Annotated in this window: 61 protein-coding genes (1 of these 61 cut by a window edge); 29 read left to right on the top strand and 32 right to left on the bottom strand. The window is 64.2% G+C overall.

Annotated elements, in window-relative coordinates:
• Together AC50X9_RS10095 and AC50X9_RS10090 are read left to right on the top strand one after the other, a co-directional pair.
• On the top strand, nt 1–102 hold the end of the coding sequence (locus AC50X9_RS10095; protein ID WP_494893056.1) for a formate--tetrahydrofolate ligase. 1,659 nt of this gene lie to the left of the window's left edge; only the last 102 of its 1,761 coding nucleotides appear in the window; the start codon falls outside the window, past its left edge; its stop codon occupies nt 100–102.
• 224 nt (nt 103–326) lie between these two features.
• On the top strand, nt 327–1,286 hold the full coding sequence (locus AC50X9_RS10090) for an endonuclease domain-containing protein (protein WP_494893054.1): 960 nt from the start codon (nt 327–329) through the stop codon (nt 1,284–1,286).
• A gap of 237 nt (nt 1,287–1,523) precedes the next feature.
• Here AC50X9_RS10090 and AC50X9_RS10085 read toward each other — a convergent pair whose 3' ends face one another.
• From AC50X9_RS10085 to glmS, 8 genes are all read right to left on the bottom strand, one after another.
• A complete protein-coding gene (locus AC50X9_RS10085; RefSeq protein ID WP_494893052.1) occupies nt 1,524–2,609 on the bottom strand; it encodes an inositol-3-phosphate synthase in 1,086 nt (361 codons plus the stop codon).
• A 206-nt stretch (nt 2,610–2,815) separates the two neighbouring features.
• On the bottom strand, nt 2,816–3,853 hold the full coding sequence (mgrA, locus tag AC50X9_RS10080; protein ID WP_494893050.1) for an L-glyceraldehyde 3-phosphate reductase: 1,038 nt from the start codon (nt 3,851–3,853) through the stop codon (nt 2,816–2,818).
• A 14-nt stretch (nt 3,854–3,867) separates the two neighbouring features.
• Nucleotides 3,868–5,637, bottom strand: coding sequence for a malto-oligosyltrehalose trehalohydrolase (gene treZ, locus AC50X9_RS10075; protein WP_494893048.1), 1,770 nt, complete (start codon nt 5,635–5,637; stop codon nt 3,868–3,870).
• Nucleotides 5,638–5,728: 91 nt separating this feature from the next.
• Nucleotides 5,729–8,056, bottom strand: a complete 2,328-nt coding sequence (gene treY / locus AC50X9_RS10070) for a malto-oligosyltrehalose synthase (protein WP_494893046.1) — start codon at nt 8,054–8,056, stop codon at nt 5,729–5,731.
• Complete coding sequence (gene glgX / locus AC50X9_RS10065) at nt 8,053–10,290, bottom strand: glycogen debranching protein GlgX (RefSeq protein WP_494893044.1); 2,238 nt, start codon at nt 10,288–10,290, stop codon at nt 8,053–8,055. The genes treY and glgX overlap by 4 nt, the downstream gene beginning before the upstream one ends.
• Nucleotides 10,291–10,348: 58 nt before the next feature.
• Complete coding sequence (locus tag AC50X9_RS10060; protein WP_494893042.1) at nt 10,349–11,896, bottom strand: NAD(P)H-hydrate epimerase; 1,548 nt, start codon at nt 11,894–11,896, stop codon at nt 10,349–10,351.
• Between the two features lie 64 nt (nt 11,897–11,960).
• Nucleotides 11,961–12,308, bottom strand: coding sequence for a holo-ACP synthase (locus tag AC50X9_RS10055; protein ID WP_494893040.1), 348 nt, complete (start codon nt 12,306–12,308; stop codon nt 11,961–11,963).
• Nucleotides 12,309–12,312: 4 nt separating this feature from the next.
• On the bottom strand, nt 12,313–14,205 hold the full coding sequence (gene glmS / locus AC50X9_RS10050; protein WP_494893038.1) for a glutamine--fructose-6-phosphate transaminase (isomerizing): 1,893 nt from the start codon (nt 14,203–14,205) through the stop codon (nt 12,313–12,315).
• 39 nt (nt 14,206–14,244) lie between these two features.
• On the opposite strand from glmS, the gene coaA reads away from it, so the two are divergent.
• From coaA to AC50X9_RS10030, 4 genes are all read left to right on the top strand, one after another.
• Complete coding sequence (coaA, locus tag AC50X9_RS10045) at nt 14,245–15,303, top strand: type I pantothenate kinase (protein ID WP_494893036.1); 1,059 nt, start codon at nt 14,245–14,247, stop codon at nt 15,301–15,303.
• Between the two features lie 5 nt (nt 15,304–15,308).
• A complete protein-coding gene (locus tag AC50X9_RS10040; protein ID WP_494893034.1) occupies nt 15,309–16,238 on the top strand; it encodes a M15 family metallopeptidase in 930 nt (309 codons plus the stop codon).
• 97 nt (nt 16,239–16,335) lie between these two features.
• Entirely contained in the window at nt 16,336–16,740 is a 405-nt protein-coding gene (gene mscL / locus AC50X9_RS10035; protein WP_494893032.1) for a large conductance mechanosensitive channel protein MscL, read from the top strand.
• 311 nt (nt 16,741–17,051) lie between these two features.
• Complete coding sequence (locus AC50X9_RS10030) at nt 17,052–17,714, top strand: methyltransferase family protein (protein ID WP_494893030.1); 663 nt, start codon at nt 17,052–17,054, stop codon at nt 17,712–17,714.
• A 178-nt stretch (nt 17,715–17,892) separates the two neighbouring features.
• Here AC50X9_RS10030 and glmM read toward each other — a convergent pair whose 3' ends face one another.
• The 3 genes from glmM to rplM all read right to left on the bottom strand — a co-directional run bounded on the left by glmM (nt 17,893) and on the right by rplM (nt 20,433).
• The gene (gene glmM / locus AC50X9_RS10025; RefSeq protein ID WP_494893028.1) at nt 17,893–19,254 is read right to left on the bottom strand and encodes a phosphoglucosamine mutase; all 1,362 of its coding nucleotides are present in this window, start codon (nt 19,252–19,254) and stop codon (nt 17,893–17,895) included.
• 192 nt (nt 19,255–19,446) lie between these two features.
• Complete coding sequence (gene rpsI, locus AC50X9_RS10020) at nt 19,447–19,953, bottom strand: 30S ribosomal protein S9 (RefSeq protein ID WP_226760362.1); 507 nt, start codon at nt 19,951–19,953, stop codon at nt 19,447–19,449.
• 36 nt (nt 19,954–19,989) lie between these two features.
• On the bottom strand, nt 19,990–20,433 hold the full coding sequence (gene rplM, locus AC50X9_RS10015) for a 50S ribosomal protein L13 (RefSeq protein WP_024367145.1): 444 nt from the start codon (nt 20,431–20,433) through the stop codon (nt 19,990–19,992).
• Between the two features lie 293 nt (nt 20,434–20,726).
• Here rplM and AC50X9_RS10010 point away from each other — a divergent pair, with 293 nt between their 5' ends.
• From AC50X9_RS10010 to AC50X9_RS09920, 19 genes are all read left to right on the top strand, one after another.
• Complete coding sequence (locus AC50X9_RS10010) at nt 20,727–21,392, top strand: prepilin peptidase (RefSeq protein ID WP_494893025.1); 666 nt, start codon at nt 20,727–20,729, stop codon at nt 21,390–21,392.
• Between the two features lie 268 nt (nt 21,393–21,660).
• Nucleotides 21,661–21,870, top strand: a complete 210-nt coding sequence (locus tag AC50X9_RS10005) for a Flp family type IVb pilin (RefSeq protein ID WP_494893023.1) — start codon at nt 21,661–21,663, stop codon at nt 21,868–21,870.
• A gap of 136 nt (nt 21,871–22,006) precedes the next feature.
• Nucleotides 22,007–22,210, top strand: coding sequence for a Flp family type IVb pilin (locus AC50X9_RS10000; RefSeq protein WP_494893021.1), 204 nt, complete (start codon nt 22,007–22,009; stop codon nt 22,208–22,210).
• Nucleotides 22,210–22,632, top strand: a complete 423-nt coding sequence (locus AC50X9_RS09995; protein ID WP_494893172.1) for a TadE/TadG family type IV pilus assembly protein — start codon at nt 22,210–22,212, stop codon at nt 22,630–22,632. Before AC50X9_RS10000 ends, AC50X9_RS09995 begins: the two co-directional genes overlap by 1 nt.
• Nucleotides 22,629–23,639, top strand: coding sequence for a pilus assembly protein TadG-related protein (locus AC50X9_RS09990; protein WP_494893019.1), 1,011 nt, complete (start codon nt 22,629–22,631; stop codon nt 23,637–23,639). The genes AC50X9_RS09995 and AC50X9_RS09990 overlap by 4 nt, the downstream gene beginning before the upstream one ends.
• 46 nt (nt 23,640–23,685) lie before the next feature.
• Nucleotides 23,686–24,447: a Flp pilus assembly protein CpaB gene (gene cpaB, locus AC50X9_RS09985; protein ID WP_494893017.1), complete on the top strand. Its 762-nt coding sequence runs from the start codon at nt 23,686–23,688 to the stop codon at nt 24,445–24,447.
• Nucleotides 24,444–25,640 (top strand): CpaE/TadZ family protein, encoded by a 1,197-nt coding sequence (locus AC50X9_RS09980; RefSeq protein ID WP_494893015.1) that lies wholly within the window; start codon nt 24,444–24,446, stop codon nt 25,638–25,640. The genes cpaB (AC50X9_RS09985) and AC50X9_RS09980 overlap by 4 nt, the downstream gene beginning before the upstream one ends.
• Nucleotides 25,637–27,073: a TadA family conjugal transfer-associated ATPase gene (locus tag AC50X9_RS09975; RefSeq protein WP_494893013.1), complete on the top strand. Its 1,437-nt coding sequence runs from the start codon at nt 25,637–25,639 to the stop codon at nt 27,071–27,073. The genes AC50X9_RS09980 and AC50X9_RS09975 overlap by 4 nt, the downstream gene beginning before the upstream one ends.
• Entirely contained in the window at nt 27,070–28,017 is a 948-nt protein-coding gene (locus AC50X9_RS09970; protein WP_494893011.1) for a type II secretion system F family protein, read from the top strand. The genes AC50X9_RS09975 and AC50X9_RS09970 overlap by 4 nt, the downstream gene beginning before the upstream one ends.
• An 11-nt stretch (nt 28,018–28,028) precedes the next feature.
• Nucleotides 28,029–28,916: a type II secretion system F family protein gene (locus AC50X9_RS09965; protein WP_494893009.1), complete on the top strand. Its 888-nt coding sequence runs from the start codon at nt 28,029–28,031 to the stop codon at nt 28,914–28,916.
• A 295-nt stretch (nt 28,917–29,211) separates the two neighbouring features.
• Nucleotides 29,212–29,424, top strand: coding sequence for a Flp family type IVb pilin (locus AC50X9_RS09960; RefSeq protein ID WP_494893007.1), 213 nt, complete (start codon nt 29,212–29,214; stop codon nt 29,422–29,424).
• 135 nt (nt 29,425–29,559) lie between these two features.
• Nucleotides 29,560–29,934 (top strand): TadE family protein, encoded by a 375-nt coding sequence (locus tag AC50X9_RS09955; RefSeq protein ID WP_494893003.1) that lies wholly within the window; start codon nt 29,560–29,562, stop codon nt 29,932–29,934.
• Nucleotides 29,922–30,950: a pilus assembly protein TadG-related protein gene (locus AC50X9_RS09950; RefSeq protein WP_494893000.1), complete on the top strand. Its 1,029-nt coding sequence runs from the start codon at nt 29,922–29,924 to the stop codon at nt 30,948–30,950. Before AC50X9_RS09955 ends, AC50X9_RS09950 begins: the two co-directional genes overlap by 13 nt.
• Before the next feature lie 46 nt (nt 30,951–30,996).
• A complete protein-coding gene (cpaB, locus tag AC50X9_RS09945) occupies nt 30,997–31,764 on the top strand; it encodes a Flp pilus assembly protein CpaB (protein WP_494892998.1) in 768 nt (255 codons plus the stop codon).
• Nucleotides 31,761–32,954 (top strand): CpaE/TadZ family protein, encoded by a 1,194-nt coding sequence (locus tag AC50X9_RS09940; protein WP_494892996.1) that lies wholly within the window; start codon nt 31,761–31,763, stop codon nt 32,952–32,954. The genes cpaB (AC50X9_RS09945) and AC50X9_RS09940 overlap by 4 nt, the downstream gene beginning before the upstream one ends.
• Nucleotides 32,951–34,444, top strand: coding sequence for a TadA family conjugal transfer-associated ATPase (locus AC50X9_RS09935; RefSeq protein ID WP_494892994.1), 1,494 nt, complete (start codon nt 32,951–32,953; stop codon nt 34,442–34,444). Before AC50X9_RS09940 ends, AC50X9_RS09935 begins: the two co-directional genes overlap by 4 nt.
• A gap of 7 nt (nt 34,445–34,451) precedes the next feature.
• Entirely contained in the window at nt 34,452–35,387 is a 936-nt protein-coding gene (locus AC50X9_RS09930) for a type II secretion system F family protein (RefSeq protein WP_494892992.1), read from the top strand.
• Nucleotides 35,388–35,394: 7 nt separating this feature from the next.
• A complete protein-coding gene (locus AC50X9_RS09925; protein ID WP_494893170.1) occupies nt 35,395–36,279 on the top strand; it encodes a type II secretion system F family protein in 885 nt (294 codons plus the stop codon).
• 83 nt (nt 36,280–36,362) lie between these two features.
• On the top strand, nt 36,363–36,818 hold the full coding sequence (locus AC50X9_RS09920) for an Hpt domain-containing protein (protein ID WP_494892987.1): 456 nt from the start codon (nt 36,363–36,365) through the stop codon (nt 36,816–36,818).
• Here the strand turns inward: AC50X9_RS09920 and AC50X9_RS09915 are convergent.
• The gene (locus tag AC50X9_RS09915) at nt 36,815–37,585 is read right to left on the bottom strand and encodes a response regulator transcription factor (RefSeq protein WP_494892981.1); all 771 of its coding nucleotides are present in this window, start codon (nt 37,583–37,585) and stop codon (nt 36,815–36,817) included. The genes AC50X9_RS09920 and AC50X9_RS09915 overlap by 4 nt on opposite strands.
• A gap of 218 nt (nt 37,586–37,803) precedes the next feature.
• On the opposite strand from AC50X9_RS09915, the gene AC50X9_RS09910 reads away from it, so the two are divergent.
• Nucleotides 37,804–38,673 (top strand): sensor histidine kinase, encoded by an 870-nt coding sequence (locus AC50X9_RS09910; RefSeq protein WP_494892979.1) that lies wholly within the window; start codon nt 37,804–37,806, stop codon nt 38,671–38,673.
• 21 nt (nt 38,674–38,694) lie between these two features.
• On the opposite strand, the gene AC50X9_RS09905 is transcribed toward AC50X9_RS09910, so the two are convergent.
• The 8 genes from AC50X9_RS09905 to AC50X9_RS09870 all read right to left on the bottom strand — a co-directional run bounded on the left by AC50X9_RS09905 (nt 38,695) and on the right by AC50X9_RS09870 (nt 44,116).
• The gene (locus AC50X9_RS09905; RefSeq protein WP_494892977.1) at nt 38,695–39,585 is read right to left on the bottom strand and encodes a tRNA pseudouridine synthase A; all 891 of its coding nucleotides are present in this window, start codon (nt 39,583–39,585) and stop codon (nt 38,695–38,697) included.
• 31 nt (nt 39,586–39,616) lie between these two features.
• Complete coding sequence (gene rplQ, locus AC50X9_RS09900) at nt 39,617–40,321, bottom strand: 50S ribosomal protein L17, sunset domain variant (protein ID WP_494892975.1); 705 nt, start codon at nt 40,319–40,321, stop codon at nt 39,617–39,619.
• A 76-nt stretch (nt 40,322–40,397) separates the two neighbouring features.
• Nucleotides 40,398–41,408: a DNA-directed RNA polymerase subunit alpha gene (locus tag AC50X9_RS09895; RefSeq protein WP_018773683.1), complete on the bottom strand. Its 1,011-nt coding sequence runs from the start codon at nt 41,406–41,408 to the stop codon at nt 40,398–40,400.
• 132 nt (nt 41,409–41,540) lie between these two features.
• Nucleotides 41,541–41,942, bottom strand: a complete 402-nt coding sequence (gene rpsK, locus AC50X9_RS09890; protein ID WP_018773682.1) for a 30S ribosomal protein S11 — start codon at nt 41,940–41,942, stop codon at nt 41,541–41,543.
• A 99-nt stretch (nt 41,943–42,041) separates the two neighbouring features.
• Entirely contained in the window at nt 42,042–42,416 is a 375-nt protein-coding gene (gene rpsM, locus AC50X9_RS09885; protein ID WP_024366110.1) for a 30S ribosomal protein S13, read from the bottom strand.
• A 173-nt stretch (nt 42,417–42,589) separates the two neighbouring features.
• Nucleotides 42,590–42,703: a 50S ribosomal protein L36 gene (gene rpmJ / locus AC50X9_RS09880; protein WP_009358722.1), complete on the bottom strand. Its 114-nt coding sequence runs from the start codon at nt 42,701–42,703 to the stop codon at nt 42,590–42,592.
• 69 nt (nt 42,704–42,772) lie between these two features.
• Entirely contained in the window at nt 42,773–42,994 is a 222-nt protein-coding gene (gene infA / locus AC50X9_RS09875; RefSeq protein WP_011775571.1) for a translation initiation factor IF-1, read from the bottom strand.
• Nucleotides 42,995–43,171: 177 nt separating this feature from the next.
• Nucleotides 43,172–44,116 carry a P1 family peptidase gene (locus AC50X9_RS09870; protein ID WP_494892971.1) on the bottom strand — a complete coding sequence of 315 codons (945 nt, stop codon included), beginning with the start codon at nt 44,114–44,116 and terminating at the stop codon, nt 43,172–43,174.
• Between the two features lie 257 nt (nt 44,117–44,373).
• Here AC50X9_RS09870 and AC50X9_RS09865 point away from each other — a divergent pair, with 257 nt between their 5' ends.
• The 3 genes from AC50X9_RS09865 (at nt 44,374) to AC50X9_RS09855 (ending at nt 47,683) form a co-directional block, all read left to right on the top strand.
• A complete protein-coding gene (locus AC50X9_RS09865) occupies nt 44,374–45,327 on the top strand; it encodes a carbohydrate ABC transporter permease (RefSeq protein WP_494892969.1) in 954 nt (317 codons plus the stop codon).
• 80 nt (nt 45,328–45,407) lie between these two features.
• Nucleotides 45,408–46,262, top strand: coding sequence for a carbohydrate ABC transporter permease (locus AC50X9_RS09860; protein ID WP_494893168.1), 855 nt, complete (start codon nt 45,408–45,410; stop codon nt 46,260–46,262).
• A gap of 74 nt (nt 46,263–46,336) precedes the next feature.
• Nucleotides 46,337–47,683, top strand: a complete 1,347-nt coding sequence (locus AC50X9_RS09855; RefSeq protein ID WP_494892967.1) for an ABC transporter substrate-binding protein — start codon at nt 46,337–46,339, stop codon at nt 47,681–47,683.
• A 500-nt stretch (nt 47,684–48,183) separates the two neighbouring features.
• Here AC50X9_RS09855 and map read toward each other — a convergent pair whose 3' ends face one another.
• The 12 genes from map to rplN all read right to left on the bottom strand — a co-directional run bounded on the left by map (nt 48,184) and on the right by rplN (nt 55,349).
• Nucleotides 48,184–49,011: a type I methionyl aminopeptidase gene (gene map / locus AC50X9_RS09850; RefSeq protein ID WP_494892965.1), complete on the bottom strand. Its 828-nt coding sequence runs from the start codon at nt 49,009–49,011 to the stop codon at nt 48,184–48,186.
• A 101-nt stretch (nt 49,012–49,112) separates the two neighbouring features.
• Nucleotides 49,113–49,682 carry an adenylate kinase gene (locus AC50X9_RS09845; RefSeq protein ID WP_494892963.1) on the bottom strand — a complete coding sequence of 190 codons (570 nt, stop codon included), beginning with the start codon at nt 49,680–49,682 and terminating at the stop codon, nt 49,113–49,115.
• Between the two features lie 5 nt (nt 49,683–49,687).
• Nucleotides 49,688–50,998: a preprotein translocase subunit SecY gene (secY, locus tag AC50X9_RS09840; RefSeq protein ID WP_494892961.1), complete on the bottom strand. Its 1,311-nt coding sequence runs from the start codon at nt 50,996–50,998 to the stop codon at nt 49,688–49,690.
• A 185-nt stretch (nt 50,999–51,183) separates the two neighbouring features.
• Nucleotides 51,184–51,678: a 50S ribosomal protein L15 gene (gene rplO / locus AC50X9_RS09835; protein ID WP_494892959.1), complete on the bottom strand. Its 495-nt coding sequence runs from the start codon at nt 51,676–51,678 to the stop codon at nt 51,184–51,186.
• Nucleotides 51,678–51,884 carry a 50S ribosomal protein L30 gene (gene rpmD, locus AC50X9_RS09830; RefSeq protein WP_160664304.1) on the bottom strand — a complete coding sequence of 69 codons (207 nt, stop codon included), beginning with the start codon at nt 51,882–51,884 and terminating at the stop codon, nt 51,678–51,680. Before rpmD ends, rplO begins: the two co-directional genes overlap by 1 nt.
• 3 nt (nt 51,885–51,887) lie before the next feature.
• Nucleotides 51,888–52,577, bottom strand: a complete 690-nt coding sequence (gene rpsE / locus AC50X9_RS09825; RefSeq protein WP_282379797.1) for a 30S ribosomal protein S5 — start codon at nt 52,575–52,577, stop codon at nt 51,888–51,890.
• Nucleotides 52,578–52,603: 26 nt separating this feature from the next.
• Nucleotides 52,604–52,987 (bottom strand): 50S ribosomal protein L18, encoded by a 384-nt coding sequence (rplR, locus tag AC50X9_RS09820; RefSeq protein WP_069949291.1) that lies wholly within the window; start codon nt 52,985–52,987, stop codon nt 52,604–52,606.
• 2 nt (nt 52,988–52,989) lie between these two features.
• Entirely contained in the window at nt 52,990–53,526 is a 537-nt protein-coding gene (rplF, locus tag AC50X9_RS09815) for a 50S ribosomal protein L6 (protein WP_494892956.1), read from the bottom strand.
• Between the two features lie 18 nt (nt 53,527–53,544).
• Nucleotides 53,545–53,943, bottom strand: a complete 399-nt coding sequence (gene rpsH, locus AC50X9_RS09810) for a 30S ribosomal protein S8 (RefSeq protein ID WP_056425243.1) — start codon at nt 53,941–53,943, stop codon at nt 53,545–53,547.
• A 93-nt stretch (nt 53,944–54,036) separates the two neighbouring features.
• Nucleotides 54,037–54,618, bottom strand: a complete 582-nt coding sequence (rplE, locus tag AC50X9_RS09805) for a 50S ribosomal protein L5 (protein WP_056425240.1) — start codon at nt 54,616–54,618, stop codon at nt 54,037–54,039.
• Entirely contained in the window at nt 54,618–54,977 is a 360-nt protein-coding gene (gene rplX, locus AC50X9_RS09800) for a 50S ribosomal protein L24 (protein ID WP_494892954.1), read from the bottom strand. Before rplX ends, rplE begins: the two co-directional genes overlap by 1 nt.
• A 3-nt stretch (nt 54,978–54,980) precedes the next feature.
• Nucleotides 54,981–55,349 (bottom strand): 50S ribosomal protein L14, encoded by a 369-nt coding sequence (rplN, locus tag AC50X9_RS09795; RefSeq protein ID WP_003803789.1) that lies wholly within the window; start codon nt 55,347–55,349, stop codon nt 54,981–54,983.
• Nucleotides 55,350–55,422 lie beyond the last annotated feature (73 nt).

Below are 55,422 nucleotides of genomic sequence, written 5' to 3'. Positions count from 1 at the left end.
GCCCTCACCGGGGCGGTCATGACGATGCCGGGACTGCCCAGGGAGCCCGCGGCGATGCGCATGGACGTCGACGCCGAAGGCAACCCCGTCGGCCTCTTCTAAACCCTCCCTCAGATCCGGCGTCCCACCAGGCGACGCTCCCTCAGATCCGGCGGAAGGCCACCCGACGCTCCCTCAGATCCGGCGTCCCACCAGGCGACGCTCCCTCACGTCTGGCGGAGTGCCTGCGCGGCGGCGCCCGTACCGGACCTGCCGCTGCGGAGGCGCGCCCGGGTCAACTGTGGATAACTTCTGCGAGGTTCATCAAATGGGTTCACAATGCCAGCATGAGAACGCGAACGGAGCTTCCCGGTCAACTCGGCGCAGCACCATTCACCGTCGCCGCTGCCAAGTCGCTGGGAGTGCCGAGAGCCAGGCTCAGACGGCCCGATGTCAGTCATGTCAGCCGGGGTCTCTACCGGCCAGCGGAGTGGAGCTTCGAGTTGGAGGCTGCGGCGCGCGCTCTGTCCGCCGCTTCGCCCGGTGCCTGGATCTCGCACGTAACGGCCGCCAGGCTTCGATGTCAGCTCCTGCCTCCATGGCTCTCGGACTCGGAAGAGTTGCACCTGAGCAAGCCGCGAGCGCTGCCCGAGGTCCGGCGCAAGGGCATTACCGGCCACACCGTTCTGGCTTGGGATGACGAAGTCGAAACTGCGGATGGCATCCGGATCAGCACACGTCCGAGGACGTGGCTCGACCTCGCCCGACGGTTGAGCCTATCCGAACTGGTCTGCATGGGAGACGAGCTCATTCGGGTTCCCCGGTTGGGCTTAGAGGGACGGAGTGAGCCCTTCGCGACCATCGATGGGATGCGCTCGATGGTGAGCCGCCACCCGAATCTGCAGGGAATAGTCCGCGCCAGGGCGGCACTGGACCTGATACGCGTGGGATCCGACTCAGCCCCGGAGACGCTCCTGCGCCTGGCCATGTGCGAAGCCGGTCTCCCCGAGCCGGAGCTGCAGCTCCCGTTGCGCCCGGAAAGACCGGTTTCCCCGACGGCAGACCTTGGCTATCGCCGCCGTCGGCTGGCCATACAGTACGACGGCGGGCACCACCTTCTCCCCGAACAGATCTTCAGCGACCGCCGCCGCGACAAGGCCTTCGAAGCAGCGGGATGGACAGTGCTCGTCCTGACAAAAGATGACCTCGCAGACGGCTTTACGAGCGCCACCGCCAAGATCAAGCGAGTTCTCCGCGCCGCGTACCTCAGCTCGCCGGCCGCTGCTGGCTTTGTCGGTCCAGTCTGAGAGGGCAATTCACTGGTTCCCCTAATGTGCGGAAGGAGGCAATCGACCGTACGTGAGGGTTCGATTAGAGACTCACACCGAAAACCGAACGCTCCCGCACCAATGGGTGCGGGAGCGTCCGGTTGAAACGCGCCAAAGCTGCGGGAGCGTCCGGGTGGAACGCGCCAAAGCTGCGGGAGCGTCCGGGTGGAACGCGCCAAAGCTGCGGGAGCGTTGGAGGGGGTGGTGGGGGCGGGGTTAGCGCTCGAGGTCGCCGCGGATGAAGGCCTCGACCTTGTCGCGGGCGAGGTCGTCGTTGAACTGCTCCGGCGGGGACTTCATGAAGTAGCTCGACGCCGAGAGCAGCGGGCCGCCGATGCCGCGGTCCAAGCCGATCTTGGCGGCGCGGATGGCGTCGATGATCACGCCGGCGGAGTTGGGCGAGTCCCAGACCTCCAGCTTGTACTCGAGCGACACCGGGGCGTCGCCGAAGTTGCGGCCCTCGAGGCGGACGAAGGCCCATTTGCGGTCATCGAGCCACTGGACGTAGTCGGACGGGCCGATGTGCACGTCACGCGGCGCGATCTCGGCTTCGACGTTGGAGGTGACGGCCTGCGTCTTGGAGATCTTCTTGGACTCGAGGCGGTCGCGTTCCAGCATGTTCTTGAAGTCCATGTTGCCGCCGACGTTCAGCTGGTAGGTGCGGTCCAGTGTGACGCCGCGGTCCTCGAACAGCTTGGCCATGACGCGGTGCGTGATGGTCGCGCCGATCTGGCTCTTGATGTCATCGCCCACAATCGGGACACCGGCGGCGGTGAACTTGTCCGCCCAGGCCTTGGTCCCGGCGAGGAAGACCGGCAGGGCGTTGACGAAGCCAACTCCGGCGTCGATCGCGCACTGGGCGTAGAACTCCGCGGCTTCCTGCGACCCGACCGGCAGGTAGCAGACCATCACGTCGACCTTGGCGTCCTTGAGGGCCCGGACGACGTCGACCGGCTCTTCCGTGGACTGCTCGATGGTCTCGAGGTAGTACTTGCCGAGCCCGTCCAGGGTCGGGCCGCGCTGGACGGTGACGCCGGTCGGCGGGACATCGGCGATCTTGATGGTGTTGTTTTCGCTGGCCAGGATGGCGTCGGCGAGGTCCAGGCCCACCTTCTTGCCGTCGACGTCGAACGCGGCGACGAACTGGACGTCGTTGACGTGGTACTGGCCGAACTCCACATGCATCAGCCCCGGAATCGTGGCTTTGGGGTCGGCATCCCGGTAGTACTCGACGCCCTGGACCAGCGAAGTGGCACAGTTACCTACGCCGACGATTGCAACACGAATCGGATGTGAAGACACGGAGCTCCTTTAATACAAACTTCTGATGCCTGGCGCGGCTGCGCACTGCTGCGCGGCGGCGGCTGACGGGCATGGCGCCGTACGGCGCCCTTAGTATTCTAGTCAACCGCGCCGGCGGGCTGCTTGTTCCCGCCTGCCGGCGCCGTTTTTGTTACTCGCGGGCTGCGCTTACTCGCGGGCTGCGCTTACTTGCGAGGCCGTCCAGGTTACTTCTGGGCCCACAGGTTGATGCCAGATTCGACGGCGAACTCGTCAATCGCCGTCAGTTCGGCCGCGCTGAAGTCGAGGTTGTTGATCGCCGACAGGCTGTCCTCGAGCTGGCGGACGCTGGACGCGCCGACGAGGGCGGAGGTCACGGAAGAGCCCCGGCCCTGCTCCCGCAGGATCCAGGCGATGGCCATCTGCGCGAGGGTCTGGCCGCGGCCTTCGGCGATCCGGTGCAGGCCGCGCACCCGGTCCAGCTTGTCCTCGGTGATGCTGTTTTCGTCCAGCGACTTCTCCTGCGCCGCGCGGGACTCGGCCGGGATCCCGTCCAGGTAGCGGTCGGTCAGCATGCCCTGCGCCAGCGGCGAGAACGCGATCGAGCCCGCCCCGACCTGGTCCAGCACCTCATACAGGTTGGGGCTGCCGTTTTCGGTCCAGCGGTTCAGCATGGAGTAGCTCGGCTGGTGGATCAGCAGCGGGGTGCCGAGTTCCTTCAGGATCCGGGCCGCCTCAAGGGTCTGCTCCGGGGTGTAGGAGGAGATGCCCGCGTACAGGGCCTTCCCGGACCGGACGGCGGAGTCCAGCGCGCCCATGGTTTCCTCCATCGGCGTCCTCGGGTCCGGGCGGTGGCTGTAGAAGATGTCCACGTAATCCAGGCCCATCCGGTTCAGCGACTGGTCCAGGCTGGCGAGCAGGTATTTCCGCGAGCCCCAGTTGCCGAACGGGCCCGGCCACATGTCGTAGCCGGCCTTGGTGGAGATGATGAGCTCGTCCCGGTAGGGCGCGAAGTCGTCCTTGAGGTGGCGGCCGAAGTTGGTTTCCGCGGAACCGGCCAGCGGCCCGTAGTTGTTCGCCAGGTCGAAGTGGTTGACGCCGAGGTCGAAGGCCCGGCGCAGGATGGCCCGCTGGGTTTCGAACGGCTTGTCGTCGCCGAAGTTGTGCCACAGGCCAAGCGAAATGGCCGGGAGCCTCAGGCCGCTGCGGCCCACGCGGCGGTACGGCATAGTGTCGTACCGGGTCTCTGCTGGAACATAAGTCATGGGTACGGTCCTGTCTATTTCGTGATGATGGCGGCGCTGTGGCCGGGCAGGTCGATCTGGCCGGCGTGGAGGCTGACGCCGTCGTCGGTGGCCAGCGCGAGCGAGGCGCCGGAAACGGCGATCCGGCACGGTTCGGCGGAGAAGTTCATCGCCACCTCGACACTGCCGCGGCGCAGCCGGAGCCAGCGGTCGGTTTCGCTGAAGGCCACCGCGGTGTCCTCGAAGCCGAGGCCGGCGAGCTCCGGCGTCGAGCGGCGCAGCGCGATCAGCTTCCGGTACAGCTCCAGCAGGCGGGCGTGGTCACCCTCGGCGGCTTCAGCCCAGTTGAGCTTGGAGCGGGTGAAGGTCTCCGGGTCCTGCGGGTCGGGCACGACGGCGGGGTCCCAGCCCATCCGCTCGAACTCCCGGATCCGGCCCTCGGCGGTGGCCTTCCCGAGTTCCGGTTCCGGGTGCGAGGTGAAGAACTGCCACGGTGTGCTGGCCCCGTATTCCTCGCCCATAAAGAGCATCGGCGTGAACGGCGAGGTCAGGATCGCGACGGCGGCGAGCGCCAGCTGCCCGTAGCCCAGGGTCTGGGACAGCCGGTCGCCGGTGGCCCGGTTGCCGATCTGGTCGTGGTTCTGGCTGCAGACCACGAGGGCGGCCGGGTGGACAGCGGCCGTGTTGATGGGCCGGCCGTGGTGCCGGCCGCGGAAGCTGGAGTAGCTCCCGTCATGGAAGAACCCGTCAACCAGGACCTTCGCCAGCGCCCCGATGGAGCCGAAATCCTCGTAGTAGCCCGTTGTCTCGCCGCTGACGTTGACGTGGACGGCGTGGTGGAAGTCATCGCTCCACTGTCCGGCCAGGCCGTAGCCGTTGACCTCCCGCGGGTAGAGCAGCCGCGGGTCGTTAAGGTCCGATTCGGCGATCATCGTGGCGGGGCGTCCGGTTTCGGCGGAGACCTGGTCCGCGAGCACACCGAACTCCTCCAGCAGGTGGATGGCCCGCTCGTCCTTGAAGGCGTGCACGGCATCGAGACGCAGCCCGTCGACATGGTAGTCGCGCAGCCACATGGCGGCGTTCTCGAGGATGTAGCGGCGCACGACGTCGGAGCCGGAGCCGTCGAGGTTGACCGAGTCGCCCCAGGTGTTGCCCTCCCCCGACTTCAGGTACGGTCCGAAGCGTCCGAGGTAGTTTCCGCTGGGTCCGAGGTGGTTATAGACCACGTCCTGGATGACGCCGAGCCCGGCGGCGTGGGCGGCGTCGACGAAGCGCTGGTACGCCGCGGGTCCGCCGTAGCCTTCGTGTACGGCGTACCAGAGGACACCGTCGTAGCCCCAGTTGTGGGTGCCGTTGAAGCCGTTCACCGGCAGCAGCTCCACAAAGTCGACGCCGAGTTCCGCCAGGTAATCGAGCTTCCCGATCGCCGCATCCAGGGTGCCCTCGGGAGTGAAGGTGCCCAGGTGCAGCTCATAGATCACGGCGCCCTGCAACCCGCGGCCCTGCCACTGCCCGTCCGCCCACTCGTGGCTGCCGGCGTCGAAGGTCCGCGACAGGGCGTGGACGCCCTCGGGCTGCCGCCGCGACCGGGGGTCCGGCAGCGGCGTGGTGTCCCCGTCGAGCAGGTAGCCATAGTCCACGTCCCCGGAGGCCGGGGCGTCCGGCGCGGTCCACCAGCCACCGGAGCCGTCGCCGCCGGTGATCCGGTCCATCGGGTACTCCTGGCCGCCGGCGAGCAGCGTGATGGTCTGCGCGTCCGGCGCCCAGACGTTGAAGCGGTCGGTTCCGTGTGCAGGCAAAGTCATGGCGTGTTTCCGTTCCCCGGTTGTGCTTGTCAGTCGGGTTTCTCAGTCGGTGCGGTCAGTAGTCGCGGTAGATTGTGCAGGCATGCGGCGCTTAGGCGGTGGGCACCAGCAGGGCCACCGGGTAGCTGGCCAGGATCTCGGCCAGCGGCACGGAGCCGGCGCCGAAGGTCTTCCCGGTCAGCTCGTCCGCCATCTCCACCGCCAGGTCGACGGCGGTGTCCCGCCAGCCGCCCTGCCGTTCCAGCCCGCGGGGCAGCCGGGTGGCGAGCGTGAGCGCACCGGCGGCCGCGGCGCTGCCGCGGTCAAAGCCGACCAGGTGCCCGGCGGCCGGCCCGGTCGCTGCGACCGGGCGGTAGCCGGTGAACAGCTCCGGGCGGTCCCGGCGCAGGCGCAGCGCCCGCGAGGTGACCAGAAGTTTCGCGCTCTCTTCCGTGTACGACGCCGGGGGTTCCCCGGCGTCGAGCGCTGCCAGCGCCGCGCGGCGCGCCGCGTAGTCGACCGGCCGGCGGTTGTCCGGGTCCGTCAGCGACCGGTCCCAGAACTCGGTGCCCTGGTAGACGTCCGGGACCCCGGGCATGGTCAGCTGCACCAGCTTGGCCCCGAGTGAGTTGACCGCACCGTTGGGCGCCAGCAGCTCCACGAGGGATTCCAGTTCGGCCTGGACCGCCGGGTTGTCAAAGACCGCGTCGACGGCGGCGGTGAGCTGTTTCTCGAACGCCTCGTCCGGGTCCAGCCAGTCGGTCGAGTTCCCGGCCTCGCGGGCCGCCTTCATCGCGAAGTACTGCAGGCGTTCACGGTCCGCGGGCCAGGCACCGGCAACGGCCTGCCACAGCAGGCTCGCCAGCGGCCCGTCGGGCAGCGGCGCCAGGTCCTGCAGCCGGGCCAGGGTGGCCTGCCACTCGGCTGGCAGCTCCGCGAGGACGGAGATCCGGGCGCGGGTGTCTTCGCTGCGTTTGGTGTCGTGGGTGCTCAGCGTGGTCATGGACAACGGGAGTTCGGCCTGCCGGCGGATCATCCGGGCATGGAATTCCTCCGGTGCGACGGAGAATTCGGTGGGATCGGCCCCCACCTCCGTCAGCGTGCCCAGCCGGGTGTACCGGAAGAACGCGGTGTCCTCCACGCCCTTGGCCATGACCATGCCGGAGGTCTGCTGGAAGCGGCGCCCCAGTTCGGCACCGGCCGCCGGACCGGCGTCGAGCAGCAGCGGCAGCAGCAGCCCGACGGCGCCGGCCAGCTCGGGACGACGGCGGACGGCGAGTTCGCACGCCTCCCGCAGGACGTCCGCGCCCACCGGAAGGTAGCTGCGGTAGACCGGGAAGGCGGCGATGATTTCGGAGAGCGCGTCGGCAGCCGCTTCGACCGTGAGGCCGGCGCCGGGCGGCACCAGCCGCGCCAGCCGGAGCATCTCGGAGTGCAGGATGCCGTCGGTGATCCGGCGCTTGGTGCCCCGGATCATGTTCTCGTAGTCGGCGGGCTGGCCGCCGCGCAGTTCGGCGTCGAGCGCGTCGAGCGCGTCCTGCCCGGCGGGGTCGACGAACAGCCGGTCCACGTCCGCGAGGGCGTCGTAGCCGGTGGTTCCCTCGCAGTCGAAGCTGGCCGGGAGCACCTCCCCCGGCTCGAGGATCTTTTCGACCAGCAGGTAGCTGCCGCCGGTGACCTCGCGGAGCCGGCGCAGGTAGCCTTCCGGGTCGGCCAGGCCGTCCGGGTGGTCGATCCGGAGTCCGTCGACCAGGCCTTCGCGGAACCAGCGGACGATCTCGGCGTGGGCCTCGTCGAAGACCTCCGGCAGCTCGACCCGGATGCCGGCGAGGCTGTTGACCGCGAAGAACCTGCGGTAGTTCAGCTCGTTGTCGGCCCGGCGCCAGCCGATCAGCTCGTAGTGCTGCCGGTCGTGGACGGCCCGCGGGTCGTCCCCCTCGGTGTAGCTTCCCTCGGCGAGCGGGAAACGGTGGTCGTAGTACCGCAGCTCCCCGTCCTTGATTTCCAGCGCGTCGACGTCGGAGTCGGAGCCCAGCACGGGGATCCGGATCCGGCCGCCGCCGAAGTCCCAGTCGACGTCGAACGCCGCGGCATAGCGGGACAGCTGCCCTTCCTTGAGCAGCGACCACCACCACGGATTCTGGACCGGGGTGGCGACGCCGACATGGTTGGGCACGATGTCCACGAGCACACCCAGGCCGGCGTCCCGCGCCGCCTGCGACGCCGCGGCCAGGCCCTCGGCGCCGCCGCGGTCCGGGTCGATCAGGGAGGGGTCGGTGACGTCATAGCCGTGGTCCGAGCCCTTCTCCGCGGTCAGGATCGGCGAGAGGTAAATCCAGTCCACCCCAAGCGACTTCAGGTAGGGCACGGTCTCGGCAGCATCCTGGAGGGTGAAGCCGGGCCGGACCTGCAGCCGGTAGGTCGAGACGGGGGTCCTCATTTGGCGGCAGCCTTCGCCGCAGTCTCAGCGGCCTCGGCCTGTGATTCCGCCATCTCCCCGAGGGCGTCCTCGTGCTCGGCCATGGAGGCCAGCGACGCGGCCGCGGAGTAATCCACCTCAACCTCGGGGCCGGAGTGGGCGCGGAGCACCACCATGGATTTGGCGGCCAGTTTCAGCACCGACTGTGCCTTGAGCGGCTCGCCGGTGTTGGTCTGGTCCGAGGTGTCCACCAGGACGTCCCAGAACGGTGAGTACTCCTCCGCCGGCAGGGTAAAGTCCACGTCGTCGTCGTGGGCGTTGAACCCGAGCAGGAAGCTGTCGTCGGTGATCCGGCGGCCGCGGGAGTCCTGCTCCTGGATCCCGTGGCCGTTGTAGAACACGCCGATGGTGCGGCCGAAGCCGCTGCCCCAGTCCTCCGGGAGCATTTCGGTGCCCTCCGGTGTCAGCCAGACGATGTCGGGCAGCTTCTCGCCCTCGCCGCGGCGGACCGGGCGGCCGTCGAAGAAGCGGCTGCGCCGGAACGTCGGGTGGTCGTGGCGGATCTTGTTGACGACGGCGGTGAATTCCACCAGCGGCTGGTCCATGGCTTCCCAGTGGATCCAGCTCAGTTCGGAGTCCTGGCAGTAGGTGTTGTTGTTGCCCTGCTGGGTGCGGCCGAGTTCGTCACCGTGCAGCAGCATCGGGACGCCCTGCGAGAGCAGCAGGGTGGCGATGAAGTTGCGCTGCTGCCGGGCGCGGAGGGTCAGGACGCGTTCGTTGTCGGTGTCTCCTTCCTCGCCGCAGTTCCACGAGCGGTTGTGCGATTCGCCGTCGTTGTTGCCTTCGCCGTTGGCGTCGTTGTGCTTCTCGTTGTAGGAGACGAGGTCGCGCATGGTGAAGCCGTCGTGGGCGGTGACGAAGTTGATCGAGGCCACCGGGCGGCGCGCCGAGCTTTCGTACAGGTCCGCGGAGCCGGTCAGGCGGGAGGCGAATTCGCCCAGGGTGGACGGCTCGCCGCGCCAGAAGTCGCGGACCGTGTCGCGGTATTTGCCGTTCCATTCGGTCCACTGCGGCGGGAAGTTGCCCACCTGGTAGCCGCCCGGGCCGATGTCCCAGGGCTCGGCGATCAGCTTGACCTGGGAGACCACCGGATCCTGCTGGATGAGCTCGAAGAAAGTGGACAGCTTGTCGACGTCGTAGAACTCGCGGGCCAGGGTGGAGGCGAGGTCGAAGCGGAAGCCGTCGACGTGCATGTCCAGCACCCAGTAGCGCAGGGAGTCCATCAGCAGCTGGAGCGAGTGCGGGTGCCGGACGTTGAGCGAGTTGCCGGTGCCGGTGTAGTCCATGTAGTGCTTCAGGTCGTCGTCGACGAGGCGGTAGTAGGCCTGGTTGTCGATGCCCTTGAAGGACAGCGTGGGGCCGAGGTGGTTGCCTTCCGCGGTGTGGTTGTAGACCACGTCCAGGATCACCTCGATGCCTGCCTTGTGCAGGTCGCGGACCATGGCCTTGAACTCCTGGACCTGGTGTCCGACGTCGCCCGAGGAGCTGTAGGTGTTTTGCGGGGCGAAGAAGCCGATGGTGTTGTAGCCCCAGTAGTTGTTGAGGCCCTTCTCTTCGAGGGTGCCGTCGTTGACGAACTGGTGGACCGGCATGAGCTCGATCGCGGTCACGCCGAGCTTCTTCAGGTGGTCAATCACCGCCGGGTGTGACACGCCGGCGTAGGTGCCGCGCTGCTCTTCGGGGATCTCCGGGTGCAGCTCGGTCAGGCCCTTGACGTGGGCCTCGTAGATGACCGATTCGTGGTACGGGATGCGCAGCAGGCGGTCGCCGTCCCAGTCGAAGAACGGGTTGATCACGACACCGTGCATGGTGTGCGGGGCCGAGTCTGCGTCGTTGCGGGAGTCGGGGTCGCCGAACTCGTAGGTGAAAAGCGCCGGATCCCAGTCGATCTGGCCCTGGACGGCCTTGACGTACGGGTCAAGGAGCAGCTTGTTCGGGTTGAAGCGGTCTCCGTGCTCGGGCGCGTACGGGCCGTGGACCCGGTAGCCGTACTTCTGCCCCGGCTGGATGTGCGGCAGGTAGCAGTGCCACACGTAGCCGTCCACCTCGGTCAGCTCAATCCGTGTCTCGCTCAGGTCATCGGCAAGGATGCAGAGCTCCACCCGCTCGGCACGTTCGCTGAACAGGGCAAAGTTCGTGCCAGTGCCGTCAAAGGTTGCTCCCAGCGGGTACGCCGTTCCGGGCCAGACTTCCATGTGTTCTCCTCGTGCATAAGCGGACAATCTCTAGACAGACTACTTGTAAGTAGGGTGATCATCCCGATCGGGGCGGTTCGTGGGCTCTGCGGTACACCCTCCGCAGCACCTCCGGGACGGCCTCGGCGATGCCGCCCGCGGTCACCGGCGCACCGCCGGAGGCGAGGCTCCCGGCCCGGCCGTGGACGCTGGCGGCCAGCGCCGCGATGGCGGCCCATCTTGCGTCGGGATCGATGCCACGTTCACCGAAGCGGCCGACGTCGGCACCCAGTTGGGCAAGCAGTGCGCCGATAATTCCTGCCAGCACGTCGCCGCTGCCGGCCGTGGCCAGCCACGGCGTCGCCTCGGCCTGGCTGTAGAAGTCCTGGAACGGGGAGGCAACCAGGGTGGTCGCTCCCTTCAGCAGCACCGTGGCTTCGGTCAGACCGGCAGCCCGCCGCACGGCGCCCAGGGTGGATGCCTCCACTGCCGAGCGGTCCAGGTCGACCCCGAGTCGCTGCAGCAATGACGCCAGTTCGCCAGCGTGGGGTGTCAGGATTACTTGCGGGGCCAGCACGTCCGGAAGGGCCGGCAATGCGCCGGCGTCGGCGATCGTCGGCAGGCCCGAGTCTGCCGCGTCGCGGGCCCGCTGCAACTGCAGCTCATCGGAGTCATCCAGCCCGGAGCCCACGAGCCAGGCCTGGACATGCGTATCGGCCACGGTTCCGTTGCTGCACACAATCTCAGGGCACGCCTGGCGGACGAGATCTGCGACGTCTGGCGGTCCAAGGTATCGCACCATCCCGACGCCGGCCGCCAGGGCGCCCTTGCAGGCCAGCACAGCGGCGCCGGGATAAGCAGCGGAGCCTGCGACCACCCCAAGCACTCCCCGTGAGTACTTGTGCGCACGCCGCTCCGGCCGGGGCAGCAGGGCGGAAAGATCCTCGGTCTCAAGGCGTTGCAGGGCCGGCCAAGGGAGCCCGGCCTCGATTCCGATCGGAACCACGTGCACGCGGCCGGCGAAGTCCGCCCCGGGATCGGCCAGCAGTCCGGCCTTGGCCGCTCCGAAGCTCACCGTCAGCTCCGCCTGGAGCACGGGAGCATGGGCTTCTCCGGTGTCGGCGTCCACGCCGCTGGGAATGTCGCAGGCCACCACGAGCCCGGGACGGGAGCGCCCCAGCGCCTCGATCAGCTCAGCGGCCGGGCCACGGAGCCCGCCCTGCGCGCCGGTGCCGAGAACTGCGTCAATCACGACGCCGGACGCGGCGGCGGCCGCCGCCGCTTCGCCGACGTTGCCGATCGTCAGTCGGATCGCCCGGCCACCGGCCTTTTCAAAGGCCGCAAGTCCCTCCGGGTGGGCGTCGCCGGCGGTGAGGACCGCCGTCGTCCGCATACCGCGGCGGGCGAGCAGGGCGGCGGCGAAGAGCCCGTCGCCGCCGTTGTTGCCCTTGCCGGCGAGGACGGTGACGCTGGCGCCGTAGATCCGCCCGCGGCCGCGCCGCAGTTCATGGACCACGGCGTTGGCCAGTCCGTAGGCGGCGCGCTGCATCAGAACAGCGCCCACACCGTTCTCCAGAAAGCTCTTTTCAGTCGCTCGTATCTGGGTTCCGGTGTAGGCGCTGATCATGGTTTTGGTCCATTCGCGGTGCAGTCGCTGCGGGAAAGTCCGGCTGTGGCCGGGCCCGTAATACTCAGCCTTCGGCGATGACGGTCGCCGTGGCGATGCCGCCGTCGTGGCTGATCGAGAGGTGCCAGCGCTTGACGCCCTTCGATTCGGCGACGGCCAGCACGGTGCCCTTGATCTGGACGGTCGGCCCGTTCTGGTCCAGCCCGATCCAGCAGTCCTGCCAGTTCATGCCGGCCGGGGCGCCGAGGACCTTGGCCACGGCCTCCTTGGCGGCGAACCGGGCGGCGAGGGACCGCGTGTTCAGCTCGCGTTCCGCGGGGACGAACAGCCGGTCGCGCAGCCCGGGGGTGCGCTCCAGTTGCCGGCCGAACCGTTCAATGTCTACGACGTCTACGCCAATGCCAACAATCATGGCGTTATTCTACGGTCACGCTCTTGGCCAGGTTGCGAGGCTGGTCGACGTCGTAACCCTTGGCGGACGCCAGGGCCAGGGCAAAGATCTGCAGCGGGACCGTGCTCAGCAGCGGCGCCAGCAGCGTCGGGGTCTCCGGGATGTAGAAGACGTGCTCGGCGTAGGCCTTGACGGCCTCGTCGCCTTCTTCCGCGATCACGATCGTCTTGGCGCCGCGGGCCCGGACTTCCTGGATGTTGGAGACAACCTTGGCGTGCAGCGAGTCCCGGCCGCGCGGTGAGGGAACCACCACGATGACGGGCTGGCCCTCCTCGATCAGCGCGATCGGGCCGTGCTTGAGTTCGCCGGCGGCGAAGCCCTCGGCGTGGATGTAGGCGAGCTCCTTGAGCTTGAGCGCCCCCTCCATCGCCACCGGGAACCCGACGTGGCGGCCCAGGAACAGCACCGACTTGGCGTCGGCCATGGACGTGCCGAGTTCCTTGATCTGCGCCTCGTTGTCGAGGATCCGCTGGATCTTCCCGGGGATCTTGTTCAGGTCCGCGAGGATGTCCTTGATCTCGCCCTGGAACTTGTTGCCGCGCAGCTGGGCCAGGTAGAGGCCCAGGAGGTAGGCGGCGGTGATCTGCGCCAGGAAGGCCTTGGTGGAGGCGACGGCGATTTCCGGGCCGGCGTGGGTGTAGAGCACGGCGTCGGATTCGCGCGGGATGGTGGAGCCGTTGGTGTTGCAGATCGAGACCGTCTTGGCGCCCTGTTCCTTGGCGTAGCGGACGGCCATCAGGGTGTCCATGGTCTCGCCGGACTGGGAGATCGAGACGATCAGGGTGTTCTTGTCGACGATCGGGTCGCGGTACCGGAATTCGTGGGAAAGCTCGACCTCGGTGGCGATCCGGCACCAGTGCTCGATTGCGTACTTGGCGACCTGTCCGGCGTAGGCGGAGGTGCCGCAGGCCAGAACGATGATCTTGTCGACGTGCTTGAGCAGTTCCGGGTCAACCCGGAGCTCGTCGAGGGTCAGTTTGCCGTTGATGTCGGAGCGGCCCAGCAGGGTCTGCAGGACGGCGTCCGGCTGGTCGTGGATTTCTTTTTCCATGAAGGACGGGAAGCCGCCCTTTTCCGCCGAGGCCGGGTCCCAGTCGACGTGGTATTCCTTGCCTTCGGCCGGGGCGCCGTAGAAGTCGGTGATTTCCACGGTGTCGGCGGTGATGGTGACGATCTGGTCCTGGCCGAGTTCGACGGCGCGGCGCGTGTAGTCGATGAAGCCGGAGACGTCGGAGCCGAGGAAGTTTTCCCCGTCGCCGAGGCCGACGACGAGCGGGGAGTTGCGGCGGGCCGCCACCACGATGTCGGGCTGGTCTGCGTGGACGGCGAGCAGGGTGAAGGCGCCTTCGAGGCGCTGGCAGGCAAGCTGCATGGCCTTGGTGAGGTCGCCCTTGGACGAGCCGCCGTGGACCTGGTTCCGGTAGATGTCGCCCAGCAGCGCGGCAGCGACTTCGGTGTCGGTCTCGGACTTGAAGGTGACGCCCTTGCGGACGAGTTCAAGCTTGAGTTCGGCGAAGTTTTCGATGATGCCGTTGTGGATCACGGCCAGCCTGTCCTGATCGGCCAGATGCGGGTGCGCGTTCTGGTCCGTGGGTCCGCCGTGCGTCGCCCACCGCGTGTGGCCGATGCCGGTCAGCGAGTCCGGCAGCGGGTTGGCCTCGAGTTCACCGATCAGGTTGCTGAGTTTGCCCGACTTCTTGCGGGACGAAATCTTTCCGTCAGCGACCACGGCGATGCCTGCAGAGTCGTAGCCCCGGTATTCCAGGCGCCGCAGTCCCTCAAGGACAACGTCCAAGGCATTGTGTCCAGTATTTACCCGGCCAGCGGAGTGGCCCACATATCCAACGATTCCACACATGGACTCAAGCCTAACGGTTTCCCGGACAGCGGACGTAGCATGAACGGCCGCAAGACGCCGTTCCCCGCCCGGACTGGGCAGTCCCGGACCGCCCATTTCGCTCTCGGCCCAGCGGGGGGCAGAATCTCTAGGGTGACTTTGCAACGCAATGAAGCGAACGGCGACGGCGGCTCCCCGTTCGTGGAGCTGGACCGGCAGACCTGGTCCCGGCTCGCTGCCCAGATGGAGCAGCCCCTCAACCAGGAGGATGTGATCCGCCTCCGGGGCCTCGGCGATCCGCTGGATATGAAGGAAGTCCGCGAGGTTTACCTCCCGTTGTCCCGGCTGCTGCACCTGTATGTCGAGGCCGCGGGCCAGCTCCACGCGGCAACCACCACCTTCCTGGGCGAGCAGACCCAGCGGACACCCTTCGTGATCGGCGTCGCCGGATCGGTGGCCGTGGGCAAGTCGACCATCGCCCGCGGGCTCCGCGAAATGCTCCGCCGCTGGCCCGGCACCCCGAATGTTGAGCTGATCACCACGGACGGTTTCCTGTACCCGCTGGCGGAACTCAAGCGGCGGCAACTGCTCGAGCGCAAGGGCTTCCCGGAATCCTACGACCGCCGCGCCCTGCTCCGCTTCGTCAGCGAAGTCAAGGGCGGCGCCGAGGAAGTCCGCGCGCCCTGGTACTCCCACGTCACCTATGACATCGTCCCCGGCAAGGAAGTCGTGGTTCGCCGGCCCGACGTGCTGATCGTCGAGGGCCTGAACGTCCTGGCGCCGGCCCGGCCGCGGCATGACGGCCGGCAGGGCCTGGCGGTGAGTGACTTCTTCGATTTTTCCATCTATGTTGACGCCAAAACGTCCTACATTGAGGAGTGGTACGTGGACCGCTTCCGCAAGCTGCGGACCACCGCGTTCGCGCAGCCGGAGTCCTACTTCCACCGCTACGCCACGCTCTCGGACGGTGAGGCGGAAGAGACGGCCCGCGAGATCTGGAAGCGCATCAACGAACCAAACCTCGAGGAAAACGTGCTCCCCACGCGTGGCCGCGCGCAACTGGTCCTCACCAAGGATGCCGACCATTCCATCCGCCGCATGCTGCTCCGCAAGGTCTAGCACAGGTGTGCTACGACGCTTCCCCGGAGACTCCGGCGGCTCCGGAGTCCGTTCCCGGGCCGGAATCCCTTCCCGGCATGACCGGCCGGCGGGCCTTCAGCCGGCTGCTGCTGGCGGGAACCGGACTCGCGGCGCTGAGCGCCTGCACATCCGAAGCCGCCACGCCGCCGTCGTCGGCGTCTGTCTCAGCGACAACGACGACGGCGGGAGGCATCACGACGCGGTCGGCAACAGCCGGCGCCACGTCGTCCGCTGAGCCCCTGCCGGACAGTCCCGCCGCACCGGCACCGGGGACCACTCCGCCGGCCCTGGCGCCCTCGCCCGCCGCGCCCCGGCACTCGCTCACCGATCCGGCGAGCCCGTGGGTCATCGTAAACAAACACCGGCCGCTCTCCCCCGCCACGTATCGGCCGGCCGACCTGGTCCAGCCACGCGTGCGCCTCGCCACCTCCGGCGAAGCCGCACTGCTCAACAGCACGACGGCGGCCGCGGCGGAGCAAATGTTCACCGCCGCGGCCGGGGCCGGCGTCATCATGACGCTGGCGAGCGGCTACCGGTCCTATGCGACGCAGACGGCAACCTACAACAGCTATGTGTCCTCGCGCGGGCAGGCAGAAGCGGACACCGCCTCGGCCCGGCCCGGCTACTCCGAGCACCAGACCGGCTGGTCCTTCGACCTGGGCGACGGCAGCGGGGCCTGCAGCTTCCAGCCCTGCTTCGCCGATCAGCCGGCAGCAGTCTGGGCCAGGAACAACGCCCACCGGTTCGGCTTTGTGGTGCGCTACCCGTGGATGCTCCACCCGGTCACCGGCTACTACTACGAGCCATGGCACCTGCGCTACGTCGGGGTGGAAACGGCGACCGCGATGAACACCCGGGGCGTTGCGACCCTCGAGGAGTACTTCGGCCTCGAAGCGGCACCGGCCTACGTGTAGGGCTTTTTGTCTGAGTAGCTCCCGCCGGACCGACACGGAACAGAAAACTTACCTCGGCGACACGGCGTGTTCACACTGCCTGTCTAACGTTGGGATCATGCTGACAGGATTCAAAAACTTCATTCTCAAGGGCAACGTCGTAGACCTTGCCGTCGCAGTCGTCATCGGCGCCGCTTTTGGCGCCGTGGTAACGGCCCTAGTCCAGAGCGTGCTCATGCCGTTCATCGCAGGGGTGGTTGGTTCGCCCAACTTCGACAGCTTCGCGCTCGTCACCCTGAACGGAAACGACATCAAGTTCGGAGTGTTGCTGACGGCCATCGTCAACTTCCTCCTCGTCGCGGCCTCGATCTACTTCGTCGTCGTCGTCCCCATGAACCACATGATCGAACGGCGCAACCGCCGCCTCGGCATCGACCCGAGCGTCAAGGAAGAGGCAGCCGAGGATCCGCAGATCGCGCTCCTTACCGAAATCCGCGACTCCTTGCAGCAGCGCCAGCTGTAGTCCCAGGACGAACCGAGCTTCACCATACCGATTAACCACCGAATGGCCCGCCTCTCGAGGCGGGCCATTCGGTGCTTAAGGTGTAATCGCAATTCATATGCTGCCGTCGCGTGATCGGCGACGACGACTCGGTTACAGCACTTATGTGCACTACAACATCCGGCTCCGCTCGGCGTTAAGGCGCGTCTCGCCCTAATAAGTCCAGGAGACCTATTAGGCTCAATGCACCGCCACTCCAACCGGGGAAGCCGCGGAATAACGACGGCGGATTTCCCTGGATGGTCTGCAACTCTCTGGAAGGCTACTTTTCGATGAAACTTCGCGCGCAGTTGAGGTCAATTGACGTTGAACGGGTGATTCTGGTCCCGGTCATGGCACTTTTGTTGTTGTCGGCGATATTTGCATTATTTTCGGGTGGGAATCGCGCATCGTCTTCCACCCTCGTCGCTGCGTTGTACGTGGGCTACCAGGTGCTGTTGACCCTCTTTTACGTCCTGTTGGTCTTCTTCCTTCTCACGAGGAACCCTGCAAGTGCCCGGAGCGGTCGGATTGCGCCCACCGTCGCCGCCTACGTGGGGACTTTCCTGCCTTTCCTCTTTGCGTTTGGTGGTGGTTCAGAAGTTTCCGAGGGATTAGCTTTTTTTGCGGTGGGGCTGATGGTTGTGGGGATGTCGTTCACTGTCTACTCCCTGTTCACGCTGGGTAAGAGTTTCGGCGTGGAGGCCCAGGTGAGAACTCTGGTGCAGCACGGTCCTTACCGGCTCATCCGTAACCCACTCTACGTCGGAGAGATGGCGACTCTGACCGGCGCAGTATGCTTCGATCCCACGTTGTTGAACACAGCAATTCTCTTGGCACTGGGCGCAATCCAGGCATACCGAGCAGTCCAGGAGGAGTTGCTACTGGAGGAGAACTTGCCCGAATATGCAGCTTACAAGCTACGAACTAAGAGATTTGTTCCCGGCCTGTTCTGACCCTGCCGCCACCGGCTGCATGTACCGGCACCCGCACTTGCGCACAACCGTCGCCGTCCCATCCCCGAGCGTTCCCATACAAGGAGCTCTCCCTATGGCCAGCTTCCCCGTGAGCGCCCACAATCAGCACCCCCCGTCTCGCACTGCTGTCGAGTTGCTGATTGTGCGTTGAGCGCCGTCAGTCCGCGACGAGCTCCAGGGCCAGCTCGGTCCGGACCACCTGCGCCAGGCGTTCCGCGACGGCCTGGGCGGTCTCCGGGGAGGCCGCCTCAACCATGACGCGCACAACCGGTTCGGTGCCGGAGGGGCGCAGTAGCACCCGGCCGGTGTCGCCGAGCTCGGCCTCGGCGAGGGCCACGGCGGCCTCCAGGGCAGCATCGCCCTTGACCCGGGTGCGGTCCACGCCCTTGACGTTGATCAGGACCTGCGGGAGTTTGGTCATCACCTTGGCCAGATCCTTGAGGGACCGGCCCGTGAGTGCCACCTGGGCGGCAATCTGCAGTCCGGTGAGGACGCCGTCACCCGTGGTGGCGTAATCGGCGAAAATCACGTGGCCGGACTGCTCGCCGCCGAGGTTGAAGCCGCCTTCGCGCATTTCTTCGAGGACGTAGCGGTCCCCGACGCCGGTTTCACGCAGGCCGATGCCGGCCTCGCGGAGGGCAATCTTGAGTCCGAGGTTGCTCATCACGGTTGCCACCAGGACGTCGTCCTTGAGCTTGCCTGAGGCCTTCAGCGCCACGGCGAGGATCGCCATGATCTCGTCGCCGTCGACCTCGCCTCCCTCGTGGTCCACGGCCAGGCAGCGGTCGGCGTCGCCGTCGTGGGCAATCCCCAGATCGGCGCCGTACGCCAGGACGGCCTGCTTCAGCGGACCCAGGTGGGTGGAGCCGACGCCATCGTTGATATTGAGGCCATCCGGTTCGGCACCGATGACGATCACTTCGGCACCCGCGTCCTTGAAAACCTGCGGGGAACACCCGCTGGCCGCGCCGTGGGCGCAGTCCAGCACCACCTTGATTCCATCCAGGCGGTGCGGGAGGGTGCCGAGCAGGTGGACTATGTAGCGGTCCTCGGCGTCGGAGAAGCGCTGGATCCGGCCGACGTCAGCACCGACCGGGCGGCGCGGCTCTTTGCCGAGCTGCTCCTCGATGGCGTTTTCGACCGAGTCGGGGAGCTTCTGGCCGCCGGTGGCAAAGAACTTGATGCCGTTATCCGGGGCGGGGTTGTGCGAGGCCGAGATCATCACGCCGAAGTCCGCGTCCAGGTCGGCCACCAGGTAGGCCGCCGCCGGGGTGGGCAGTACGCCGGCATCATAAACGTCGATCCCGGAACTCGACAGCCCGGCGATCACGGCCGCAGCGATGAACTCACCGCTTGCGCGGGGGTCCCGGGCCACCACGGCGCGCGGCCGTGTTCCGTCGGTATTGCGGTCATGGCCGAGCACGACGGCGGCGGCCTGGGCCAGCTGCAACGCCAGTTCGGCTGTGAGCAGGCCGTTAGCCAAACCCCGGACACCATCTGTTCCAAATAATCTAGACATCAGGTCAAGTTTAGACGATGAGGGCGCCGCCGCCGGTCCCGGGACCGCTCCCCCGGTTCGCGGCGCCACCCCGTGACCAGCATTTCCGCTGGTCATTGGCTGGATACTGGCTGGTTAAACGGCGAAAGCCCGCCCCGCCATAAAGGCGGAACGGGCTTTCGTTGCAAGCGCCAGGTGCGCTTGGAAGCGGGTTTAGCGCTTGGAGTACTGCTGAGCCTTACGGGCCTTCTTGAGACCGGCCTTCTTGCGCTCGATGACGCGGGCGTCACGACGCAGGTAACCGGCCTTCTTCAGGGTGGCGCGGTTGTTCTCGGTGTCGATTTCGTTCAGTGAACGGGCGATGCCGAGGCGCAGGGCGCCGGCCTGGCCGGAGATGCCACCACCGTGGATGCGGGCGATAACGTCGTAGGCGCCATCAAGATCGAGGATCTTGAAGGGCTCGTTGACGTCCTGCTGGTGCAGCTTGTTCGGGAAGTAGTTCGCCAGCTCGCGGCCGTTGATGGTCCACTTGCCGGTGCCGGGCACGATGCGAACGCGTGCGACGGCTTCCTTGCGACGGCCAACTGCTGCGCCGGCAACCGTGAGGGCCGGGCGTTCCTTCTTGGGCGCTTCTGCTTCCGCAGGACCGCTTTCCGAGGTGTAGCTGGTCAGGTTTTCCTCAGCCACAACGGCCTCGGTGGTCTCTTCGTTCTGAGCCACGATTCTCCTTGATTAAAAGTTTGTTGGTGGCCAGGACTACTGGGCGACCTGGGTGATTTCGTATGTCTTGGGCTGCTGGGCGGCGTGGGGGTGCTCGGCACCCTTGTAAACCTTCAGCTTGCCCAGCTGCTGTGCAGCGAGGGAGTTCTTCGGGAGCATGCCCTTGATGGCCTTCTCCACGGCGCGGACCGGGTTGGATTCCAGCAGCTCCGCGTAGGTGACGGAGGTCAGGCCGCCCGGGTAACCGGAGTGGCGGTATGCGCGCTTCTGCTCCAGCTTGGCGCCGGTGAGGGCAACCTTTTCAGCGTTGATGATGATGACGAAGTCGCCCATGTCCATGTGGGACGCAAAGGTGGCCTTGTGCTTGCCGCGCAGCAGGATTGCGGTCTGGCTCGCGAGACGACCAAGGACAACGTCTGTGGCGTCAATGACGTGCCACTGGCGGTTGATATCGCCGGGCTTCGGGGTGTACGTACGCACGGTGTTTGCCTCGTTCTTGTTCTGGCGTTCTTGTTTTAGGCGTCACTCGAAGGTGCACCTACTATCTATGCGCTACCGGAACAGAGGTGAGGGCTCTATGTAACCAGTCATCCTGAAGTCTCGAATGTGCACGCTGGGTAGTTATCCTGCAACCGGATTCCAAGCGGGCACGCATCATCGAGAAGGACACGCACAACGACTACCAATAATAGCGGATGACGTGTCACTGGGTCAAAATGGGGTGTCCGGATGCATTCTGCCCGCCCCCGGCCCGTCGCATACCTGGAGGAACCGTGCTCGACATCGCCGCCGCTGGCTCCGTATCGCCGCTGTTCATTGCCGGCGTGGGCTGCGCCGGCGCGTGCCTGGGACTTGTGGCGGATGCCCTGGTTCGGCGCGTGCTCCCCCAGCTGGCCGGCAATGCCACCACCAGGCTGAGGATCACGACGGCGGCGGTCACCCTTGTCCTGTCGACCCTGCTGGCCTGGCGCTTCGGTTTTACAGTAGAACTTCCCGCCTATATATTGCTGGGCATTTTCGCCGTTCCGCTGGCCCGGATCGATATTGTGCACCATTTGCTGCCGAATCGGCTCGTTGGGCCCTTGCTTGGGGCAGGCCTGGCGCTACTGGCGGTCGCCGCTCTCGCCCAGGGAACCCCGGGTGACCTGATTCGCGGACTCGCAGGGTCCGCAATATTGTTCGCTTCTTACTTAATTCTTGCCCTGACCAGTAGAAACGGCCTCGGAATGGGCGACGTGAAGCTCGCCGCACCACTTGGACTGTACTTAGGCTACCTAGGTTGGTCGCAGGTGTTTTACGGAGGGGCGCTTGCCTTCGTTGCGGGCGGCCTGGCCTCAGTCTTCCTGGTCCTGAAAAACCGCGAAAACAAGCCAAAAGAGGTTGCCTACGGCCCCTCGATGTTGGCGGCCGGACTGGCTATCATCCTGCTTCTTCCGTAACTCCAGTAACTGCGGCATCTCTGCTCCCATTGGTAAGCAAGCGCATCAATACGAGTAGTGCGCCCCACTAGTTATCAAAAAACTGAGTACACCCCAGGGTAGTCACACGTAGCACCCCCTTTTCCGCGCCAAAAACTCGGGTATTCCGATTCATTGCTGCGCCCTTAATCGCCATGCAATTGTTGTCCCAACGGAACTCCGAGGGTTAGCAGCAAGAGATTAGCTGGAATTCCGTTACTCACTCAAAACTCTGGAAAAGGACTCTAAAATGACTGGTCTCATGGTTTCAATGCTCGCTTTTGTCGCCGGCGTCAAGAACAAGATGGAATCCGAAAAGGGCGCCACCGCCGTTGAATACGGCCTCATGGTCGCCCTCATCGCCGTCGCCATCATCGGCACAGTTACCCTCCTGGGTGGCCAGCTGAACACGCTCTTCACGCAGGTCACGGCCGGCCTCACCCGTCCCGCAGCAGGCTAAGGCGACACTCGCATCGAACGCCCGGGGGCGGGGCGGCGGCAGTTCGGGCGACAAGTCCACTGCCAACGCACTCGCCCCTGGGCTTCATTCGTCTGCGCATGCGCAGGTTTCCAGGTCTCAAGGTTCAGGAGGGGTCGTGAACGGTCTCAAATCCAAAGCGAGAGTTATTACATCACGAGTGATGGACGTTTGCTGTTCGGTGCGTTCGCGTCAAAGTGGTGCTACCGCAGTCGAGTACGCACTTATGGTCGGCTTCATTGCCACCGTCATCGTGCTTGCCGTCGGCTTGCTCGGGCAACAGCTTATTCCCGGCTTCCGAGCCGCGACGGCCGGCCTGTGATGAAACCCCGGGTCAAGCCGCACGGATCCAAGAAGCCCAAGGAGTTGGGTGCTGTCGCTGTTGAGTTCGCCCTGATTCTCCCCATCTTCCTGGCACTAATTCTGGGAGTCGTGGAATTCGGGCGCGCCTTCAGCATCCAGGTTTCCATGGCAGAGGGCGCCCGCGAAGCCGCCCGATATATGGCGATCCATTACAAGGATGCAGACGCCCTGGGTGCCGCCCAACAAAAGGCAATAAACGCGGCGCCCATTGCCGATTTGCAGCCTGGCGAGATCACCATCAGCGCCTGTGGGCCGGACCGGGACGCCGTCGTCTTGATCCAGGCCAACACGGCCTACTTGACCGGACTTCCAACGCTGCTTCCCTTTCTACCGGACTTCATGAGCATTTCAGCAAAAGGGGTAATGCGATGCGGGGGATGACCAGAACGCCGGCAGACGTCGTCGACAACGAAAACGAGCTAGGCGTGATTGCGCCGCTCGCCGCCATTCTCATGGTTGCCCTTCTGGGCTTCGGAGCTCTTGCCGTCGACGTGGGCGCAATGTACTCGGAGAAGACACAGCTACAGAACGGCGCGGACTCCGCGGCGCTCGCAATCGCTCAGGCCTGCGAAAAAGTCTCTTCTACAGCGCCCTGCGCTGCAGATCAAAAAGTTCAGGCTGCGCCGTTCGCCAACGGCAATGCTTTGGACGGTTCGAGCAACGTTGTTTCGGCGATTGTCACGACAACGGGGACCACCGGCACCGTGGACGTCACAACCGAGACACCGGCCGGCGCGGGCGGGGAGCACTTCTCTCTTTATCTGGCCCGGGTGCTGGGCATCAACTCCGTGGAGATCCGCGCGGCGGCCCAGGCACGGTGGTTCTATCCGACCAAGGGGCGTTCAATTCTGCCACTTGTGTTCGCAGCCTGCGAATTCAAGGAGGATGGTCTCCCGCACAAAATCCTGACCCAGGGCGGAGGTCATGGAGCCATAGATTGCAACGGCAGGAACCCATCAAATCAGATAATCCCCGGAGGCTTTGCGTGGTTAAACCCCGACAACAATGTCGGGTGCAACGTCACGGCCACAATTGGTGAGTGGAGCCGAACCAGTACGGGCGCTTCAATTCCGACCGGCTGCGATTCTTTGTTCAGTTCCCCCCTGCTGGGGCAGACAGTAGCGCTGCCCGTCTATGAATACACATGTAAGGACGTCTTGAATCCGTGCACGGGCAACAACGTCAAATACAAGATCCTGAAATGGGCCGGATTCAAAGTCCTGGGTTGGAATTTTCCGGGAAATGTTGCCGGACCGACGGGTGTTTTCGGCCCCGGCGAAAACGGGCTCTACGGGACGTTTGTCGGGTACTCGGCTGATCCAGGGCTTTTCACTGGTAGCTCGCCCACTCCAACGGGCAACGTTTTTGTCGTCGAACTCACGAATTGATCCACTTACGAATACGAATTAATCCACTCATTAAGGGGACTGCAAATTGAAAACACGCCTACTGGGAGGCATCGTCGCATTTGTGCTGGCAATAGTTGGCACGGTCTTATTGGTCTCATACGTTTCAGCATCGGAGGCGAGGGCCCAAAAGGACCTGCAGCCGGTCGATGTACTCGTGGTTCAACAACAGGTTGCCAAGGGCGCTGATCTCGAAGCGGTTAGGAGCGCAGTGAAGCTGACCTCGCTCCCTTCGGCCTCGGTGCCCAACGGCGCCCTAAAGAGCCTGGAGGGCCTCAACGGGAAGGTCGCCGCAGTCGATCTGCTGCCCGGCGAAGCGCTCCTCGGGGCCCGGCTGGCCGATCTTGAGAGCCTGTCCGCGCCAGGCTCTGTACCGGTTCCGGACGGAATGCAGGAGATTTCGGTTCAGCTGGAGGCCCAGCGGGTGGTCGGCGGGCGTATCGCAGCAGGCGACACCGTGGGCGTTGTCGTCCTCTTTGACAAGGGAGCCGTGAAGGACGCCCCGGATGTCGAGTCCGGGCAGCAGATCTTTCACAAAGTACTGGTGACGAGCGTGCAGCGTTCGCTGGCGAAGACTGCCGCAACGGCCCCCGGTGGGGCCACTGCTGAGGAGCAAGCCAACACGGAATTGCCCACCGGACAGTTGATCGTAACTTTCGCCCGGAACGATGCCGATGCCGCGAAAATCGCGTTCGGGGCCAACTTCGGAAGCCTGTGGCTGACGAAAGAACCCTCGTCCGCTACTGAAGGCGCCCCGCTGATCGTCAAGAAGCCGGAGTTGTACCGATGAGCAGGTTCGTAGCCATCACAGCAGACCCGGATTTCGAAGCCCGGGCCAGGCAGGCGGCTTCCCGCCTTCGCGGAACATTTCACGGAATCGTAGCCAACTTCCTGCCGCCTGGGCCGGACGACGTCCTGCGGATGCTCTCGGGCGATCTCGTCGAAGTGATTCTGCTGGGACCGGGCCTCCCGGTGGATGACTCCCTTAGGCTCGCCAGTCTCTTCGACCTCCAGTACCCCGAGATCAGCGTGGTGCTGGTGACCGATAGCGATCCCAGTGTTGCACTGCCCGCGATGCGGGCAGGAATCAGGGACCTCCTGGAACCCGGCGCCGACGTAGACGCCATACACATCATGCTGGAACGCGCCAGCCTCGCGGCTGCCGGACGCAGGCGTGGCCTCGGGAACAGCGTTGAACCGTTGGCCGGAAACGGAAGAATCATCGCCGTCATGTCGCCAAAGGGTGGCGTGGGAAAAACGACCGTGACCACAAACGTCGCGGTTGGACTCGCAAAAATAGCTCCTATGGGCGTCGTGGTGGTCGATCTGGACCTGCAATTTGGCGACGTAGCCTCCGGGCTCATGCTTGAGCCGGAGAAGACGATCGCGGACGCCGTAAAAGGGGCGGCCGCGGGCGACAGCTTGGTTCTCAAGTCATACCTCACGCTGCATCCATCAGGTATCTACGCACTGTGCGCACCCCTCAATCCGATAGAGGCCGATCAGATAACCGGAGAGCAGGTCTCTAGGTTACTAGTCCAGCTAGCGAGCGAATTCAAATACGTTGTGGTGGACACCGCACCAGGGCTCGGGGAGCATGTTCTCGCGACTCTCGAGCAAGCCACAGACGGCCTGTGGGTCTGCGGTATGGACATACCGAGCATTAAGGGCCTCCGGACAGGATTCGGACTCCTTACGGAGCTGGGCCTGCTACCCCCGAACCGGCATGTGGTTCTTAACTTTGGTGATCGCCGAAGCGGACTGACCCTAAAGGATGTCGAGGCAACCATTGGATGCCCGGTGGATGTGGTGCTCCCTCGGTCACATGCCGTGCCGTATTCCACCAACAAGGGCGTCCCGCTGCTACAGGAGGCGTCCAGGGATGCCGTGGCAAAGGGACTGCGTCAGCTCGTCGAGCGGTTTGACCCGAACTGGGAGCAACGGCCTCACAAGAAACTTCACCGAAGGGCGGTAGTCCAATGACACTCGCAGATCGCTTTGAAGCCGTCCGCGGCCAGGACGGCAAGACTCCAGCATCCTCTCGAACTGAGATCCCGTGGGCAGCGACGGCTCCGAACGAGTCCGCCTGGCATGAACCAACCACCAAAGATCACAGCGCTGAAGCCAACGACGCCTTGTCGGCGGTCAAGGAACGCGCCGGCGCTGCGCTCTATGAGCGCATGGGCAGCCGGATCACGGATTCCTCACTGGACGAGGCTGAGTTGCACGACTACGCCAAAGGCGAACTGCGCACCATCATCGAAGAGGATGAGATTCCGTTGTCCTCCGGCGAACGGCAACGCCTGGTTCAGGAAATCCTCGATGATGTCATCGGCCTCGGCCCCCTGCAGAAATTCCTTGCCGATGACGCAGTGACGGAAGTAATGGTCAACGGACCGGAGAAAATCTATGTGGAACGCGCCGGCAAACTCTTTCTGACCGGCTCCCGCTTCACGTCCGAGGAACACTTGCGCCGGATTATCGAGCGGATTGTCACCAAGGTCGGCAGAAGAATCGACGAATCTTCTCCGCTCGTTGACGCTCGTTTGTCCGACGGTTCGCGTGTCAACGCCATCATCCCTCCGCTGGCCGTTAGCGGATCATCGCTGACCATCCGAAAATTCGGCCGGGTGCCGCTGACAGTCAACGATCTCATCGGCTTTGGCACCATCTCCCCGGAGATCGCCGAACTGCTGAATGCCTGCGTGCACGCCCGGCTCAACATCATCGTCTCCGGCGGCACCGGGACAGGCAAGACGACCTTGCTCAATGTCTTGTCCTCGTTCATTCCCGCTGATGAGCGTATCGTCACCATCGAGGACGCCGTCGAGCTTCAGCTGCAGCAGGAACACGTTGTCAGGCTCGAAAGCAGGCCGAGGAACATCGAAGGCAAGGGCGAGATAAGCATCCGGGATCTCGTCCGGAACTCACTGCGCATGCGCCCGGACAGGATCGTCGTTGGCGAAGTCCGCGGCGGCGAGACGCTGGACATGCTGCAGGCCATGAACACCGGCCACGACGGTTCGATCTCAACCGTGCACGCAAACACCCCGCGCGACGCCATCGCGAGACTCGAGACCCTGGTCCTCATGGCTGGTATGGATCTTCCACTCCGTGCCATTCGCGAGCAGATCGCCTCGGCAGTCAACCTGATTGTGCACATTTCGCGCCTGCGGGACGGAACCAGACGAGTCACCCACGTCACGGAAGTCCAAGGGATGGAAGGGGACGTCGTCACGCTTCAGGACGCCTTCACTTTCGACTACAGCGCGGGGATGGACGCGAACGGCCGCTTCGTTGGACGACCGATTCCCACCGGGGTCAGACCACGCTTCGTTGATCACTTCGCGGAACTGGGAATCGCACTTTCGCCGGCCGTCTTCGGGAATTCGCCGATTGGCGGTGGTTACCGGTGACCGCCGACAGCCCTCTTCTGTTGCTTCTTGGTGTCCTCCTTTGCTTTGCCGCATTGGTGTTCCTCCTCGTTGTGACACTTCGTGGGCGTGAATCCAACATCGATGTTTCGCGCAGAAGGCCTGGGGTTGCCGAGCAACCGTCGGTCCTCACCCGGGTTGCGGCATCTGCATCTTCCTTTGTCGACCAAAAGGTCAGCAAGAACGCCAGCTTCGGTTCCGCCAACTCCTTGGAGGAAGCGGGGCTGCGCATTCGCCAAGCAGACTATATTCTCCTGCTCGGATGTATCGCCATCACGTCGGGCATCATCGGATTTGTGCTGGCCGGGGCGGGACTGGCTCTGCTGTTCGTGCTGTTGACGCCCATCGGCGGCATGCTGTTCCTGAACATTATGGCCAGCAACCGGCGAGCGAAGTTCGAATCGCAGCTTGGCGACACCCTGCAGATGCTTTCCGGCGGGCTGCGGGCAGGTCACAGTCTGCTTCGAGCCGTGGACGCGGTCTCGCAGGAGTCAGACGCGCCGACTTCGGAGGAATTCGCGCGTCTAGTGAACGAGACCAGGCTGGGACGAGACCTGAAGGAATCCATGGCCGACTCAGCGCGACGCATGCGGAGCGAGGATTTCGACTGGACCGCGCAGGCCATAGAAATCCACCGCGAAGTCGGCGGCGACTTGGCTGAGGTACTGGACCATGTGGGAGAGACCATCCGCGAACGGATGCAGATCAAGGGTCAAGTGAAATCCCTTAGTGCCGAGGGCAAGTTGTCAGCCTATATCCTCATCGCGTTGCCCGTCGGGATCTTTTTGTTCCTAAGTTTCTCCAATCCGGGCTACCTCGGCGTTCTATACACCAACGTGCTCGGCTGGGTCATGCTCGGGTTTGCAGTTGCACTTCTGGCTCTCGGGTCCTTCTGGCTCAGCCGTGTCGTCAAGATCAAGTTCTAGGGGGAACAACCATGAGCGTAATGGCCTGGTTCATAGTGGCAATCATCGTTGTTCCCTGTTCGGTTATGGTTTGGGCAGTAATCTCAGTCGACCGAACAGGCCTGGCAGCTGTCCGCAGCAATCTTGGACGAAGCAAGGGAGCGTCAGCGGACACTTCAGCCGGCCTCAATGCACCGAAGCTCGCGCAACTGGGTCAGCGTCTGGCCCCAAAAGGGTATCCGGCCTGGCTGGATAAGTTGCTCGCCAAGGCGGGAAGGCCGGCCGGCATGCCGCTGGAGCGGCTGCTGGTGATCAAGCCGTCACTCGCCCTGGTGGCCGGCCTCTTTGGGGTTTTGTATGTTGTCAAAACCCCCACGGGTACCACCATTCTGTTGGCGTTGTTCGTGACCGTACTCGCGTACTTCGTTCCGGACCTGCTTCTCCATAGCCGGGGGGCTAAGCGCCAGGAAGCCATCGAACTGGAGTTGCCCAGCACCCTGGACCAAATGCTGATTTCGGTGGAGGCCGGACTTGGCTTTGAATCAGCAATGGCGCGCGCCGGCCAGAACGGAAGCGGCCCGCTCGCCGCGGAACTCCTCCGGACGCTGCAGGATATGCAAGTCGGCAGGAGCCGCCGGGAAGCCTACCTCGCCATGGCTGACCGCACCGGAGCCCCAGACCTGCGGAGCTTCGTGCGGGCCGTTGTCCAAGCGGATGTGTATGGCATCGCGATAGCAAGCGTCCTCCGGACGCAGGCCAAGCAGATGAGAATCAAGAGACGTCAGCGGGCTGAAGAGAAGGCAATGAAGCTTCCCATCAAGGTGCTGTTTCCCCTCATGCTGTGCATTCTGCCGGTGCTCTTCATCGTCATCCTCGGGCCGGCCGTCATCAACATCATCGCGGCCTTCTCCAACATGTAAGACCAATCAAAGCGGCTACACCAGCGCCCAATGACCGGACCCCCTCGGACCCAGAGCCGAGGGGGTCCTCCAAAGACCGGACCCCCTCGGACCCCAGAACCGAGGGGGTCCTTTTGTGTCCGGTCACTGCGCCTAGCTCAAGCGCAGGTTACGTACAGAAAACACACAGGATAGGTGCAGGTTGGGAAGCCTTGGCACAGGATACGGCAAGCAGCGTAACTTCGGGCGAATCGCATTGCTAACTTTCAGGCATAGCTGGTGTCTGGCCAGTTTCCCAACTCGCTCAGGAGCTCACGTGCTTTCTCTTATCGCAACCCTTCAGACCCTTGGGTTCACCGCCAAGAACCGCCTTCGTGACGAGAAGGGTGCAACTGCCGTGGAATACGGCATTATGGTTGCCCTCATCGCCGTAGCCATCATCATCGCCGTCACGGCCCTTGGTACCCAGCTGACAGACCTCTTCGAAACCGTCACGGCCGGGCTCGTACCGCCTGCTGCCGCGCCGTAGTCCCTGGCCTCATCTCAGGACATATCGACAGGTGCGGTGAAGGGTAATCATTCCTTCACCGCACCCTCGTTCGTAGTGGCCTCCGGCCACAGTGCAAACCGGCCACAATATCCATCCGTTGAAAGGTCGCCACGCATGCGCGAGGGCACGGAGCGCGGCGCTGTCGCAGTGGAGTTCGCACTCCTGGCGCCCGTCCTGATCATGCTGCTGCTTGGCATTATGGAATTTGGCCGTGCCTACAACGCGCAGATCACGCTATCAAGTGCCGCCCGCGAAGGGGTTCGCGTCATGGCAATCGGCAACAACGCCGCAGCTGCCCGCACGGCGGCCAGGAATGCGGCCGTCGGGATGCAACCCGCACTGACAGATTCCAACATCACCATTAGCCCGACAACCTGCACCACCGGCGCGCAGGTGACCATTACGATCTCTTACACCCTCTCCACCGTGACACGTATCGCGGGGCCGTTCCCGATGGAAGGCAAGGGGGTGATGCTATGCGGCGGATAGCTAAAGTCGCTCCGCCGAGGGATCGCGAGCGCGGGGCCATCAGCATCCTGGTCGCCATCTTGATGGTGGCGCTGTTGGGCTTCAGCGCCCTCGCCGTCGACGTCGGGATGCTCTACGCCGAACGGACCCAGCTCCGCAACGGGGCCGATGCTGCCGCCCTCGCCATCGCCCAGGAATGCGCCCGCAACATCAACGATTCCGACTGCGATGCCACTTCGCCGCTGGCACGGGAACTGGCAAACAAGAACGCCGGAGACGGCGCCAGTAACATAGCGTCCTTCGTCGTGGATAAGGCCGCCGGTACCGTTAAAGTGACGGCCGGAGCGCAGGAAGCCGGGCAGGTTTCTAACAGCGTTTCGCTCTTCTTCGCCAGAGCCTTGGGGATCAACGACGCTACCGTAACCGCCGCCGCCACCGTGCAGTGGGGCCGCCCGGTAGCGGGCCCGACGACGTTCCCGATCGCCTTCTCCATCTGCCAGGTCAAGGGCCACGTAGACGCCGGTCTGCAGCTTTTGGTGAGCCACGGAAGCAAGGGCGAGACGAGCTGCAATTACGGGCCGTCCGGGGCCGTAGTTCCGGGCGGATTCGGCTGGCTGTTGCGCGCCTCGGGTACCTGTGCGGGAAATGTCAACGCCGCGAATTGGGCGGCTGGCGAACCCGGGAACAGCTATCCCAACATTTGCGATGACCAGTTGCGGGCGTGGGCCACGGACATCACAGCAGGCAAGGACGTGACGGTCCTGCTCCCGATTTTCAATCAGGTGACCGGTACCGGCACCAGCACTAGCTACAAACTCATCTCTTTTGCGGCCTTCCAGGTCACAGGCTGGAGTTTCAATGGCAATACCTTCCCCCGCACATTCCGCAACAAGCCGCCGTCCCTCCCGGCATTGGCCTGCGACGGCAGCTGCACCGGCATCATCGGCAGCTTCGTCCATTACGTCTCCCTAGATAAGGCCTACACCTACGGGACACCGGAGGACTTTGGGGCCGGCGTCGTCAAACTCACGCAGTAACCCCCCCCCCGTCGCTATACTTTCCACCACCAGTCCAGGAGCAGTTTTGAAGTCACGCCTATTAGCCGGGATCGCCGCCGTGGTCCTGGCCGTGATCGGCGCCGTTCTGGTGGTGTCCTACGCCAGCGGTGCGGACGCGAGGGCCGTCCGGGCCCTTGAGCCTGTGAAAGTCCTGGTGGTGACGAAGCCTGTACCGGCCGGTACTGCCGTGGAAAGCCTGCTGCCCTTCTTGACCGCCCAGTCGCTTCCGGGCACCGCGGTGGCAAAGTCCGCGCTGCGCAGTCTCGACACCTTCGCCGGCAAAGTCACCGCTGTCGAACTGCTTCCGGGTGAGCAACTCGTCGCGGAACGGCTGACCGCACCCGAAACCGCGCAGTCCGCTGGATCCGTGCAGGTGCCGGAGGGGCTTCAGGAGGTCTCGTTCCAGCTGGATCCCCAGCGCGTAGTTGGTGGACGGCTCGTAGCCGGGGACCACATCGGCATCTTCATCTCGTTGAAAGGTGGGGGCATCGAGGCGAAGCCGGACAAGGAGACGACGCAGCTGACACTCCACAAGGTCCTGGTGACGTCAGTGCAGCGTGCCGCCAGCGCGGCCCCGTCGCCCGAGCCCACTGCCAGCGGCTCAGCGGCCCCGGTCGAGGATACGTCGCTGCCCACCGGATCGTTGCTGTTGACGGTCGCCGTGACCGACGTGGACGCCACCAAAATCGTCTACGGCTTGGAATTCGGCACCCTCTGGCTGAGCAAGGAGCCGCTCACGGCCAAGGACAGCGGCCGCCCTGGAATCATGACGAAACCGGAAGTGTACAAATGAGCCGTTTTGTCCTGATCACGCCCAATGCCGACTTCGATTCCCGCGTGCGTCTGGCTCTGGCCGGAAGCCTGCCGGGAGGCCTGCAGACCTTCCCCTTCGTGAACCCTTCAGATCCCGGGGAGTTGTTCGCGAAGCTTGACCAACAGCGTCCCGAAGTCCTCATTCTTGGACCGGATGTGCCCGTTGACGACGCCCTGCGGTTGGCCACGATCTTTGACGTCCAACTGTCTGAGCTCAGCATCATCCTGGTGGGCGAACCGGACCCCGATTTCCTGCTGCTGGCCATGCGCGCCGGCATCCGGGATATCCTCAGCCCGAACGCCGACGCTGCCCAGATCCGGGTCATGCTGGAACGGGCCTGCCAGTCCTTTGCCAGCAAGAACCGGTCGGCAGCGGTCCAACAGCCGGACGCCCCGAAGGGTCTGGTGATCGGCGTCTTCTCGCCCAAAGGCGGAGTAGGTAAAACAACCATTGCCACCAACATCGCCATCGGGCTGGGTCAGGTTGCCCCCATGGGCGTTGTGATCGTGGATCTGGACCTCCAGTTCGGGGACGTCGCCTCGGGCTTGTACCTCCACCCGGAGCACACTGTGACCGATGCGGTCTCCGCCGCGGCGAGCCACGATTCACTGGTCCTTAAAGCGTTCCTGACCGTGCACCCCGGCAATATTTACGCTCTCTGCGCGCCGAGGAGCCCCGAAGAAGCGGACAACATCACGCCCGAGCAGGTGACGCGCCTCCTCGGTCAGCTCGCCGAGCAGTTCCAGTACGTCATCGTGGACACTGCCCCCGGGTTACCGGAGGTGGGCTTGGCTGCCATGGAGCAGTGCACGGACATTGTCTGGGTGACCGCCATGGATGTTCCCAGCATCCGCGGGCTGAGGTCCGGCCTCGAAATCCTCCGGCGCTTGGACCTCCAACCTGATACACGTCATGTTGTACTGAATCTGGCCGATTCCGCATCTGGACTCAGCGTTCAGGATGTCGAAGCCACCATCGGCGCGCCGGTAGACATCAGTATTCCGCGCTCCAAGGCCGTCGCATTTTCCACGAACCGGGGCATCCCGGTACTCCAGGAGAGCCGCAAAGACCCGGCCGTCAAAGGGCTGCGGCAGCTGGTTGAACGGTTCGATCCTGCATGGCGTGCCAGGGCAAAAAAGAAACTCCACCGAAGAGTGGTGGTCCAGTGAAGCTTTCTGAACGTCTCGCCGCCGCCGAGGGCGGGTCCGTTGCCCCGGCCAGGCTCACTCCGGTGCCCGGCCGAACCGCCCACGCCGCGCCTCCCAATCTGCTCAAGGCTCCCGCCCCGATGGAACGGCCGCGCGCCCCGATCGCAGCCCCCACGTTCGAAGACCAAACCGACCCGCACCGCTCTGTTGGCCCGCAGCCGGTGGATGTCTTCGCTGCCCTCAAGCAACGCGCGGCCACGGCCCTGTTCGAGCGTATGGGCGGTCGCTTCAACGATTCCGCCCTCACGGAAGACGAATTGCGTTCCTCCGCCCGGGAAGAACTCACCCGCATCATCGACGCTGAACAGGTCCCGTTGTCCGGCGAGGAACGCCTCCGGCTGGTCCAGGACGTGGCAGACGACGTGCTGGGCTACGGACCGTTGCAGCGGCTCCTGGATGATTCCGCCGTAACGGAGATCATGGTCAACGGCATGGACCAGATTTACGTTGAGCGCCACGGCAAACTGACGCTCACAGAATCGAGGTTCAGTTCCGAAGACCACCTGCGCAAAGTGATCGAGCGCATCGTCTCCAAGGTGGGACGCCGCATTGACGAATCATCTCCGCTTGTGGATGCACGCTTGGAGGACGGTTCCCGCGTTAACGCCGTCATTCCGCCGCTCGCGGTGGGCGGCTCCTCGTTGACGATCCGAAAATTCAGCAAAGTTCCGCTCACGGTCCAAAACCTCATCGAGTTCGGCACCCTGACACCAGAGATGGCGGAGCTCCTTGATGCCTGTGTCAAGGCGAAGCTCAACATCATCGTCTCCGGCGGCACCGGCACCGGCAAGACCACACTGCTCAACGTTCTGTCATCGTTCCTGCCCCATGACGAGCGCATCGTGACGATCGAGGACGCCGTCGAGCTCCAAATCCAACAGCGCCACGTCGTCCGCTTGGAAAGCCGGCCGCCCAATACCGAAGGCAAAGGCGAGGTCACCATCCGTGAGCTGCTGCGGAACTCCCTCCGTATGCGCCCGGACCGGATCGTGGTCGGTGAGGTTCGTGGCGGGGAGTCGCTGGACATGCTCCAGGCCATGAATACCGGACATGACGGGTCGCTGTCCACGGTGCACTCCAACTCGCCCCGGGACGCCGTCGCCCGCCTGGAGACCCTGGTCCTGATGGCGGGAATGGACCTGCCGCTCCGCGCCATCCGGGAGCAGATCGCCTCCGCCGTCAACCTGATCATCCAGATCTCCCGTCTGCGCGACGGCAGCCGCCGCATCACCCATGTCACGGAGGTGCAGGGCATGGAAGGGGACATCGTCACACTGCAGGACGCCTTTGTCTTCGACTATTCCGCCGGTGTCGACGCCCACGGCCGGTTCCTCGGCAAACCGGTCCCCACCGGCATCCGGCCCCGGTTCATCGACCGATTCGAAGATTTCGGCATCCATGTCTCACCCGCAGTATTCGCCGCTCCCCTGGCGCCAGCCGGAAGGCAGTGAGCCGACCTTGACAATCCTGCCCCTCGGCGTTGGCCTGTTCTCGGTCGCCCTTTTCCTGCTCGGTTTCGTTTTGCTCGCCCCGCGAAGGGCGGGTGTGCCGCTGGACCGGCGTCAGCCCGCCCAGAACCAAGCAGACTCGCAATTGACCCGGTTCGCCGGCTCGGCGGTCCACCTGGTCGACGGGTACTTCTCGCAGCGAAAGGTGCGGTTGTTCAGCAGGGAGGCACTCGAAAACGCGGGCCTGCGGCTGGGCCAGTCCGACTTCTTTGTGTTGGTGCTGGCCGGTGCCTTCGTCGGCGCACTGGCAGGCTTCATTGTCGCGGGCCCGTTGCTGGCAATCCTGTTCGTCCTGCTGGCACCTTTGGCGGGTCATCTCGTGATCGGCTTCCTCACCGGCAAGCGCCGCGTCATGTTTGACCAGCAACTCGGCGACACCCTTCAACTTCTCTCCGGCGGCCTCAGGGCAGGCCACAGCATCCTGCGGGCCATTGACGCAGCAGCATCCGAATCGCTCAGCCCGACCGCGGAGGAGATGCGACGGGTGATCACCGAAACGAGCCTCGGCCGCGACCTCCAGTCGTCCCTCACCGATACAGCCGAGCGGATGCGGAGTGATGACTTTGTCTGGATAGCCCAGGCGATCCAAATCAACCGGGAAGTGGGTGGGAACCTCGCCGAAGTCTTGGACCAGGTGGGCGAAACTATCCGCGAGCGCAGCGAAATCAAGGGCCACATCAAGTCCCTGGCGGCCGAGGGAAAGTTCTCCGCATATATCCTGATGGCCATGCCGTTCGGCATCGTTGCGATGCTCATGGCGGCCAACCCCGGCTATATGAACTCCATGTTCACTCACCTGCTGGGTTGGATCATGATCGGCGCGTCCCTCATCATGATGACCATCGGCGGTCTGTGGATGCGCAAGATCATCGATCTGAAGTTCTGACGTGTCGATGAACCCCTCGGTACTACTCGCCCTGCTCCTGGTCTCCCTGCCGCTCGGATATCTCGTCTGGACAGCACTCTCCGTCGACCGGAAGTCACACCGGGCCATCCGCGAGCTCCTAGCAGCGGGCACGGAAACCGCGGTGGTCACCGAGGCACCACGGACCTCGGTGCTGGAATGGATCGGATACTGTCTCACGCCGGCCGGCTATGTCCGCAAACTCGACACGCTGCTGTCCCTGGCGGGTCGCCCCACCTCCCTTCCCCTTGGACGGGTGCTGGCCGCCAAGCCCTTGCTCGGCCTTGCCGGTGCGCTGCTGGGCTGGTACATCAGCGCGACGGGTTCAACGCCCATTATTAAGGCGGTGGGCCTCTTTGTGGTCGTGCTGGGCTACTTCATCCCTGATCTGATGCTCCACAGCAAGGGCCAGGAACGCCAGAAGGCCATGCAGATGGAGCTGGCCAACACCCTGGACCAGATGCTCATCTCCGTGGAAGCGGGCCTGGGCTTCGAGGGAGCCATGGCCCGAGCCGGAGAGAACGGCAAGGGCCCTCTCGCCGAGGAACTCGTCCGTACGCTGCAGGACATGCAGGTGGGCAGGAGCCGCCGTGAGTCGTACCTGGCGCTCGCGGAGCGGACTAGCATCCCTGAACTGCGCAGCTTTGTCCAGGCCGTTGTTCAGGCGGATACCTACGGCATCGCCATCAGTAGGGTGCTAAGGATCCAGGCCAAGGTAATGCGTGTCAAGCGGCGGCAGCGGGCCGAGGAAAAAGCCATGAAGCTCCCGGTCATGATCTTGTTTCCCCTGCTCTTTTTTATCTTCCCGGTGCTCTTCATTGCCATCCTTGGCCCTGCTGTGATCAACGCGATCGACACCTTCAGCGGGCAGTAGCCGCAGCAAGGGAAACCGCAAATTCTCCACAGGAAAATGCCATAATGTGAAGCATCAACCGGGGCAGGCAGTACCGTGGACCCATGTCCTTACTCGGAGCATCAGACGGCGGCGGCGCGATCACCGGATTGTCCTCTGACACTTCTCCCCGTGGTGCGGGGCTGGCCACGCCAGCGGCTCTTGACACCGCTCCGCCGCTCGTGGACCCTGCCGCCCTGCAGGAACTCGGATCACAGCTGGACAGCCCCGCCGTCGCCGAGGGATTCGCCAGGGACTATACAAACATGTGGGACCAGCGCTACCAATCGTTGGCAACATCCCTTGAGAGCGGCGACGAGGCCGCGGCCCTGGATGCGGTCCTAAGTTTAAAAACATCCTCCGCGATGGTCGGCGGGGTGCGCCTTGCCGAGCTCGCCAGGGAGCTTGAGGATGCCATCCGCGTCCGCGACGCCGTCCGGGCGCGGCTGCTCCTGCGTGAAGTCGCCGAAAGTGGTAACGAAACGGTGGACGAGCTCCAGCTCAACCTAAGGGACAGCTAGTCCAATGCCGGCGCGAGCCGGTACCCCACTCCGCGGACGGTCTGGAGCCACCGCGGCTGTAGCGGGTCCTCCCGCAGCTTGCGCCTCAGGTTGCCGATATGCACCTCGACTGCACGCTCGTCGGATTCGCTGATGTACGCGTCCGGGCCGTAATGCTCACCCCGGACCACCCGCACCAGGTCCACCTTGGTCCGGACAGCGCCGGCCGCCTTCAGCAGGGCGTGCAGAAGGTCGAACTCGCTCCGGGTCAGGCTGGTGGGACCGCCGGCAAGAGTGACTGACCGGGTATGCGGATTCAACATCAGGCCGTTGTGCATATACACGGAGTCCTGGGGCGGCACCTCACCTTTCGGAGTCTCCGCTCCCCGCTCCCTGGACGTTGGAGTCAGGGCGTCCAGCCGCGGCCTGCGCATCATCGCAGCCACCCGGGCGCGGAGTTCACGCGGCCGGAACGGTTTGGTCATGAAATCGTCGGCCCCGGTGTGCAGGGCAGTGAGTGTGTCCAACTCATCCACCCGGGCTGTCAGCATGACCACATAGGCATCACTGAATTGCCGGATCCGGCGCAGGACTTCAAAACCGTCAATGTCGTGGAGGCCAATGTCCAGGGTCACGACGCTGGCCTTCTGGCTCCGCACGACCTCGACCCCCTCGCGCCCGGTGGCCGCGCCGTGGACGTCAAATCCTGCCTGGCTCAGCACGGCTTCGACCAGGTGGCGAACGTCTTCATCGTCCTCTATAACGACTGCGACTCCCAAGTCAGTCATGGCCCCCCCTATTTTTGTATCTGATCCTGCGGCCTCCACCCCCATGGCGGCCGCGTCGGTACTGCAGCGCACGCAGTGTGCGCCAGTATTGTCAGAATACCCACGCATTAGCGCGAATTAGCGTTTAGGCACAGCCGCGGCCACAAATGTTCATTGTGTGTCAAGGTAGCGTGACGAATACGGTTGAATTGAGGAAGCAAGGAAAGGATTCGGCGTCATTGAGCAAACAGCAACGGGTAGGGAACCCGGAAGGTAGCTTTGCGGGACTCCCTCGTGCTCTGCCGCCGGCGCTATCTCGGTCGACCGGGCACAGGGAGGCCGAACTGCACGCCCTACTCGCCGACAGCCGCGAACGTGAACACCGGCTCAACCTGGAGGTCACCGCGTTGGTCGATGCCCTGACGGAGAAGGACCATCTTGTCGCCACCGTCTCGCACGAGTTCCGCACCCCGTTGACGTCCATCATCGGCAACCTGGATCTGCTTCACCTCGAGGCAGCTGAACTATCTCCTTCAGCCGTACGTTGGCTTGAAGTCGCGCGGCGGAATGCAACACGATTGTCGGCGCTGGTCTCGGACCTGCGGGTGTCCGCCGACTCGACTCTGCCCATGCACCCGCGCCGGACTGATCTGGCCAGCCTGGTCGAAGCCAGCCTCGGCTCAGCCCAGGGCTACGCCGAGGCAGCCCGGGTCTCGCTCTCCATGGACGTTCCCGCCCCGCTCTGGGCCGAAGTGGACCCGCTGCGGATCAGCCAGGTCCTCGACAACCTCGTATCCAACGCCATCAAATACACACCCGACGGCGGCACCGTCCACGTCTCCGCCAGCAACGCGGGGTCCCGGGTTCTGCTGCACGTGGAGGATAGCGGCATAGGCATGTCCGCCGAAGACGCCAACCGTGTGTTTTCCCGGTTCTTCCGCAGCGCCGCGGTCATTGAAGGCTCGATTCCGGGCGCCGGACTCGGCCTGTCCATCACAAAGGCGATCGTCGAACGGCACGGCGGGGCTATCTCCGTCAGCACAAGTCCGGGTTGCGGCAGCACCTTCACCGTGGAACTGCCCGCCGGGGCGGCCCCTCCAACGCACTAGTTTTCGGGCCGAGAGGCTCCGCTACTGACGCATAGCCCGGGTCAGCTCAGCCCGGGCCAGCAGTCCGCTGGCCGAGGGGTAGGCCACTTCCTCCAGCACCAGCGGGTGCGGGGCAGAGAGCACCGACTTCGCATCGCGCTGGCGGTCGAGCAGCCGCTGATACAGCCACTCAGGCTCCTCGATCCCGGCACCAACAAACAGCGCCGAACCCACCAGGGAGCGCACCATGTTGTGGCAGAACGCGTCCGCCTGGACCGTGGCGACGATGACGCCGTCGGCTCCGCGGGCAAACTCGAAGCGCTGCAGCTCCCGGATGGTCGTGGCGCCTTCCCGCGGCTTGCAGTAGGACCGGAAATCCTGGAGTCCCAGCAGTTGCGAGGCGCCCTCGTTGAGCAGTCCGACGTCGAGTTGTTCCTGATGCCACAGCGTGGAGGTGCGGCCGAGCGGGTCCCACAGAGCAGGTCCGTCCGCGATCCGGTAGCTGTACCGGCGCCAGAGCGCAGAGAACCGCGCGTCGAAGCCCACCGGGGCGGGGGTGACCTTGTGGACCTCGATGGCCCCGGTCAGGTCCCCGAGACCGCGGCTCAGCGCGCCGCGGAGCCGCCGCAGCAGCGCAACAGCGGGGTCCAGCTCCACACCGCGGTTGAGACCCAGCCACTCCGCCTCGCTGAAGTCGACGTGGACCACCTGGCCGCGGGCGTGCACGCCGGCGTCGGTCCGCCCGGCGACGGTGACCCTGATGGGCCGGCGGATGAGCAAGGCGAGGGCCTCCTCGAGCGTGCCCTGGACGGTACGCCGTCCGGGCTGGACGGCCCACCCGCTGAAGGGTCCGCCGTCGTACGCCAGATCGAGCCGGACACGCAAAAACCCGTTGCCCCCTCGAAAAGGGGCAACGGGTTTCTGGTCGTTCATAACGTCAAGTCTACTTCGGAAAGAAGGCAGACTACTCGGCGTCGCCGGCCTGCGCAGCGTCGCCGCCGGCAGGGGCGAAGCCGGCAGCAGCTGCCGATTCTGCGGAGTCGAACCAGACTTCAGCAACCGTGTTGTCGTACCAGCGGGAGCCCGGAACGTGGAACTTCATGGAGTCCTCGTTGCCCTTGACAGCGAAGCCCTCAGGAGCAGCCTCGCCAGCAACAGCAGGCTTGGAGCCGGCGTACTTGGCCTCAGCAGCTTCGGTCTCAACAACCTCGGCCTCGGCGGGAGCTTCCTCGGCGGCCGGAGCAGCCTTCTTGTCAGCATCGCGCTTTGCGGCGGAGGTAGCCTCGGCTACGACTGCCTGCTTGGCGGAAACCGGCTCAAGAACCAGTTCGATGACAGCCATGGGAGCGTTGTCGCCCTTGCGGTTGCCGATCTTGGTGATGCGGGTGTAGCCGCCGTTGCGGTTCTCCACTGCCTGTGCAATGTCGGTGAACAGCTCGTGGACGATGCCCTTGTCGCTGATCAAGCCGAGTACACGGCGGCGGGAAGCCAGGTCGCCACGCTTGGCGAAAGTCACCAGGCGCTCGGCGTACGGCTTCAGTCGCTTGGCCTTGGTCACCGTGGTGGTGATCCGCTTGTGCTCGAACAGTGCGGCGGACAGGTTCGCGAGCATAAGACGCTCGTGAGCTGCTCCGCCTCCGAGGCGCGGACCCTTAGCGGGGGTAGGCATAATAGTTTCTCCTCATATGGAAGCCGTTGGGCTGTGCACACCGTGGTGCATCAGCCCGCGGGCCAAGATCTGTTTGTTAGAGCTCGTCGTCGCTGAAAGCGGCGTCGTCCTCTTCAATTGCTGCGGCGCGTGCTGCGAGGTCAAAACCGGGAGGCGAGTCCTTGAGGGACAGGCCCAGTTCAACCAGCTTTGCCTTGACCTCATCGATGGACTTCGCACCGAAGTTACGGATGTCCATGAGGTCGGCCTCGGAGCGGGCCACGAGTTCACCCACGGTGTGGATGCCCTCACGCTTGAGGCAGTTGTACGAACGGACGGTGAGGTCCAGATCCTCGATCGGCAGTGCCATGTCCGCTGCCAGGGCAGCATCCGTCGGCGACGGGCCAATCTCGATACCTTCAGCTGCGGTGTTCAGCTCGCGGGCCAGACCGAACAGTTCCACCAGGGTGGTACCTGCCGAAGCAACGGCATCGCGCGGGGCGATGGCCTGCTTGGTCTCGACGTCGACAATGAGCTTGTCGAAGTCAGTGCGCTGCTCAACACGGGTAGCTTCCACGCGGAAAGTAACCTTCAGGACCGGCGAGTAGATCGAGTCAACCGGAATGCGGCCGATCTCGGAGTCGCCCGACTTGTTCTGAGCTGCCGAAACGTAGCCGCGGCCGCGCTCGATGGTCAGTTCGAGTTCGAACTTGCCCTTCGAGTTCAGCGTGGCAATGTGCAGATCCGGGTTGTGGAATTCGACGCCGGCCGGCGGAGCGATGTCCGCGGCGGTGACGACTCCCGGGCCCTGCTTGCGCAGGTATGCAACAACCGGCTCGTCGTGCTCGGAGGAGACCGACAGGTTCTTGATGTTCAGGATGATCTCGGTGACATCTTCCTTGACACCCGGAACCGTGGTGAACTCGTGCAGCACGCCATCGATCCGGATGCTCGTGACAGAGGCACCGGGGATGGAGGAGAGCAGGGTACGGCGGAGTGAGTTTCCGAGCGTGTAACCGAAACCGGGCTCCAGCGGTTCAATGATGAACCGTGAGCGGTTTTCGGAGACGACCTCTTCGGAGAGGGTAGGGCGCTGTGCAATGAGCACTTAGGTTTCCTTTCGGCGAGCATCCGCTATATGACGCAACACAGGGGGTGGAAAAATCGGTCTGAGACTTAACGCGGCTGGGCTTGCCCGGACCGGTGAGGGTCCGGGCAAGCTCCGGTGCGCTGGAAAGGCTTAGACGCGGCGGCGCTTCGGCGGACGGCAGCCGTTGTGGGCGCTGGGGGTTACATCCTGGATGGATCCAACCTCAAGGCCAGCGGCCTGCAGCGAACGGATAGCCGTTTCGCGTCCCGAACCCGGGCCCTTGACGAATACGTCAACCTTGCGCATGCCGTGCTCCTGGGCACGCTTTGCGGCGGCTTCGGCGGCCATCTGGGCTGCGAACGGGGTGGACTTACGTGAGCCCTTGAAGCCGACCTCACCGGATGAAGCCCAGGAGATGACAGCGCCATTCGGATCCGTGATGGAAACGATGGTGTTGTTAAAGGTGCTCTTGATGTGCGCCTGGCCAAGCGCGATATTCTTCTTGTCCTTCTTACGCGGCTTGCGAACCGCGCCACGAGTCTTCGGGGGCATTTTTTCTCCTACAGAAAGTTATTGGGGGGAAGCTCAGCTATTCCCTCATTTGCCGGGTTCCCTGAAATCGCGTCAGCGATTTTAGGGGGCAAATGGGACCTATCTGGTCTTCTTCTTGCCTGCGACGGTGCGCTTCGGGCCCTTGCGGGTACGCGCGTTCGTCTTCGTACGCTGTCCGCGCACTGGCAGGCCCTTACGGTGGCGAATACCTTCGTAGCTGCCGATTTCAACCTTGCGGCGGATATCTGCTGCTACTTCGCGGCGAAGGTCACCCTCAACCTTGTAGTTGCCTTCAATGTAATCACGCAGCTGGACGAGCTCGGCGTCGGACAGGTCCTTGACCCGAACGTCCGCGCTGATGCCGGTGGCAGCCAGGGTTTCGTGTGCACGGGTCTTGCCCACGCCGTAGATGTAAGTAAGCGCAATTTCCAACCGCTTTTCGCGGGGAATGTCTACGCCAGCGAGACGAGCCATAGAGGCAGTGCTCCTTGAATAAACCGGAGGTCGTAGGCAGTACACCCGCACGTTTTGTGCGGCCCCAGCCTCCGACCGGGGGTTAGCTGTACGGGCTCATATGTCCCAAATCAGCTTGTGCTGCCTTTATTTACTTGCGTGGGCTAGCAGCCCAGGATTTCCCGAGTGGGAAATTAGCCCTGGCGCTGCTTGTGGCGCGGGTTCTCGCAGATCACCATGACCCGGCCATTACGGCGGATCACTTTGCACTTTTCGCAGATCTGCTTGACGCTCGGCTTGACCTTCATGGCGTTCCTTTGCGTGTTGCAGTTGGTCAGCTGAACCGGCCTCGAGCTGTTGCTCCGGCCGGCCAGTGTTTACTTGTAGCGGTAGACGATACGACCACGTGTCAGGTCGTACGGGCTCAGCTCCACCACTACCCGGTCCTCAGGGAGAATCCTGATGTAGTGCTGGCGCATCTTTCCTGAGATGTGTGCCAGAACGACGTGCTTGTTGGTGAGCTCAACGCGAAACATCGCGTTAGGCAGCGCCTCAGTCACAACGCCCTCGATCTCAATGACCCCGTCCTTCTTGGCCATACCCTCCGCTAACTGTTGTTTGCCGCAGCCTCCAGTTTGCACCGAAAATCACCGCGAACGTTTTTTGATTGATTGGCTGATGCCTCCCGGCCACAAATGGGCACAACAGGGCAGACAACCAACAGATAACATTACGCCATTGCGGCCGGAATGTTAAATCCAGCAAGCGTAGCGTACTCAGCCTCCGTATGCACCAAATTCGCCCGCCGGCGTGCTCACGGACTCCGCGGAGGCGATCCCGTCGAGGATGGCCAGCCGCACGACGTCGGCTGCCGCACTCTGCAGGGTAATGAGACTTACCTGCCGGGCCGTTTCGCTGCTGCGGTCCAGTTCCAGCGCGCCGGTGGCGAGGCAGAACACCGTGTCCCCGTCGGCCAGGGTGTGGCTGGGATTCAGCGCGCGGGCCAGCCCGGCGTGGGCGGCCGACGCGGTGCGCTTGCATTCGGCCTTGTCCAGGACAGCGTTCGTTGCGACGACGACGAGGGTCGTGTTCAGGGCGGGCGGCGGATCCGAAACCCTCTCCCGCTCGTCCTCGACGGCATCGAAACCCCTGTACGGCAAGCCCAGCGCGTTGACCACCGCCAAGGCCCCCACCACGACGCCGTTGTCCAGGGTGATCGAGGCTGTCCCTACTCCGCCCTTGTATTTGCCGCGGCCGATTGCTGCTCCGAGTCCGGCTCCGACGTTGCCGCGTTCGACGTCGTCGGTGATGGGGCGGGCGGCGGCGTCCGCGGTGGCCGCGTAGCCCATGGCCGCGTCCGGGCGGGCGGCGAAGTCCCCGCCGCGGCCGAGGTCAAAGATCGCCGCGGCAGGCACGATCGGCACCACTCCCCCGGTCACGGCGAAGCCGCGGCCGTTTTCCTCGCACCAGAGCTGCGCGCCGAGGGCAGCCGCGAGACCAAACGCGCTGCCCCCGGTGAGCACGACGGCGTCGACGGTTCGGGACAGGGTGGTGGGGTCGAGGGCGTCGGTTTCGTGCGTCCCGGGGCCGCCGCCCCGGACATCGACGGAGCCCACGGTCCCGGCCGGAGGCAGCACCACCGTCACTCCGCTCAGCCACCCCTCACCAGTCCTGCCGGCATGGCCGACCCTCATTCCCGGCACGTCAGTAATCGCAGTCATGGTCCCATTGTGCGCTCCGGCGCCCGGCACCGCCTCCACTCCATCGTTTTGACGAACCGCCAGAAAATGTCTGTATTCCGGACAACGCATATGGGAGACTGCTCCCACACTGCGTTAACAGGCAACGAAGCCTTGGACAACAAAGATCTCCCGGGGTCTTGTGCGGGGTATTGCCCACAAACCATGTGGTGAAGTGATAGCAAGGGATCCCCGCTCACCCGTCTGCCACGGCAGGCACGGACCCGTAAGAGACCTGAATGACCCGACAAATGACCGATCGGCCGCCCCGCGCCTCCGTTGAGGCCCAACCGGCCAAGGCACCGCGCGCCCGCTGGTCCGCCAGAACCCGGCGGGACTTCTTTGTCTTCCTGGCGCTGGCCCTGCCCAACCTGATCCTGATAGCGGTGTTCACGTACCTCCCGCTCTTCAACAACATCTACTACTCCACCCTGGACTGGACCCTGGGCTCAGCCTCGGCCACGGTGGTGGGCTTGGACAACTACGTCACCTTCTTCACCAGTTCGGACGCCACCAAGGTCCTGGGCACCACCGCGATGTTTACGCTGGTCACTGTCGGCGGTTCCATGCTGCTGGGCCTGCTGGTGGCCCTCGCGCTGAACTCCAAGATCCGCGGTACAACGTTCGCGCGCTCAGCCGTCTTCGCCCCCTACGTGCTCAGCGGCGTCGGCGTCGGGCTCGTCTGGCTGTTTATTTTCGATCCGGGCTATGGCGTGCTGTCCTGGCTGCTGCGCGGCATCGGCCAGCAGAGTCCGCAGTGGATCAATGATCCGCAGCTGTCCCTGGTCATGGTCATGATCGTCTACATCTGGAAGAACCTGGGCTACTGCGCCGTCGTCTATCTGGCCGGGCTGCAGTCGCTCCCGCAGGACGTCATGGAAGCCGCGTCGCTGGATGGCGCCAACGGCTTCCGCCGCTTCCTGAACATGTCCCTGCCGCTGCTCTCCCCCACCACCTTCTTCCTGCTCATCACCACGATGCTCAGCTCGCTGCAGGCCTTCGACCTGATCCGGATCATGACCCCGCTGGGCAACGGCACGAGCACGCTGATCTACGAGGCCTATCTGCAGGCCTTCGGTGCGTTCAACCGGGCCGGCTACTCGGCCGCAATCTCCGTGATCCTGTTCGGCATCCTGCTCATCATCACCGTGCTGCAGCTGCGGTTCGTCGAACGGAAGGTGCACTACTCGTGAGCACACTGTCGCCCGTCAGCCCCGACCCGGCGGACAACGCCGGCCCTGCTTCCGGTCCGGATGCCCGCCCCGAGATTCCGCTGCAGCGGCACCGGCCGTTCTCCCGCGCAAACCTGGTCCAGACGGTGGTCGGCGGCTACCTTCCGCTGATCCTGGCCGCCCTCGTCGTCTTCCTGCCCCTGCTGTGGATGGTGCTGAGCTCGTTCAAGCTGCCCGGCGAGATCATTACGATGGACCTGAAGATCCTGCCGCAAAGCCTGAACTTCGAGAACTACAACATCGCCATGACGACGGTGCCGTTCGCCCAGTTCTTCGTGAACAGCCTGATCGTCACCGGGGTGGGCGCCACCATCAAGGTCCTGCTGGCCATCCTGACCGCCTACGCCCTGGTGTTTGTCCGGTTCCCCTACAAAAACGTGATCTTCGTGCTGATCCTCGTGGCCCTGATGGTCCCGCCGCAGGTGTCCATCCTGCCCAACTACATCCTGATCGCGGGTATGGGCGGAAAGAACACCCTGTGGGGCATCATCCTGCCGGGCCTTGGCACCGCGTTCGGCACCTTCCTGCTGCGCCAGCATTTCATGACCCTTCCCGCTTCCATCCTGGAATCCGCCGAGATCGACGGCGCCGGTCACTGGCGCCGCCTCTGGCAGATCGTGGCGCCAGTCTCCGGGCCGTCCATCGCCACCGTCGCGCTCGTCGTCGTCGTCAGCGAATGGAATGACTACATCTGGCCGCTCATCATCACCGACCGCCCCGAAACGATGACGCTGCCGGTTGGCCTGACACTGCTGCAGAACTCCGAGGGCAACGGCTCCGGCTGGGGCATCCTGATGGCCGGTGCCGTGCTGGTGATCGTGCCGATCCTGCTGGTCTTCGCCGCCCTGCAGCGGTACATCGTGGCCGGCCTGACCCAGGGCAGCGTCACCGGGTGACGCCGCCACCGCAATTTCCCCCCGTCCCACATTCATCACCAATCAACGAGTCAGCATCATCGAGAGGATCCACCATGGCATTGAATCTTGACCGCCGGCATTTCCTGGGACTGGCAGGCGCCGGAGCCGGTGCCGCCGCTCTGGCCGCCTGCGGGGGCCCGTCCACCGGAGGCACCACTCCCGCCACCAGTGCCGCCGACATCGATTTCAGCGGCGTCAAGCCCGCAGCATCGTTCGATTTCTGGTCCAACCACCCGGGCAAGTCCCAGGACGTGGAGAAGGCCATTATCGAGAAGTTCCAGGCCAAGTTCCCGGACATCAAGGTCAACCTGGTCACCGCCGGAGCGAACTACGAGGAAATCGCGCAGAAGTTCCAGACCTCGCAGGCCGCGAAGTCCGGGCTTCCCGGCGTCGTGGTCCTCTCGGACGTCTGGTGGTTCCGGTACTACTCCAACGGCAACATCATCGCCCTCGACAGCCTGATCAAGCAGCTGGACATCAAGGCGGATGACTTCCAGAAGTCCCTGATCGCCGACTACCAGTACGAGGACAAGCAGTGGGCGCTCCCCTACGGCCGCTCCACGCCGCTCTTTTACTACAACAAGGACCACTTCAAGGCCGCCGGGCTGCCCGACCGCGCCCCCAAGACGTGGCAGGAGTTTGCCGAGTGGGCGCCCAAGCTGAAGGCCAGCTCCGGCGCCCAGTACGCTTACATCTACCCGGCCCTGGCCGGCTATGCCGGCTGGACGCTGCAAAACAACCTGTGGGGCTGGGGCGGCAGCTGGTCCAACGAGTGGACCATCAACTGCGACTCCGCCGAGTCGGTCGCGGCGCTGCAGTGGGCGCAGGACTCCATCTTCAAGGACAAGTGGGCCGGGGTCTCGTCCAAGGAAGCTGCCGACGACTTCGCCGCCGGCATCACCTCCTCAACGATCTCCTCCACCGGTTCACTGCTGGGCGTGCTGAAGTCCGCGACGTTCAATGTGGGCGTCGGCTACCTGCCGGGCGGTCCCAAGAACGAGAGCCCGGTGTGCCCCACCGGCGGCGCGGGCCTGGGCATTCCCAGCGGGGTCAGCAAGGAGGTCCAGCTCGCGGCCGCCACCTTCCTGAAGTTCATGACCGAGCCGGAAAACACCGCACAGTTCTCCGCCGCGACCGGCTACATGCCCACCCGCACGTCGGCTGACATGACCGCAGTGCTCGCGGCCACCCCGCAGATCAAGACCGCCATGGACCAGCTCGCCGTGACCCGCGTCCAGGACAACGCCCGGGTGTTCCTGCCCGGCGCGGACCAGGAGATGGCCAAGGCCGCCGCGGCCATCCTCACCCAGCAGGGCGACGTTAAGGCCACCATGACGGCGCTCAAGGCCACCCTGGAGGGCATCTACACCAAGGACGTGAAGCCGAAGCTCAAGAGCTGACGCGGCGCGGGCTGTTCTCCGACACGACGAAGCCCTGGCGATGCTGGTATTCCGGCATCGCCAGGGCTTCGTCGTGTCATGAGCCGCGGTGCGCGTCGCTGGAGAGGACCCGGGGCGCGGCGGCGTCGTCGTCGGGGTGCGTCGCCAACCAGGGAACGCGTCGCCAGTGCCGAGGCGCGTCGTAGGAATGTATGCGCGTCGCCGCGGCCGACGGACAGGGAATCGAGACGACGACGACACCGGAAGGGACCAGTTCCGCTGCGCCAAACGTCCTCCGACGCGGCGAATCCCTGGCGATGCTGGTATTCAGGCGTCGTCAGGGCTTCGCCGCGTCGCGAGCCACGATGCGCGTCGTCAGCGTCGGTGCGCGTCACCGGCGACGATGCGCGTCACCGGCGACGGTGCGCGTCGCCGGCGACGATGCGCGTCACCGGCGACGGTGCGCATCACGGGCGTCCCCAGCCGGGTGACCGCGCCGCGCATTCGGTTTGCGGCCCGGGTCAGGGAATCGGGACGGGCACGACGCCGAGCGGGGCCAGTTTCGCGGCTCCGCCGTCGCGCGCGGAGAGGACCCAGATGCCCTTCTCGTGGACCGCGACGGAGTGCTCCCACTGGCAGGACCGCTTGCCGTCGGTCGTCACGACCGTCCAGTCGTCGTCGAGCACGGCGGTTTCGATGCTTCCGCGCACCAGCATCGGCTCGATGGCCAGGCACAGCCCCGGGCGGAGCTTGGGCCCGCGGTGGTTGGTGCGGTAGTTCGGCACGTCCGGGGCCATGTGCATCTCGGAGCCGATTCCGTGGCCCACGTAGTCCTCGAGGATGCCGAGGGTCTTGCCGGGCACGGAGGAGACGTAGTCGTCCACGGCGTTGCCGATGTCGCCGACGAACTTGCCGGTCGCCACGGCGGCGATCCCGTGCCACATGGCAGCCTCGGTGACGTCGGAGAGCCGCTGGTCCTCGGGGTCGACGGTGCCAACGATCACGGTGCGGGCGGAGTCGGAGTGCCAGCCGTCCAGGATCGCGCCGCCGTCGATCGAGAGGATGTCCCCGTCCTGCAGGACGCGGTCGCCGGGGATACCGTGCACCACTTCCTCGTTCACCGAGGTGCAGATCGTGGCGGGGAAGCCGTGGTAGCCGAGGAAGTTGGAAGTGGCCCCGGCGTCCTTGAGGACCGCGGCGAACACGGCGTCGAGGTCCTTGGTGGTTTTCCCCGGGGCGGCCGCGGCCACAGCGGCGTCGAGGGCGCGGCTGAGCACGACCCCGGCCGCCTGCATGGAACGCATCTGGGCGTTGGTCTTGTATTCGATGCGTGGCTGGCCGAATGCCATCCGCAACTTCCTTTCATTGGGGCTGCGCCGCCCGGGAGGGACGGCCAAATGCCTGAGGCCCCTCCCGATGTCCCGGGAGGGGCCTCAAAGTCTGTCGCCGATCAGGCCGACTGGGCCTCTTTGATCGCCTGCATGACGCGGTCGGTGACCTCGTCGATGCCGCCGATGCCGTCGACGCGGGTCAGGATGCCGCGGTCGGCATACTTGGCGACAACCGCCTCCGTCTGGCCGTGGTACAGGTCCAGGCGGTGCCGGATGACGGCTTCGTTGTCGTCCGTGCGTCCGGTTTCCAGCGCGCGGCCCAGCAGGCGGGTGACGAGTTCCTCGTCGTCGGCCGTGAGCTGCAGGACGACGTCGAGCTTCTGGTCGCCGTCGGCCAGGATCCCGTCGAGGTAGTCCACCTGCGCGGTGGTGCGCGGGTAGCCGTCCAGGAGGAAGCCGTTCTCGACGTCGTCCTCGCTGAGGCGGTCGCGGACCATCTTGTTGGTCACGCTGTCCGGGACGAAGTCGCCCGCGTCCATGTACTTCTTGGCCTCAATGCCAAGCGGGGTCTCACCCTTGACGTTGGCGCGGAAGATATCCCCGGTGGAGATCGCAATGACGCCGAGGCGCTCTGAAATGCGCTCCGCCTGCGTTCCCTTGCCGGATCCGGGAGGTCCGATAATCAACATTCTCGTCATCGCAAAAGCCCTTCGTAGTGACGCTGCTGTAGCTGCGCATCAATTTGCTTGACGGTCTCCAAACCGACGCCGACCATGATCAGGATCGAGGTGCCACCGAACGGGAAGTTCTGGTTGGCGTTGATCAGGACCAGGGCGACCAGCGGGATTAGTGCCACAAAGCCCAGGTACAAGGCACCGGGGAGGGTGATCCTGGAGAGCACATACTGCAGGTAGTCCGCGGTCGGCTTGCCGGCACGGATACCCGGAATGAAGCCGCCGTACTTCTTCATGTTGTCAGAAACTTCTTCAGGGTTGAAAGTGATCGCAACATAGAAGTAAGTGAAGAACACAATCATGGCGAAGTAGAGCGCCATGTAGATGGGGTGGTCGCCGCGGGTCAGGTTGTTGTTGATCCACTCAACCCAGGGAGCAAGCGGCTCGCCCGGAGCCGGCTGGTTGAACTGCGAGATCAGGCCCGGCAGGTACAGCATCGAGGACGCGAAGATGACAGGCACGACGCCGGCCATGTTCACCTTGATGGGGATGTACGTGCTGGTGCCGCCCACGGTGCGGCGGCCGATCATCCGCTTGGCGTACTGCACCGGGATGCGGCGCTGGGACTGCTCCACGAAGACCACCGCGGCGACGGTCAGCAGACCGATCACCAGGACCATAAAGAACGTGCCCGGGCCCTGCGAGGTCCAGATGGCACCCAGCGAGCCGGGGAAGCTCGAGACGATGGAGGTGAAGATGAGCAGGGACATGCCGTTGCCAACACCCTTTTCGGTGACGAGTTCACCCATCCACATGATCAGGCCGGTACCGGCCGTCAGCGTGATGATGAGGAGGATCGTGGTGACGATGCTGTCGTCCGGGATGATCGGCAGCTGGCAGTTCGGCAGCAGCTGGCCGGAACGGGCCAGCGAGACCAGCGTCGTCGCGTTGAGCAGGCCCAGCGCGATTGTGAGGTAGCGCGTGTACTGGGTCAGCTTCGACTGTCCCGCGGCGCCTTCCTCATAGAGCTCCTGGAAACGGGGAATGACCACCCGGAGCAGCTGGACGATGATGCTCGCCGTGATGTAAGGCATGATGCCCAGGGCGAAGACGGACACCTGCAGCAATGCACCGCCGCTGAACAGGTTCACGAGCTGGTAGATGCCGCCCGAGGTCTGACCGGTCTGCAAGCATTGCTGGACATTCTGGTAGTTCACACCAGGCGAGGGGATGAAGGCACCCAAGCGGAAGATTGTGATGATTCCCAGCGTGAACAACAACTTGCGTCGCAGATCAGGCGTGCGAAAGGCCCGGCCAAATGCGCTAAGCAAGCGTCCTCCTGAGTATTAAGTAAAGTCGTGTGAGATAGGTCAAATAAACCCAACAACCGAGTCTAACGGGTGGACGCGCCCTGCGAACAATCGCAGGGCCGGGAAAATTGAAAAAACTCCCGGCACCAGGGCGTGAGCCCCGGTACCGGGAGTTTCCACAACGAAGCATCTGCCCCGCCGCCTCGTTAGAGGGCGGTGGTGCTTCCGCCTGCTGCAGCAATCTTTTCTGCGGCGCTGGCCGAGAATGCGTGGACGGTGACGTCAACCTTGACGGTGATTTCGCCGGTGCCAAGCACCTTGACGGGCTGGTTCTTGCGAACGGCACCCTTTTCGACCAGGTTCTCCACGGTGACTGCGCCACCTTCCGGGAACAGCTCGTTGAGCTTGTCCAGGTTTACAACCTGGTACTCAACCCGGAACGGGTTCTTGAAGCCGCGCAGCTTCGGCAGGCGCATGTGCAGCGGCAGCTGGCCGCCGGCAAAGCCAGCCTTGATCTGGTAGCGGGCCTTCGTGCCCTTGGTACCGCGACCTGCGGTCTTACCCTTGGAACCTTCACCACGACCAACTCGGGTCTTGGCGGTTTTGGCACCCGGGGCGGGACGCAGGTGGTGAACCTTCAGTGCGTTCTGCTTCTCAGCAGCGGCGCCCTGTGCCTTTTCGGCGGTGTTCTTCTCTGCCATTACTTCGCCTCCTCTACCTTTACCAGGTGCGGAACCGTGTTGAGCATTCCGACGGTCACGGCGTCGGCGGTGCGGACAACGGTGTGTCCGATCCGCTTCAGGCCGAGGGACCGCAGGGTGTCGCGCTGGTTCTGCTTGCCGCCAATGGCGGACTTGATCTGAGTGATCTCCAACTGTGCGTCGGAGACAAGCACGTTCTTAGCCATGACTCAGACACCTGCCTTCTGGTTCAGGAGCGCCTTCACCATTGCCGGCGGAGCGATCTCGTCGAGCGGGAGGCCGCGGCGTGCTGCCACTGCTGCCGGCTCTTCGAGGCGCTTCAGCGCGTCAACGGTCGCGTGAACGATGTTGATGGCGTTGGAAGATCCGAGCGACTTGGAGAGGATGTCGTGGATGCCCACGCACTCCAGTACTGCACGGACCGGACCGCCGGCGATAACACCGGTACCCGCGGATGCCGGACGGAGCATGACGACGCCTGCGGCGGCCTCACCCTGGACGCGGTGCGGGATGGTGCTGCCGATGCGGGGAACGCGGAAGAAGGACTTCTTGGCTTCTTCGACGCCCTTCGCGATGGCGGCGGGAACTTCCTTGGCCTTGCCGTAGCCGACGCCGACCATACCGTTGCCGTCACCGACGACGACGAGGGCGGTGAAGCTGAAGCGACGACCACCCTTGACGACCTTGGAAACACGGTTGATGGTTACGACGCGCTCTACGAACTGGCTCTTTTCGGCTTCGCGGCCACCGTCGCGGCCACCACGGCCACCACGGTCTCCGCGGCCCTGGCCCTGGCCGCGGTCGCCACGCTCGCCACGACGAGCAGCGCCACCACGGGCGCCGTCGGTGGTAGCAGGCGCAGCGGTCTCAGTTGCCGGAGCAGCTACAGCTTCAGTCACCTGAATGTCCTTTTCGTTATTTTCGGTCACAGTGACAGCCCACCTTCACGTGCGCCGTCAGCGACGGCGGCGATCCGGCCGTGGTACTTGTTACCACCGCGGTCGAAGACAACTGCTTCGATACCGGCAGCCTTGGCGCGCTCGGCGACGAGCTCGCCAACGCGCTTGGCCTTGGCAGTCTTGTCACCTTCGAATGCACGAAGGTCGGCTTCCAAAGTGGAGGCGCTCGCTACGGTCAGGCCCTTGGTGTCATCGACAACCTGGACGAATACGTGGCGTGCGGAACGGTTGACGACCAGACGAGGACGTACAGCCGTTCCGGAGATGCGCTTGCGGATACGAAGCTGGCGACGGCTGCGCTGGGCAGACTTGCTCTTGTTCGTACGCTTCTTGTTAATTGCGATCGCCATGGTTACTTACCAGCCTTTCCGACCTTGCGGCGGATGACTTCGCCTGCGTAACGGATGCCCTTGCCCTTGTAGGGGTCCGGCTTCCGCAGCTTGCGAATGTTGGCAGCAACCTCGCCGACCTGCTGCTTGGAGATGCCTGAAACAGAGAGCTTGGTCGGGGTCTCTACTGCAAAGGTGATGCCGTTCGGTGCCGTGATGTTAACCGGGTGGCTGTAGCCCAGAGCGAACTCCAGGTCAGACCCCTTTGCCTGAACGCGGTAACCGGTACCGACGATCTCAAGCTTCTTCTCGTAGCCTGCGGTGACACCCTGGATCATGTTGGCGATCAGGGTGCGGGTCAGGCCGTGCAGCGAACGTGAGGCGCGCTCGTCGTTCGGGCGGGCGACAGTCAGGGTGCCATCTTCCAGGGAAACCTCGATCGGGCTGGGCACAGTGTGGCTCAGCTCGCCTTTGGATCCCTTGACGTTGACGACAGAGCCGTCAACCTTGACCTCAACGCCGGCAGGAACGGTGATGGGGAGACGTCCAATACGTGACATTATTCTCTTCCTTTCCCGTTACCAGACGTAAGCGAGGACTTCGCCGCCCACGCCCTTCTTGCCGGCCTGCTTGTCAGTCAAGAGGCCGGAAGAGGTGGACAGGATTGCGACACCCAGGCCACCGAGCACGTGCGGCAGGTTGGTGGACTTTGCGTAAACGCGCAGTCCCGGCTTGGAAATACGACGAACGCCAGCGATTGAACGCTCGCGGTTCGGACCGAACTTGAGCTCGAGGGTCAGCTTCTTGCCAACCTCAGCGTCTTCTTCTTTCCAGGAGGCGATGTAACCTTCGGCCTTCAGGATGTCGGCAACGCGTGCCTTGAGCTTGCTGTACGGCATGGACACGGAATCGTGGTATGCCGAGTTTGCGTTGCGCAGACGCGTAAGCATGTCTGCGACGGGATCTGTCATTGTCATGGTGGGCTCTTGCCCTTCCTCATAACGGTTTCCACCGTGCAGTGTCCCGAATGAATTCGGACCCTGCGCGGACGGACCTTTTACGTAGCTAGATTAATCTTCGGTCTTGAACGGGAAGCCAAGCGCCTTGAGCAGCGCGCGGCCTTCGTCGTCGGTCTTGGCAGTGGTCACGACGGTGATGTCCATGCCGCGAACGCGGTCAATGGAATCCTGGTCGATCTCGTGGAACATAACCTGCTCGGTCAGACCGAAGGTGTAGTTGCCGTTGCCGTCGAACTGCTTGCCGCTGAGGCCCCGGAAGTCACGGATACGCGGCAGAGCCAGCGTGACCAGACGGTCCAGGAATTCCCACATGCGGTCCCCACGCAGAGTTGCGTGTGCACCGATCGGCATGCCTTCGCGCAGCTTGAACTGTGCGATCGACTTGCGGGCTTTGGTTACCTGCGGCTTCTGGCCGGTGATCAGGGTCAGATCGCGGACAGCGCCGTCGATCAGCTTGGAGTCCTTGGCGGCATCTCCAACACCCATGTTCACAACGACCTTGACCAGACGGGGAACCTGGTTGACGTTCTCGTACTTGAATTCCTCAACGAGCGAGCTCTTGATGGAATCCGCGTACTTGGTTTTCAGACGAGGAACGATCTTGCTTGCCGGAGTCTCGAGAGTCTCAGTCATTAGATGTCCTTCCCTGAGCTCTTGGCCACGCGGACACGCACTTCGCGCTTCACGCCATCGCGCTCAACGGTCTCGGTGCGGAAACCGACGCGGGTGGGCTTCTTGGTGGACGGATCAACCAGAGCCACGTTGGAGATGTGGATCGTAGCCTCGACGACTTCGATGCCACCGGTCTTGGTGCCGCGCTGCGACTGACCGACCTTGGTGTGCTTGGTTACGCGGTTGATGCCCTCAACCAGCACGCGGTTGGAGTCGGGGAAAACGCGCAGAACCTTGCCCTGCTTGCCCTTGTCGCCGCCGCGCTCAGCCTTGGCGCCAGTGATGACCTGAACCAGGTCACCCTTTTTGATCTTAGCCATGGACTAAAGCACCTCCGGAGCCAGAGAAACGATCTTCATGAACTTCTTATCGCGAAGTTCACGACCAACCGGTCCGAAGATACGGGTACCGCGGGGGTCACCGTCGTTCTTCAGGATCACAGCTGCGTTCTCGTCAAACTTGATATAGGAACCATCCGCACGGCGGCGTTCCTTCTTGGTACGGACGATGACAGCCTTGACGACGTCGCCCTTCTTTACGTTGCCGCCCGGAATTGCGTCCTTGACGGTAGCGACGATTACGTCGCCAATGCCTGCGTAGCGACGGCCAGATCCACCGAGAACGCGAATGGTAAGGATTTCCTTAGCACCCGTGTTGTCGGCGACCTTGAGTCGCGACTCCTGCTGAATCACTATTTACTCCTTGCGTCGCGCTGGTTCTCAGACCGAAAATCTTCCTACGGAATGAGCCTTGCGGAACGGTTGA

Source organism: Pseudarthrobacter sp. HLT1-3 (assembly GCF_059383535.1).
This window is presented reverse-complemented; position numbering and strand designations above follow the sequence as displayed.

What these genes read in the sequence shown, in the direction of transcription:
- AC50X9_RS10090 (WP_494893054.1), top strand. Translation starts at nt 327, where the DNA reads ATGAGAACGCGAACGGAGCTTCCCGGTCAACTCGGCGCAGCACCATTC.
- mgrA (WP_494893050.1), bottom strand. Translation starts at nt 3,853, where the DNA reads ATGACTTATGTTCCAGCAGAGACCCGGTACGACACTATGCCGTACCGC.
- treZ (WP_494893048.1), bottom strand. Translation starts at nt 5,637, where the DNA reads ATGACTTTGCCTGCACACGGAACCGACCGCTTCAACGTCTGGGCGCCG.
- treY (WP_494893046.1), bottom strand. Translation starts at nt 8,056, where the DNA reads ATGAGGACCCCCGTCTCGACCTACCGGCTGCAGGTCCGGCCCGGCTTC.
- glgX (WP_494893044.1), bottom strand. Translation starts at nt 10,290, where the DNA reads ATGGAAGTCTGGCCCGGAACGGCGTACCCGCTGGGAGCAACCTTTGAC.
- AC50X9_RS10060 (WP_494893042.1), bottom strand. Translation starts at nt 11,896, where the DNA reads ATGATCAGCGCCTACACCGGAACCCAGATACGAGCGACTGAAAAGAGC.
- AC50X9_RS10055 (WP_494893040.1), bottom strand. Translation starts at nt 12,308, where the DNA reads ATGATTGTTGGCATTGGCGTAGACGTCGTAGACATTGAACGGTTCGGC.
- glmS (WP_494893038.1), bottom strand. Translation starts at nt 14,205, where the DNA reads ATGTGTGGAATCGTTGGATATGTGGGCCACTCCGCTGGCCGGGTAAAT.
- coaA (WP_494893036.1), top strand. Translation starts at nt 14,245, where the DNA reads ATGAACGGCCGCAAGACGCCGTTCCCCGCCCGGACTGGGCAGTCCCGG.
- mscL (WP_494893032.1), top strand. Translation starts at nt 16,336, where the DNA reads ATGCTGACAGGATTCAAAAACTTCATTCTCAAGGGCAACGTCGTAGAC.
- AC50X9_RS10030 (WP_494893030.1), top strand. Translation starts at nt 17,052, where the DNA reads ATGAAACTTCGCGCGCAGTTGAGGTCAATTGACGTTGAACGGGTGATT.
- glmM (WP_494893028.1), bottom strand. Translation starts at nt 19,254, where the DNA reads ATGTCTAGATTATTTGGAACAGATGGTGTCCGGGGTTTGGCTAACGGC.
- AC50X9_RS10005 (WP_494893023.1), top strand. Translation starts at nt 21,661, where the DNA reads ATGACTGGTCTCATGGTTTCAATGCTCGCTTTTGTCGCCGGCGTCAAG.
- AC50X9_RS09995 (WP_494893172.1), top strand. Translation starts at nt 22,210, where the DNA reads ATGAAACCCCGGGTCAAGCCGCACGGATCCAAGAAGCCCAAGGAGTTG.
- AC50X9_RS09990 (WP_494893019.1), top strand. Translation starts at nt 22,629, where the DNA reads ATGACCAGAACGCCGGCAGACGTCGTCGACAACGAAAACGAGCTAGGC.
- AC50X9_RS09980 (WP_494893015.1), top strand. Translation starts at nt 24,444, where the DNA reads ATGAGCAGGTTCGTAGCCATCACAGCAGACCCGGATTTCGAAGCCCGG.
- AC50X9_RS09975 (WP_494893013.1), top strand. Translation starts at nt 25,637, where the DNA reads ATGACACTCGCAGATCGCTTTGAAGCCGTCCGCGGCCAGGACGGCAAG.
- AC50X9_RS09965 (WP_494893009.1), top strand. Translation starts at nt 28,029, where the DNA reads ATGAGCGTAATGGCCTGGTTCATAGTGGCAATCATCGTTGTTCCCTGT.
- AC50X9_RS09955 (WP_494893003.1), top strand. Translation starts at nt 29,560, where the DNA reads ATGCGCGAGGGCACGGAGCGCGGCGCTGTCGCAGTGGAGTTCGCACTC.
- AC50X9_RS09950 (WP_494893000.1), top strand. Translation starts at nt 29,922, where the DNA reads ATGCGGCGGATAGCTAAAGTCGCTCCGCCGAGGGATCGCGAGCGCGGG.
- AC50X9_RS09940 (WP_494892996.1), top strand. Translation starts at nt 31,761, where the DNA reads ATGAGCCGTTTTGTCCTGATCACGCCCAATGCCGACTTCGATTCCCGC.
- AC50X9_RS09925 (WP_494893170.1), top strand. Translation starts at nt 35,395, where the DNA reads ATGAACCCCTCGGTACTACTCGCCCTGCTCCTGGTCTCCCTGCCGCTC.
- AC50X9_RS09920 (WP_494892987.1), top strand. Translation starts at nt 36,363, where the DNA reads ATGTCCTTACTCGGAGCATCAGACGGCGGCGGCGCGATCACCGGATTG.
- AC50X9_RS09915 (WP_494892981.1), bottom strand. Translation starts at nt 37,585, where the DNA reads ATGACTGACTTGGGAGTCGCAGTCGTTATAGAGGACGATGAAGACGTT.
- AC50X9_RS09905 (WP_494892977.1), bottom strand. Translation starts at nt 39,585, where the DNA reads ATGAACGACCAGAAACCCGTTGCCCCTTTTCGAGGGGGCAACGGGTTT.
- rplQ (WP_494892975.1), bottom strand. Translation starts at nt 40,321, where the DNA reads ATGCCTACCCCCGCTAAGGGTCCGCGCCTCGGAGGCGGAGCAGCTCAC.
- rpsK (WP_018773682.1), bottom strand. Translation starts at nt 41,942, where the DNA reads ATGCCCCCGAAGACTCGTGGCGCGGTTCGCAAGCCGCGTAAGAAGGAC.
- rpsM (WP_024366110.1), bottom strand. Translation starts at nt 42,416, where the DNA reads ATGGCTCGTCTCGCTGGCGTAGACATTCCCCGCGAAAAGCGGTTGGAA.
- rpmJ (WP_009358722.1), bottom strand. Translation starts at nt 42,703, where the DNA reads ATGAAGGTCAAGCCGAGCGTCAAGCAGATCTGCGAAAAGTGCAAAGTG.
- infA (WP_011775571.1), bottom strand. Translation starts at nt 42,994, where the DNA reads ATGGCCAAGAAGGACGGGGTCATTGAGATCGAGGGCGTTGTGACTGAG.
- AC50X9_RS09870 (WP_494892971.1), bottom strand. Translation starts at nt 44,116, where the DNA reads ATGACTGCGATTACTGACGTGCCGGGAATGAGGGTCGGCCATGCCGGC.
- AC50X9_RS09865 (WP_494892969.1), top strand. Translation starts at nt 44,374, where the DNA reads ATGACCCGACAAATGACCGATCGGCCGCCCCGCGCCTCCGTTGAGGCC.
- AC50X9_RS09855 (WP_494892967.1), top strand. Translation starts at nt 46,337, where the DNA reads ATGGCATTGAATCTTGACCGCCGGCATTTCCTGGGACTGGCAGGCGCC.
- map (WP_494892965.1), bottom strand. Translation starts at nt 49,011, where the DNA reads ATGGCATTCGGCCAGCCACGCATCGAATACAAGACCAACGCCCAGATG.
- AC50X9_RS09845 (WP_494892963.1), bottom strand. Translation starts at nt 49,682, where the DNA reads ATGTTGATTATCGGACCTCCCGGATCCGGCAAGGGAACGCAGGCGGAG.
- rplO (WP_494892959.1), bottom strand. Translation starts at nt 51,678, where the DNA reads ATGGCAGAGAAGAACACCGCCGAAAAGGCACAGGGCGCCGCTGCTGAG.
- rpmD (WP_160664304.1), bottom strand. Translation starts at nt 51,884, where the DNA reads ATGGCTAAGAACGTGCTTGTCTCCGACGCACAGTTGGAGATCACTCAG.
- rplR (WP_069949291.1), bottom strand. Translation starts at nt 52,987, where the DNA reads ATGGCGATCGCAATTAACAAGAAGCGTACGAACAAGAGCAAGTCTGCC.
- rplF (WP_494892956.1), bottom strand. Translation starts at nt 53,526, where the DNA reads ATGTCACGTATTGGACGTCTCCCCATCACCGTTCCTGCCGGCGTTGAG.
- rpsH (WP_056425243.1), bottom strand. Translation starts at nt 53,943, where the DNA reads ATGACAATGACAGATCCCGTCGCAGACATGCTTACGCGTCTGCGCAAC.
- rplE (WP_056425240.1), bottom strand. Translation starts at nt 54,618, where the DNA reads ATGACTGAGACTCTCGAGACTCCGGCAAGCAAGATCGTTCCTCGTCTG.
- rplX (WP_494892954.1), bottom strand. Translation starts at nt 54,977, where the DNA reads ATGGCTAAGATCAAAAAGGGTGACCTGGTTCAGGTCATCACTGGCGCC.